51 protein-coding genes (2 of these 51 running past the window's edge) are annotated in these 57,671 nt (G+C 47.9%); 36 read left to right on the top strand and 15 right to left on the bottom strand.

All coding sequences use genetic code 11. From position 1 onward, the window contains the following. Together ACESON_RS05200 and ACESON_RS05195 are read right to left on the bottom strand one after the other, a co-directional pair. A protein-coding gene (locus ACESON_RS05200) for a sigma-70 family RNA polymerase sigma factor (RefSeq protein WP_177958731.1) crosses the window boundary here: on the bottom strand, nucleotides 1–116 show its 5' end (the start). It extends 610 nt beyond the left edge of the window; 116 of the gene's 726 nt are visible here — the first part of the coding sequence; its start codon is at nucleotides 114–116; its stop codon lies off the left edge, out of view. A gap of 214 nt (nucleotides 117–330) precedes the next feature. Beyond that, the gene (locus ACESON_RS05195; protein WP_373108753.1) at nucleotides 331–1,140 is read right to left on the bottom strand and encodes a hypothetical protein; all 810 of its coding nucleotides are present in this window, start codon (nucleotides 1,138–1,140) and stop codon (nucleotides 331–333) included. 216 nt (nucleotides 1,141–1,356) lie between these two features. Between ACESON_RS05195 and ACESON_RS05190 the strand changes: the two genes are divergently transcribed. From ACESON_RS05190 to ACESON_RS05155, 8 genes are all read left to right on the top strand, one after another. Continuing rightward, complete coding sequence (locus ACESON_RS05190) at nucleotides 1,357–1,890, top strand: HD domain-containing protein (RefSeq protein ID WP_177958733.1); 534 nt, start codon at nucleotides 1,357–1,359, stop codon at nucleotides 1,888–1,890. Between the two features lie 388 nt (nucleotides 1,891–2,278). Continuing rightward, on the top strand, nucleotides 2,279–3,121 hold the full coding sequence (locus tag ACESON_RS05185; protein ID WP_373108752.1) for a hypothetical protein: 843 nt from the start codon (nucleotides 2,279–2,281) through the stop codon (nucleotides 3,119–3,121). Nucleotides 3,122–3,175: 54 nt separating this feature from the next. Continuing rightward, entirely contained in the window at nucleotides 3,176–3,502 is a 327-nt protein-coding gene (locus tag ACESON_RS05180) for a cupin domain-containing protein (RefSeq protein ID WP_373108751.1), read from the top strand. Nucleotides 3,503–3,549: 47 nt separating this feature from the next. Beyond that, nucleotides 3,550–3,906, top strand: a complete 357-nt coding sequence (locus ACESON_RS05175) for a Spx/MgsR family RNA polymerase-binding regulatory protein (RefSeq protein ID WP_177958736.1) — start codon at nucleotides 3,550–3,552, stop codon at nucleotides 3,904–3,906. A gap of 61 nt (nucleotides 3,907–3,967) precedes the next feature. Continuing rightward, nucleotides 3,968–4,972, top strand: coding sequence for a tryptophan--tRNA ligase (gene trpS / locus ACESON_RS05170; protein ID WP_373108750.1), 1,005 nt, complete (start codon nucleotides 3,968–3,970; stop codon nucleotides 4,970–4,972). Nucleotides 4,973–5,024: 52 nt separating this feature from the next. Then, nucleotides 5,025–5,822: an SDR family oxidoreductase UcpA gene (gene ucpA, locus ACESON_RS05165; RefSeq protein WP_177958738.1), complete on the top strand. Its 798-nt coding sequence runs from the start codon at nucleotides 5,025–5,027 to the stop codon at nucleotides 5,820–5,822. A gap of 385 nt (nucleotides 5,823–6,207) precedes the next feature. After that, nucleotides 6,208–8,817, top strand: a complete 2,610-nt coding sequence (locus ACESON_RS05160; protein WP_177958739.1) for an HAD-IC family P-type ATPase — start codon at nucleotides 6,208–6,210, stop codon at nucleotides 8,815–8,817. 122 nt (nucleotides 8,818–8,939) lie between these two features. Then, nucleotides 8,940–9,842 (top strand): fumarylacetoacetate hydrolase family protein, encoded by a 903-nt coding sequence (locus ACESON_RS05155; RefSeq protein ID WP_373108749.1) that lies wholly within the window; start codon nucleotides 8,940–8,942, stop codon nucleotides 9,840–9,842. Here the strand turns inward: ACESON_RS05155 and ACESON_RS05150 are convergent. From ACESON_RS05150 to ACESON_RS05125, 6 genes are all read right to left on the bottom strand, one after another. Continuing rightward, nucleotides 9,839–10,630 carry an AAC(3) family N-acetyltransferase gene (locus tag ACESON_RS05150; protein WP_177958741.1) on the bottom strand — a complete coding sequence of 264 codons (792 nt, stop codon included), beginning with the start codon at nucleotides 10,628–10,630 and terminating at the stop codon, nucleotides 9,839–9,841. The genes ACESON_RS05155 and ACESON_RS05150 overlap by 4 nt on opposite strands. A gap of 115 nt (nucleotides 10,631–10,745) precedes the next feature. Next, entirely contained in the window at nucleotides 10,746–11,282 is a 537-nt protein-coding gene (gene rbr, locus ACESON_RS05145) for a rubrerythrin (RefSeq protein WP_373108748.1), read from the bottom strand. Between the two features lie 146 nt (nucleotides 11,283–11,428). After that, on the bottom strand, nucleotides 11,429–11,971 hold the full coding sequence (locus tag ACESON_RS05140; protein ID WP_177958743.1) for an NADH peroxidase: 543 nt from the start codon (nucleotides 11,969–11,971) through the stop codon (nucleotides 11,429–11,431). 154 nt (nucleotides 11,972–12,125) lie between these two features. Further along, nucleotides 12,126–12,521, bottom strand: coding sequence for a transcriptional repressor (locus ACESON_RS05135; RefSeq protein ID WP_177958744.1), 396 nt, complete (start codon nucleotides 12,519–12,521; stop codon nucleotides 12,126–12,128). Nucleotides 12,522–12,638: 117 nt separating this feature from the next. Next, a complete protein-coding gene (locus ACESON_RS05130; RefSeq protein ID WP_177958745.1) occupies nucleotides 12,639–13,580 on the bottom strand; it encodes a LysR substrate-binding domain-containing protein in 942 nt (313 codons plus the stop codon). Further along, entirely contained in the window at nucleotides 13,573–14,322 is a 750-nt protein-coding gene (locus ACESON_RS05125; RefSeq protein ID WP_177958746.1) for a PHP domain-containing protein, read from the bottom strand. The genes ACESON_RS05130 and ACESON_RS05125 overlap by 8 nt, the downstream gene beginning before the upstream one ends. A gap of 164 nt (nucleotides 14,323–14,486) precedes the next feature. On the opposite strand from ACESON_RS05125, the gene ACESON_RS05120 reads away from it, so the two are divergent. The 13 genes from ACESON_RS05120 (at nucleotide 14,487) to ACESON_RS05060 (ending at nucleotide 29,627) form a co-directional block, all read left to right on the top strand. Next, nucleotides 14,487–15,209: a S1 RNA-binding domain-containing protein gene (locus ACESON_RS05120; RefSeq protein WP_177958747.1), complete on the top strand. Its 723-nt coding sequence runs from the start codon at nucleotides 14,487–14,489 to the stop codon at nucleotides 15,207–15,209. Between the two features lie 135 nt (nucleotides 15,210–15,344). After that, nucleotides 15,345–16,007, top strand: coding sequence for a GTP pyrophosphokinase family protein (locus tag ACESON_RS05115; protein ID WP_177990542.1), 663 nt, complete (start codon nucleotides 15,345–15,347; stop codon nucleotides 16,005–16,007). A gap of 8 nt (nucleotides 16,008–16,015) precedes the next feature. Next, nucleotides 16,016–17,818, top strand: coding sequence for a glycerophosphodiester phosphodiesterase family protein (locus ACESON_RS05110; protein WP_373108747.1), 1,803 nt, complete (start codon nucleotides 16,016–16,018; stop codon nucleotides 17,816–17,818). A gap of 67 nt (nucleotides 17,819–17,885) precedes the next feature. Then, nucleotides 17,886–18,341 carry a D-aminoacyl-tRNA deacylase gene (gene dtd, locus ACESON_RS05105; protein WP_373108746.1) on the top strand — a complete coding sequence of 152 codons (456 nt, stop codon included), beginning with the start codon at nucleotides 17,886–17,888 and terminating at the stop codon, nucleotides 18,339–18,341. A gap of 71 nt (nucleotides 18,342–18,412) precedes the next feature. After that, on the top strand, nucleotides 18,413–19,816 hold the full coding sequence (locus ACESON_RS05100; protein ID WP_177958215.1) for an aminopeptidase: 1,404 nt from the start codon (nucleotides 18,413–18,415) through the stop codon (nucleotides 19,814–19,816). Between the two features lie 223 nt (nucleotides 19,817–20,039). Beyond that, complete coding sequence (gene tig / locus ACESON_RS05095; protein WP_373108744.1) at nucleotides 20,040–21,128, top strand: trigger factor; 1,089 nt, start codon at nucleotides 20,040–20,042, stop codon at nucleotides 21,126–21,128. 185 nt (nucleotides 21,129–21,313) lie between these two features. Continuing rightward, nucleotides 21,314–21,901 carry a xanthine phosphoribosyltransferase gene (locus ACESON_RS05090; RefSeq protein ID WP_177958213.1) on the top strand — a complete coding sequence of 196 codons (588 nt, stop codon included), beginning with the start codon at nucleotides 21,314–21,316 and terminating at the stop codon, nucleotides 21,899–21,901. Then, nucleotides 21,898–22,686: an HAD-IIB family hydrolase gene (locus ACESON_RS05085; protein WP_177958212.1), complete on the top strand. Its 789-nt coding sequence runs from the start codon at nucleotides 21,898–21,900 to the stop codon at nucleotides 22,684–22,686. Before ACESON_RS05090 ends, ACESON_RS05085 begins: the two co-directional genes overlap by 4 nt. Before the next feature lie 167 nt (nucleotides 22,687–22,853). Then, the gene (hemC, locus tag ACESON_RS05080) at nucleotides 22,854–25,319 is read left to right on the top strand and encodes a hydroxymethylbilane synthase (protein WP_373108743.1); all 2,466 of its coding nucleotides are present in this window, start codon (nucleotides 22,854–22,856) and stop codon (nucleotides 25,317–25,319) included. Next, nucleotides 25,316–25,765: a bifunctional precorrin-2 dehydrogenase/sirohydrochlorin ferrochelatase gene (locus ACESON_RS05075; protein WP_177958210.1), complete on the top strand. Its 450-nt coding sequence runs from the start codon at nucleotides 25,316–25,318 to the stop codon at nucleotides 25,763–25,765. Before hemC ends, ACESON_RS05075 begins: the two co-directional genes overlap by 4 nt. Before the next feature lie 199 nt (nucleotides 25,766–25,964). Next, nucleotides 25,965–27,233 carry an MFS transporter gene (locus tag ACESON_RS05070; protein ID WP_177958209.1) on the top strand — a complete coding sequence of 423 codons (1,269 nt, stop codon included), beginning with the start codon at nucleotides 25,965–25,967 and terminating at the stop codon, nucleotides 27,231–27,233. Continuing rightward, nucleotides 27,226–28,176 carry a DMT family transporter gene (locus ACESON_RS05065; RefSeq protein ID WP_373108742.1) on the top strand — a complete coding sequence of 317 codons (951 nt, stop codon included), beginning with the start codon at nucleotides 27,226–27,228 and terminating at the stop codon, nucleotides 28,174–28,176. Before ACESON_RS05070 ends, ACESON_RS05065 begins: the two co-directional genes overlap by 8 nt. Nucleotides 28,177–28,220: 44 nt before the next feature. Continuing rightward, entirely contained in the window at nucleotides 28,221–29,627 is a 1,407-nt protein-coding gene (locus ACESON_RS05060) for a cytochrome c biogenesis protein CcdA (protein ID WP_373108741.1), read from the top strand. 97 nt (nucleotides 29,628–29,724) lie between these two features. Here the strand turns inward: ACESON_RS05060 and ACESON_RS05055 are convergent, their stop codons facing one another. Continuing rightward, nucleotides 29,725–31,260 carry a sodium/proline symporter gene (locus tag ACESON_RS05055; protein WP_373108739.1) on the bottom strand — a complete coding sequence of 512 codons (1,536 nt, stop codon included), beginning with the start codon at nucleotides 31,258–31,260 and terminating at the stop codon, nucleotides 29,725–29,727. Nucleotides 31,261–31,609: 349 nt separating this feature from the next. Then, on the bottom strand, nucleotides 31,610–32,194 hold the full coding sequence (locus tag ACESON_RS05050; protein ID WP_177958205.1) for a TetR family transcriptional regulator: 585 nt from the start codon (nucleotides 32,192–32,194) through the stop codon (nucleotides 31,610–31,612). 218 nt (nucleotides 32,195–32,412) lie between these two features. On the opposite strand from ACESON_RS05050, the gene ACESON_RS05045 reads away from it, so the two are divergent. Beyond that, nucleotides 32,413–32,922 carry a hypothetical protein gene (locus ACESON_RS05045; protein WP_373108737.1) on the top strand — a complete coding sequence of 170 codons (510 nt, stop codon included), beginning with the start codon at nucleotides 32,413–32,415 and terminating at the stop codon, nucleotides 32,920–32,922. A 223-nt stretch (nucleotides 32,923–33,145) separates the two neighbouring features. Here ACESON_RS05045 and ACESON_RS05040 read toward each other — a convergent pair whose 3' ends face one another. Continuing rightward, nucleotides 33,146–34,135: a hypothetical protein gene (locus ACESON_RS05040; protein ID WP_373108735.1), complete on the bottom strand. Its 990-nt coding sequence runs from the start codon at nucleotides 34,133–34,135 to the stop codon at nucleotides 33,146–33,148. 290 nt (nucleotides 34,136–34,425) lie between these two features. Beyond that, the gene (locus ACESON_RS05035) at nucleotides 34,426–34,749 is read right to left on the bottom strand and encodes a hypothetical protein (protein ID WP_177958202.1); all 324 of its coding nucleotides are present in this window, start codon (nucleotides 34,747–34,749) and stop codon (nucleotides 34,426–34,428) included. A gap of 268 nt (nucleotides 34,750–35,017) precedes the next feature. On the opposite strand from ACESON_RS05035, the gene ACESON_RS05030 reads away from it, so the two are divergent. Beyond that, nucleotides 35,018–35,167, top strand: a complete 150-nt coding sequence (locus ACESON_RS05030; protein WP_177958201.1) for a hypothetical protein — start codon at nucleotides 35,018–35,020, stop codon at nucleotides 35,165–35,167. Between the two features lie 38 nt (nucleotides 35,168–35,205). Here ACESON_RS05030 and ACESON_RS05025 read toward each other — a convergent pair whose 3' ends face one another. Together ACESON_RS05025 and ACESON_RS05020 are read right to left on the bottom strand one after the other, a co-directional pair. Then, nucleotides 35,206–35,625: a hypothetical protein gene (locus ACESON_RS05025; RefSeq protein WP_177958200.1), complete on the bottom strand. Its 420-nt coding sequence runs from the start codon at nucleotides 35,623–35,625 to the stop codon at nucleotides 35,206–35,208. A gap of 176 nt (nucleotides 35,626–35,801) precedes the next feature. Beyond that, nucleotides 35,802–37,139, bottom strand: coding sequence for an N-acetylmuramoyl-L-alanine amidase family protein (locus ACESON_RS05020; RefSeq protein ID WP_373108734.1), 1,338 nt, complete (start codon nucleotides 37,137–37,139; stop codon nucleotides 35,802–35,804). 254 nt (nucleotides 37,140–37,393) lie between these two features. Here ACESON_RS05020 and ACESON_RS05015 point away from each other — a divergent pair, with 254 nt between their 5' ends. The 11 genes from ACESON_RS05015 (at nucleotide 37,394) to clpX (ending at nucleotide 54,114) form a co-directional block, all read left to right on the top strand. Further along, nucleotides 37,394–39,370, top strand: coding sequence for a thiamine pyrophosphate-binding protein (locus ACESON_RS05015; RefSeq protein WP_177958198.1), 1,977 nt, complete (start codon nucleotides 37,394–37,396; stop codon nucleotides 39,368–39,370). Nucleotides 39,371–39,381: 11 nt separating this feature from the next. Further along, nucleotides 39,382–40,308 (top strand): NAD-dependent epimerase/dehydratase family protein, encoded by a 927-nt coding sequence (locus ACESON_RS05010; protein WP_177958220.1) that lies wholly within the window; start codon nucleotides 39,382–39,384, stop codon nucleotides 40,306–40,308. After that, nucleotides 40,280–41,509, top strand: a complete 1,230-nt coding sequence (locus tag ACESON_RS05005) for a methyltransferase domain-containing protein (protein WP_177958197.1) — start codon at nucleotides 40,280–40,282, stop codon at nucleotides 41,507–41,509. The genes ACESON_RS05010 and ACESON_RS05005 overlap by 29 nt, the downstream gene beginning before the upstream one ends. Nucleotides 41,510–41,645: 136 nt before the next feature. After that, nucleotides 41,646–42,593 carry an NAD-dependent epimerase/dehydratase family protein gene (locus tag ACESON_RS05000; protein WP_177958196.1) on the top strand — a complete coding sequence of 316 codons (948 nt, stop codon included), beginning with the start codon at nucleotides 41,646–41,648 and terminating at the stop codon, nucleotides 42,591–42,593. Nucleotide 42,594: 1 nt separating this feature from the next. Then, nucleotides 42,595–43,566 carry a glycosyltransferase gene (locus tag ACESON_RS04995; RefSeq protein ID WP_177958195.1) on the top strand — a complete coding sequence of 324 codons (972 nt, stop codon included), beginning with the start codon at nucleotides 42,595–42,597 and terminating at the stop codon, nucleotides 43,564–43,566. Continuing rightward, nucleotides 43,556–45,748, top strand: coding sequence for a glycosyltransferase (locus ACESON_RS04990; protein WP_373108732.1), 2,193 nt, complete (start codon nucleotides 43,556–43,558; stop codon nucleotides 45,746–45,748). Before ACESON_RS04995 ends, ACESON_RS04990 begins: the two co-directional genes overlap by 11 nt. A gap of 22 nt (nucleotides 45,749–45,770) precedes the next feature. Continuing rightward, nucleotides 45,771–46,748 (top strand): glycosyltransferase, encoded by a 978-nt coding sequence (locus tag ACESON_RS04985; RefSeq protein ID WP_177958193.1) that lies wholly within the window; start codon nucleotides 45,771–45,773, stop codon nucleotides 46,746–46,748. A 192-nt stretch (nucleotides 46,749–46,940) separates the two neighbouring features. After that, complete coding sequence (locus ACESON_RS04980) at nucleotides 46,941–48,353, top strand: undecaprenyl-phosphate glucose phosphotransferase (RefSeq protein WP_177958192.1); 1,413 nt, start codon at nucleotides 46,941–46,943, stop codon at nucleotides 48,351–48,353. Nucleotides 48,354–48,400: 47 nt separating this feature from the next. After that, a complete protein-coding gene (locus ACESON_RS04975; RefSeq protein WP_373108731.1) occupies nucleotides 48,401–50,686 on the top strand; it encodes an LCP family protein in 2,286 nt (761 codons plus the stop codon). Between the two features lie 269 nt (nucleotides 50,687–50,955). Continuing rightward, a complete protein-coding gene (locus ACESON_RS04970) occupies nucleotides 50,956–52,530 on the top strand; it encodes a trypsin-like peptidase domain-containing protein (RefSeq protein WP_177958191.1) in 1,575 nt (524 codons plus the stop codon). Between the two features lie 120 nt (nucleotides 52,531–52,650). Then, entirely contained in the window at nucleotides 52,651–54,114 is a 1,464-nt protein-coding gene (gene clpX, locus ACESON_RS04965) for an ATP-dependent Clp protease ATP-binding subunit ClpX (protein WP_177958190.1), read from the top strand. A gap of 1 nt (nucleotide 54,115) precedes the next feature. On the opposite strand, the gene ACESON_RS04960 is transcribed toward clpX, so the two are convergent. After that, entirely contained in the window at nucleotides 54,116–55,858 is a 1,743-nt protein-coding gene (locus tag ACESON_RS04960; protein WP_373108730.1) for a S8 family peptidase, read from the bottom strand. A gap of 231 nt (nucleotides 55,859–56,089) precedes the next feature. Between ACESON_RS04960 and ACESON_RS04955 the strand changes: the two genes are divergently transcribed. Then, complete coding sequence (locus tag ACESON_RS04955; RefSeq protein ID WP_373108728.1) at nucleotides 56,090–56,593, top strand: signal peptidase II; 504 nt, start codon at nucleotides 56,090–56,092, stop codon at nucleotides 56,591–56,593. Nucleotides 56,594–56,879: 286 nt separating this feature from the next. Next, a protein-coding gene (locus ACESON_RS04950; RefSeq protein WP_177958187.1) for a CNNM domain-containing protein crosses the window boundary here: on the top strand, nucleotides 56,880–57,671 show its 5' portion. 537 nt of this gene lie beyond the right edge of the window; 792 of the gene's 1,329 nt are visible here — the first part of the coding sequence; the start codon lies at nucleotides 56,880–56,882; its stop codon lies off the right edge, out of view.

Here is a 57,671-nt window from a genome sequence, read left to right as displayed (position 1 = left end):
AAGCGGGCAGTTTCTGATTTGATAAATGGAAGGTACTGGCGAATCAGCTGGTCAGCAGCACGGCTGTCGCCCTGGGCCTTCTGAACCTGGCGGACGATCTGGTGTTCTTGATTCATAGGCAAAATCTCCCTTTTCCTATAGAATACGAATAAAATGTTAAAAAAACGGGGCTGCATCGAAAAAATTGTAACAGTTCAGTGTTACAAAAAATTTGAATTTTGAAGAAGCTGTTTTCTGTCATAGGAGAATGGCGCCTAAGACAGAAAAAGGTGCAGAGACTGTCAGAAACAGCATCTGCACCGGAAGGTAAAGCCTGACCAAATGCAGGATTTACTGGATGGTAATTTTTGCTTTTGATGTAGATTCTTCTGTAGATGAGCTTTTCTTTTTACTGCTTTCAGAAGCGGCCTGTGTGGCTTCAGCGGCAGCAGAAGTGGTTTCCTCACTGCCTTCTTCTGCCTCCTGCTCTGGTGTGCTGTCGAGAACCTCGCTGCCGTTTTCTTTGTGAGAGGTAAAGGAACCCTGCGCCTCATTGCCAGCCATATCCTGTACGAAAATACGAAGTCCGGCAGAATCCATAGTAAAGGAAAAGGTATTCAGATCCCGGTTTGTAACCAGAGGAAGAACACGTTCACCTGTGGAATTCAGCGCATAAACGGAATCATAATTAATGCCGGCCTGACTGTCAGTCAGAGTTACGGTCAGTACGCCGTCTTCTACATAAGAGGCAGAAAAGGTGGGAGGCGTGTCATCCAGAATATTCACATATTTGATATTGTCCTCAGGCATTCCGTTAAAATTGGTAACAATAGCCTGGAGAGAACCATTTCTGTGAAGGGTGGTGGTATATGTCCGCTTTTTGCCTTTTGTCAGTTCCAAATTTTCACCATCCAGCTCCATGACAATGGATTTGGTGGGAAGCCAGGACTTCATGGTAAGGGTGGCAGTGGTAGTCTGATAATCGCTGGTATCTTCTACAGTCAGCTCAAATTTGGGCTTGGCTGTCACAAGGTAAAAAACTATGGCGTTAAATACAAGAAATGGCAATATGTAAAACAGCAGAATATGCGGCCACTCGCTGGCAGGCTTCTGCTTGTGTCTGCCGGATCGCCGGTAAGATGACTGATGATAATGTTCCATGACAGCTCCTTTGCATACAATATTTTCTGTCCATAAGCATAGCAGAAAAGCCGGGGATTTACAAGTGAACATTTTCTTACTTTTCTGCATCTGCCATTGGTTTTTTCGGCGGTTTTAGCGAAGAGACCTTTTCAGAAGGAGGTGGTTATGGTATGATGAAATCAGGAAGAGAACGGTAGTCTGTAGCTGAGTGCAGACTTTGTGAAAGGAACGAATATGATACGGAAGGCAGCAGAGTTTGCGGCAAAGGCACACGAGGGAGCAGTCCGGAAAGGAAGCCGGATTCCCTATATTTATCATCCCATGGAGGCAGCTGTGATTGTGGCTCAGATGACGGAGGATGAGGAAGTGATTGCTGCGGCTTATCTTCATGATGTCCTGGAGGACACCGCAGTGACGGCAGAGCAGCTGGAGAAAGAATTTGGAGGCCGGGTTTTGGCTCTGGTTTCTGCTGAGACGGAGGATAAATCCCTTTCCTGGAGAGAGCGCAAGCAGGCGGCGATTGAACATTTAAAGACAGCCTCCAGAGAAGAAAAGATTCTTGTGCTTGGAGACAAGCTGAGCAATATGCGAAGCACTGCCCGGGATTATATGGCAGAAGGAGAACATGTGTGGCAGCGCTTTAATGAAAAACGCCGGGAGTGCCATCAGTGGTATATGGCCGGAATGCTGGAGGGACTGAAGGAGCTGGAGGATACAACTGCTTATCAGGAATTCAGCCAGCTGTTTCATTTCGTTTACGGGGCATAAAAAGGATAACCTGCGCTGAGGGAGAGATGGGCGCTCTGCGAATTCTTTGCCTCAGCACAGTCTCTGCAGACAGGATATGTCTGCAGCTTCAGAAGCCATCCCGGAAAGAAAAATCGAAAGCCGGCAGTTTGCTTTCATACAAAAGAAAAATCGAAATAATCTATCAAAAGTTTCTGTAAGAATTTTGAACTACGGATCTGTTCTTGATCCGGAAGAATCCCATAAAAAACAGCAGCTCAGGACAGAGATCCGTTTTAGACAGCTGCATCAGGAAACAATTTCAGAAAAGGCCTGTAAGAATGCCATGCGGCAAAATGGGGCATGACAAGCTCTGATCTTGCTGCAGGGAAAATTCCGATGGATTTTTGCGGCCGGAAAAGGAGAGGGAATGAAGATTTTTTGGAGAGAAAAGCAATATGATGAAAAAATGCGGACAAGCTGTATTCAGATCATGATTTGGGTGGGGCTGGTTTTGATTCAGATGATGATTGTAGGCTGTCTGACTGTTCGGGCAGAGATACAGGAAGGCGGGAAGGAAACCATCGAAAAAAAGCTGGAATATACGCAGCTGGAGGAGGGGATGGATTTTCCGGAAACCATAGAAGTTCAGGTAAAGACAGAGCAGGGGACAGAGACAGTCTTGTGCCGTGCAGCAGAACAGAGGGTTACAGGAGAGCGATGGCTGGAGGATTTTTCTTTTCCTGTTACCTTCCACCGCTATCATTCCGATTATTACCGCCTGGGAGAGTTTCTGGTACCTTTTCAGGAAGAAAAACCAAAGCTGGAGGGCTGTGAGTCTGAGTTGCTTCGACAGCTGGGACTTTCTTCAGATGCCTACGAGATCCTGGATTTTCAATGGCAGGGCGGAACCTATCTGGGACAGGACGGAACGCTCTGCCGTGACGGAATCGGAACAGGGCGGCGTCTGGTACGGGATTATCTGGTTACATACAGGGGAACCTATCAGAGGATGGCAGAAACAGAGGAATTGCAGGAAAGCGAGGAGCAGAAGCCAAATGTGCAGGAAGCCGGTTTGGGAGGACAGGGAGAGGATTCCTGGGAAGGGGCGGAAACTATACAGAGAAGGTTCCTTTCCTTCTGGAAAAAGGCAACGCGTTTTCTGCTGATTGCAGTAGGAATCGGAGGTATTTTCTTTCTGGGCGGACTTTTCTTTCTGGGGCTGTTATGGGTAGAAAAATATCTGCGAAAATGGTATAATAGCAGAAATTAAAATCCGTGATACAGACTGAATATACACCGGATGGGATTAAGGAGGAATTTAATCATGTTTACAGAAAATAAAAACGTAGAGGCAACAGATCTGGGCGGAGGAGTAATCAGAAAGATTTTATCTTACAGCAAGAATCTGATGACAGTGGAGCTTCAGTTCCAGAAGGGGGCTGTCGGTGCAAAGCATTCCCATCCGCACGAGCAGATTGGTTATATCGTGTCTGGACGCCTGATTTATCAGGAGGAGGGCTGTGAGGATAAAGAACTGCAGACAGGTGATACTTACTATGTAAAACCAGACGCGGTTCATGGAATCCAGGTTCTGGAGGATACGGTTCTTCTGGATGTTTTCACTCCGATGCGGGAGGATTTTGTAAAATAAAAGGAAATTACAATAAAAGGCAGAATTGGAAGATAAAGGAGAAGAGAATGCTGTTTATCGAATATCCATCATGCAGTACCTGCCAGAAAGCAAAAAAATGGCTGAATGCTCATGAAATCGCGTTTATAGATCGTCACATTGCAGAAGAGAATCCCACGGCAGAGGAGCTTAGGGAGTGGATCGGACGTTCCGGTCTGGAAATCCGGAAATTTTTTAATACCAGTGGAATGAAGTATCGGGAACTGGGGCTGAAGGATCGGCTGGCAGATATGAGTGACGAAGAAAAGATCGGACTTTTGGCCCAGGATGGAATGCTGGTAAAGCGCCCTCTGGTGGTAACAGAGGACCGAATTTTAGTAGGATTTAAAGAGAAAGAGTGGGAAGAGGCCCTGCTGAAAAATTGACATTTGAAAGCCGTGGTGCTACACTGATTTCATAATTACGAAGCGACAGGAGAAGAATGTTATGTTAAATGGAAAGAAAGTATTATTCAGTGGTATGCAGGCTACCGGAAACCTGACTCTTGGAAACTACCTGGGGGCCCTGAAAAACTGGGTTACCATTGCTGATGAATATGAAACCTTTTACAGCGTAGTAGATATGCATTCTATTACGGTGCGCCAGGATCCGGCAGAGCTGCGCAGACGCGCAAGAAATCTGCTGACCCTGTATATTGCAGCTGGTCTGGATCCGGAGAAAAACTGTATTTATTACCAGTCTCATGTATCTGGCCATGCTGAGCTGGCCTGGATTCTGAACTGCTTTACCTATATGGGTGAATTAAATCGTATGACCCAGTTTAAGGACAAGGCAGCCAAGCATGCAGATAACATTAATGCAGGTCTGTTTACCTATCCGGTTTTGATGGCTGCGGATATTCTGCTGTACCAGGCCGATGTGGTTCCTGTTGGAATCGATCAGATGCAGCATCTGGAGCTGACAAGGGACATTGCTCAGAGATTCAATGGAGTTTACGGCGATGTATTCACTGTTCCGGAGGCATATATCGGCAAGGTTGGAGCGAAGATCATGAGTCTTCAGGAGCCTGCAAAGAAGATGTCCAAATCTGATGAAAATCCTAACGGAAGCATTTATCTGATGGATGATCCGGATACGATTATCCGCAAATTTAAACGGGCAGTGACTGATTCCGAGGCCTGCGTGCGCTACTGTGAGGAGCAGCCGGGAATCAGAAACCTGATTGATATTTACTGTGCATGTACCGGAAAGACGCCGGCAGATGTGGAGAAGGAATTTGATGGAAAGGGCTACGGCGATTTTAAGATGGCAGTAGGTGAGTCTGTTGTAGATGTACTGAAGCCGCTGCAGGATCGGTTTGCAGACCTTTCAAAGAATAAAGATTATCTGGACAGCGTGATTAAGAATAATACAGAGAAGGCACAGTACTTCTCCAATAAGACTCTGCGCAAGGTTCAGAAAAAGGTAGGCTTCCCGGAGCGGATCCGCTGAGGCAGATACGAAGAAGCTTCCGTCAGAATATATCAGAAAAGGAGCAGATACGATGGCTAAATTGGATGGAAAAGTTGCACTGATTACCGGCGCTGCAGCAGGCCTTGGAGAAGGCATTGCTTCTGCTTATGCAAAGTATGGCGCAAAAATGATTCTGGTTGACCTGTCGCCCGCTGTTGAGGAGACTGCCGAGAAGCTGCGCAGAGAATATGGCGCAGAGGTTATTACGGCAGTTGCCAATGTGGCGGATCGTGCGCAGATGGATGCGGCTGCGGCAAAGGCGGTTGAGGCCTTCGGGGCAATTCATATTGCCTGCTGCAATGCCGGAGTATGCCGTCTGGCACCCTTTGAAGAGATGGATGACGCTACCAGGGATTTTCATATTGATGTGAATATCAAGGGTGTGTGGAACACCTGTAAGGCCGTGATTCCCTATATGTTAAAGCAGGGAGGCGGCAGTATTGTCATCGCATCCTCTGTAACAGGAGATATCGTGGCAGATGCCGGAGAGGCCGCTTATGCCATGACAAAGGCGGCGCTGGTTGGACTGACCAAATGTCTGGCTGTCGAATATGCAGGACGGAATATCCGTGTAAACTGTTCTCAGCTGGGATATGCGCGGACACCGATGGTAGAAAAGATGGCTATGGAATCCAATCCGGAGAATCCGGAGGCAGCTATTGCTGATATTGCAGCAGGGGTACCCATGGGACGCCTTGCAAAGCCCATAGAAGTGGGAGAGCTGTTTGCATTTCTGGGAAGCGACGAGTCCAGCTATCTGACCGGCTCTCAGATTGTGATAGACGGAGGCAGTACTTTGCCGGAAACCATGTCCATTGGAACCAACTGAGTGGGAGCATCGATGGAATGTTTGAAGCGGAAACGTCAGCACAGAGGCGTTAAAACAACGTAAAAAAATATAGATTTTGTTGACAGTTTTCCAGTTTGTATGCCATATTATAAAAAACGCAAAAACAGAGTGTTTTGATAATGAGCCAGGCATTCCAAGGGAGTAGTTGCAAGGACAGGATCAACATACGCGGCGAAGCATCGCCTGGTCCTGGACACCGGAAGCATAAAACGGTAACGAGACTTTTCATGCATGAAAGAATTTCATGTGTGGAGAGTCTCGTTTTTTGTCATAGGAAAGTGCGTCCCATGAAATAAAAACGCGGAAATACAGTCCTAGAAATACGGAATGCCTCATACCTTAAAATAAGCAAAGGAGAGACAAGATGAAAACGTGGTATCGAGAATCAGCGGAAAATGTGCTGAGGGATATGGGCAGCAGCCGAAGCGGTCTGACACAGCAGCAGGCCGAAGCGGTACGAAAGAAGGCCGGGGAAAATGTCCTTCAGGAAGGGACTGGAAAAAAGGCCTGGCAGGTGTTTTTGGAACAGTTTCAGGATCTTCTGGTGATAATCCTGATTGCTGCAGCAGGGATTTCCATGGTATCTGATAATGTGGAAAGTGCAGTGGTTATTTTTGCAGTGATACTGATGAATGCGGTTCTGGGAACTGTACAGCATGAAAAGGCGAGAAAATCCCTGGACAGTCTGAAATCCCTGTCCTCGCCGTCAGCGAAGGTGATACGAAATGGACAGACTCTGGAAATCCCGTCCGCTCAGGTGGTTCCGGGAGATTTGATAGCTCTGGAGGCAGGAGATCTGGCTGTAGCAGACGGACGCCTTTTGGAGTGCCATAATCTTCAGGTCAATGAAAGCTCTCTGACGGGAGAATCTCTGGCTGTGGAAAAGCAGGCGGAAGCGATGGAGACAGAAGGGGCGGTTCCTCTGGGCGATCAGTTCAATATGATTTTTTCAGGTTCTTTGATTATTCAGGGACGGGCAGTGATGGTGGCAACGGCAACGGGAATGCACACGGAAATTGGAAAAATTGCAGCTCTCATGAATGCCACAGGTGAGAAAAAAACACCGCTTCAGATCAGCCTGGATCGTTTCAGCGGCCATCTGGCAGCTGTTATTATGGGAATCTGCGCCCTGGTATTTGCATTAAGCTTGTACCGGAAAATGCCAGTGCTGGATTCGCTGATGTTTGCAGTAGCGCTGGCTGTGGCGGCAATTCCTGAGGCTCTGGGCTCTATTGTAACCATTGTGCAGGCTATGGGAACGCAGCGGATGGCACGGGAAAATGCCATTATCAAGGATTTAAAGGCAGTAGAAAGTCTGGGCTGCGTGTCTGTAATCTGTTCTGATAAAACAGGAACTCTGACGCAGAATAAAATGACAGTAGAAGAGGTTTTTGCAGACGGAGAGTTGATGGCGCCGGGGCAGATTTCCATGTACCAGAAGGCCGGACGTTATCTGGTATACGGATTTACCCTGGCAAATGATGCCAGACTTCAGGGGGAGGAAGGAATCGGAGATCCCACGGAGCTTGCCCTTCTGGAAATGGCGGTCCGGGCCGGGGCGGACAGCGAGGAGCTGCGGCGGGAAATGCCGAGGCTGGAAGAGCTTCCCTTTGATTCTGAAAGAAAGCTGATGAGTACCGTTCATATGTGTGACGGACAGAGAGTTCTGTTTACAAAAGGGGCTATGGACGTGATTCTTGACCGGACCGGAGAACTGATGACAAAGAACGGGGCGATTCCCATGACTCCGGCCTGGAGGCAGAGACTGCAGGAGCAGAACAGAGCATGGTCGGAAAAAGGGCTTCGGGTTCTGGCTGTGGCATACCGTCCGTTGGAGGAGATGGAGTGCTGCAGTCTGGAAGCAGAGAACGGATATGTTTTTCTGGGAATGGCAGCCATGATGGACCCACCCAGAATAGAATCACGTCCGGCAGTGCTCAGCGCCAGAAGAGCAGGAATCCGTCCGGTTATGATTACCGGAGATCACAAAATTACAGCTATGGCCATTGCAGGAAAAATCGGCATTATGGAGGAGGGGGATCTGGCTCTGACCGGACCGGAGCTGGATGCGATGAAGGAGGAAGAGCTGGATGAAAAGCTGGAAAACATTTCCGTATATGCAAGAGTTTCTCCAGAGCATAAAATCAGAATTGTAGATGCATGGCAGAGAAAAGGCTGTATTGTAGCCATGACGGGAGACGGAGTCAATGATGCTCCGGCTTTAAAGAAGGCTGATATCGGGGTAGCCATGGGAATTACGGGGACAGAGGTTTCCAAAGATGCAGCCGCTATGATTCTGACAGATGACAATTTTGCCACGATTATCAAGGCGGTAGCCAACGGGCGGAATGTTTACCGGAATATCCGCCATGCGGTTCAGTTCCTTCTTTCCGGAAATATGGCAGGGATTTTCAGTGTCCTGTATACATCCCTTTTCGATCTGCCTATGCCCTTTGCACCGGTTCATCTTTTGTTTATTAACCTGCTGACAGATTCTCTTCCGGCTATTGCCATTGGTATGGAACCCCAGGAAGACGGGCTGCTCAGACAGCCTCCGAGAGATCCGAAGGAGGGGATTTTGACCAGGGAATTTTTGCTGCGGATTCTGCTGCAGGGAGGGCTGATCGCTCTTTGCACGATGACGGCCTTTCATCTGGGACTGGAAACAGGCGGCGCAGGAACTGCCAGCACCATGGCTTTTGCAGCTCTGACCTTGGCTCGTCTATTTCATGGATTTAACTGCAGAAGTGAACACTCCATTGCGAAGCTGGGCTTTCGGGGAAACCTGTGGAGCATTTTGGCCTTTGAGACAGGAGTTCTGCTTTTAGCGGCTGTTTTGTTCCTTCCGGGACTTCAGGTACTGTTTGCAGTGGCTGATTTAAACCTGCGTCAGCTTGTCAGCATTGTGGCTCTGGCTGTGATTCCCACGGTGGTGATTCAGGCCGGAAAGATGATCCGGGAGGCGCTGGCATAAGAAATCTCCTTGCAACCCTTTTTTCAGAGAGGTATAATCAAGAAAAATGCCGGAACGGAAAATAGCCGAAACAGAGAATTTCCGGAACCGGCAGAATGAGGAAAACGGGAAGGGGAGCAGAGATGAAACTGGTAACGTATCAGGTAGATCAAAAGGTGAAAATAGGAATTATCAGCGCAGACGGGGAGTGGGTATATCCGATGGATTCCATTGGTGTGGAGTATCCGACGATGCTGGAGGCAGTAAAGCAGATGTGTGAATCAGAAAAGCAGCTGCTGGAATACAGCGCCGGTCTGGAACCCGATCGCTTCCGCGGCGCAGCCCGGTTAGAGGATGTGCAGCTGCTGGCGCCGATTCCTGTGCCGGAGCAGGACATTATCTGTCTGGGAATTAACTATATGGAACATGCAGAGGAGTCTGCCCGATTTAAAAAACAGGAATTTTCCGGGGAGCGCCCCTTTGCAGTTTACTTTTCCAAACGGGTGAATGAGGCAGTGCCGGACGGTGGTTTCATTCCGGCATATGAGGGTTTGGTGGACAGTCTGGACTATGAGGCAGAGCTGGCTGTGATTGTAGGAAAGGATGCCAGAAATGTGGAGCCGGAACATGCGGAGGATTATGTGTTTGGATATACGATTTTAAATGATGTAAGCGCCCGCAATATTCAGAACCGCCATCAGCAGTGGTATTTTGGAAAAAGCTTGGATGGATTTGCGCCCATGGGACCCTGCATTCTTATCCGGGAGTCTGTTCCGTATCCGCCGTGTTTAAATATCCGCTCTTATGTAAATGGAGAACTGCGCCAGAACAGCAATACTTCCCGGATGATTTTTCACATTGATCATATTATCAGTGAGCTGTCAAAGGGAATGACTCTGAAGGCAGGAACGATTATTTCTACAGGAACTCCGTCAGGAGTGGGAATGGGATTTGAGCCTCCCCGTTTTTTGAAAGCAGGTGATGAGGTTTCCTGCGAAATAGAAGAAATTGGAAGATTGACAAACCGGATTGGCAGGGAGGATTAATCCTCCTGCCACCATTCCTGGGGAATCACATCCCGCTCCAGCAGACAGGTTTTCTCATGGGAGAGAATCCGCCGCGTCACAGAGGCTGTCTGACGGGCATCACAGAGAATGCAGTCTGCATCTCCAAAGGAAACATGGCGGGCGGCGCCGCAGGTCTCAAGGGCAGGAGCCAGCTTGGGATAATGTTCGGAAATATGCGGTTCATTTTTGTTGTAGTGGCGGTAAACCGGGCGGCGAAGAAGGGAACCGTCAGCCTGACGGATAAAAAATTCACTGGGTTCATCGGTAAGCCGCTCTGGAACATTCATGGATTCTTCGACTGCGTGGATGAAGGTGTTTCGTTCATGGCCCACGCCGATCAGAAGAATTTTTGCTCCAATATTCTCCAGTCGTCCCCAGCATCCCTCAGGACTGCAGGGAGTATCCACAGTCTCTTCGCCGGCAATGTACTCTTTTGCTTTTTTTCCATAGGCAGCAATGCTGTGAGTGGGATGAAGCGAGCGGACAACACCAGGACGTATGCGGAACAGATTTGTCAGAAGCCCTACACAGGAAGACATATTTTGAGGATCAAAAATGCGGCAGTCCGGTCCCATCTGGGCCCAGGTGTGGGTGGGCATCATGAAAAGCCCATCTGACAGATATTCCATCCAGGCGTCCAGTACAGTATCTGCGCCGCCTTCTACGTTTCCGATGGATTTCATAGAAGCGTGAACCATGATGGAATCATCAGGCTGAATGCCCATGCGGTGAATCATATCGGTAAGCTGTTGTTTTGTGTAGTTCATGTTTCATATCCTCATCTCTATTGTTGTGAAAGAGCCCGGAACCATATGGTCCGGGCTTTTGCAGTTCCTGTTTTGAATATTGTAATTTTCCGCTGTCCTGAATAATTACTAAATATTAATAGTTAACGGTCATCCGTTCAAAGTATGCCTGGGGATGTGAACATACTGGGCAGATTTCCGGAGCCTCATTACCCTCGTGGATGTATCCGCAGTTGCGGCACTTCCAGCCAAGCGGCGCCTCACCCTTGAAGGTTCCGTCTTTGCGCAGATTTTCAAGCAGCTTTAAGTAACGTTTCTCATGGGAGGCTTCTACCTCTGCTACCAGGCGGAATTTGGCAGCCAGCTCTGGAAATCCTTCTTCTTCGGCCTCTCTTGCCATACGCACATACATGTCCGTCCACTCTGCATTTTCACCGGCAGCTGCATCGACAAGATTGGCGTCTGTATCACCAATGCCGTGGATTTCTTTAAACCACATTTTCGCATGTTCTTTTTCCTGCTCGGCAGTTTCTAAATACAGAGCAGCCATCTGCTCATATCCGGCCTTCTTTGCTGCAGATGCATAGAAGGTGTATTTGGTTCGTGCCTGGGATTCCCCGGAAAATGCTTCCCAGAGATTTTTCTCGGTTTTTGTGCCTGCGTATTTTGACATAAAAAGAGCCCTCCTTTGCTTGAAATCTACAATAATAAGAATTATTACTGATTTTGTTTTAGCATAAAAAACGGGAAAATGTCAAGAAAAAATGAGAGAGAAGACGAATCCTCTCTCTCATAAAATTCCTGACGGTTCAGGATATATTAGCCAAAGTATCTCTTTAACAGACCTTCGAATGCCTTGCCGTGGCGAGCTTCATCGCGAGCCATCTCATGAACGGTGTCATGGATTGCATCCAGGTTAGCAGCTTTTGCTCTCTTAGCCAGGTCGAACTTGCCTGCGGTTGCGCCGTTCTCAGCATCAATTCTCATCTCCAGATTCTTCTTGGTAGAATCGGTAACAACCTCACCCAGAAGCTCTGCAAACTTAGCTGCGTGCTCAGCCTCTTCGTAAGCTGCCTTCTCCCAGTACAGACCGATCTCCGGATAGCCTTCTCTGTGAGCAACTCTTGCCATAGCCAGGTACATACCAACCTCAGAGCACTCGCCCTCGAAGTTAGCGCGCAGGTCAGCCAGAATATCCTCGCTTACGCCCTGTGCAACACCTACAACGTGCTCAGCAGCCCAGGTTCTCTCACCAGCCTGCTCTTTGAACTTGGAAGCCGGAGCCTTACATACCGGGCAGAATTCCGGAGCAGCGTCGCCTTCATGAACATAACCACATACAGTACAAACCCATTTCTTCATAGTTAAAATCTCCTTTACATGTTATATTAATATTAAATTAGATGCGTTATTTTGCTGCAATCAAATCAGTAATGATTACTAATATTAATTTACCACAAAACTTTTTAAATGTCAATCCTTTTTGAGAAAAATTCTTGTTAATTCTGGGAAAGGATTAGTGCCCCTGTTGTGCCATACAGTCAGAGCAGATTCCATAGAAATCAATGGAATGACTGTCAATCTTCCCGTGAATATGCGGCTGCATTTTATCTTCCAGATCCAAAGCCCAGAGTGGGGGCAGATCCTGAATACCGCCGCAGCAGCGGCATACAAAATGATAATGAGGGGCAGTGTCTCCATCAAAATGATCCTTGCCGTCACCAAAGGTCAGCTTTCGCGCCTCACCTAATTCTACCAGGAGATTCAGGTTCCGGTAAACGGTTCCGAGGCTGATGCTGGGAAACTCTTCCCTGATACTTGCGTATATGGCATCTGCAGTCGGATGGTCGTGGCGGTTCATCAGACATGCTTTGATAGATTCTCTCTGACGGCTATACTTTAATGTCTTCATAGACCAGCTCCTTGAAAATAAAATAATAGTAACAATTACTATATTTATTTTAAGAGATCCTGGAGGAATTGTCAAGTGTTTTCTGTCAGACGGCACAGTTACTTTTTATAGTTAACGTCAGATAGTCTCTTTTGCAATTCGTATGAATTCTTTGGTGGCCTGTGACATATAATGGCCTTTGTGATATCCGATTGCCAGTATTCCATGAGCTTTTGCATAATCCAGGGAATAGAAGCTGACAGGAGAATTCTGCTGCTGCATTTTTTGGCGGAATTCCTGATGGCCGGAAATAAACATCCTGGGATAGAATGTGATTCCCATGCCCTTGATGCACAGCCCCAGCACAGTTTCAATGTTTTCTGTCTCCAGTACGACATTGGGCGTCATCTGGGCTTCTTCAAACATTTCGTCAGCAATGGTGCGAACCCGGTTTCCCTTGTTAATCAGAAGAAACGGGCAGTCTCTGAGCAGGGTCAGATCCGTGTGCTGTTTTAACTGCTCTTTGATTTCTTCCAGACGGCCAGGAAAGGTCCGCTCCAAAACAGCATCTGGCACTGCAAGCAGGATTTCCTCCTCACAGAGCGGAATGGTTTCTGTATTTTCGGCTTTAAACGGCTGCATATCAATAACCAGATCCACATCTCCGTGAAGCAGGGCTGAAGCCAGGGTGGAGGAATTGCCTTCCACCAGCCTCAGATCAATATTGGGAAAGCGTTCTTTATAGCAGGGGAGAATTTCCGGAAGAATCATCCTTCCTCTGGTGTGAGAAAGCCCGATAGTCAGCTGGCCAATGGAAAAGTCTTTGATATCAGCCAGTTCACGGTAGGTTTCATCCCGCAGCTCCAGAATTTTTCGTGCCTTTCCTTTCAGAGCCTGTCCGGCATAGGTGAGGGTCAGAGGTGTGGTCCGGTTAAACAAAACCACATCAAATTCTTTTTCCAGATTGGAAATATGATTGCTCAGGGACTGCTGGGAAATAAAAAGCCGTTTGGCTGCCCGGGTAAAGTTCAGTTCCTCAGCGGCTACCAGAAAGTATTCCAGATTAAGAAAGTTAATCATGAGAAAAGCCTCCTGTGTAAACCGGCTGTTTCAGGCAGGGAATGTAGGAAGCGGCCTTTTCTATCGAAGCGTTGACGATCAGTTCTTCGGGAAAGGCAATTTCCTGTATCAGGTCCCAGGCACGTCTGTGATTTCCCACATCAGCTTCACAGTGGGCATCACTGTCGATAATGACGGATACCTGGTGTTTTCGGCACAGCTCCAGCATGGAAATATAATTCTCCCGTGCGCCTTCTCTGTGGCACTGAGGATGAAGAGAGGAGGCGTTGACCTCCAAAAGCACATGGTGTTCTTTCGCTGCGCAGACCAGAGTTTCGTAATCCACAGGGAATCTTCCGTCATCAGGATGGCCGATAATCTGGACATATGGATTCTTCATGGCGCCCAGATAGGCTGCAGTGTTCTGGCTGACGGTTCCGCTTTTGTAACAGGGATCATGGATACTGGCAATCGCAAAATCAAGTCCCTTGCAGTAGCGTGGGCTCAGATCCACAGTGCCTTCATAATCCAGAATATTCAGTTCACAGCCCAGCATCAGCTTGACTCCGTAAAGCTCTCTGGGAACTACCTTAAAATTGATAAAGTAAAAAGGATGGCAGGTGCCGGGCATCTTGGGAGCGTGTTCTGTAACGCCTAAAAGGCTGACCCCTTTTTCTGATGCAGAGCGAACCATCTCATAAAGCGTATTGTATGCATGCCCGCTGACAATGGTATGGGTATGCAGATCAAGAATGTCTGTCATGGTGATTATGCTCTCCTAAACGGTGTATTTCTTGTAACAGTATATCACAATCAGAGATACTTTTCTAACAAAACTATGGTAAAAAAGGCGAAAATGTGGTAAAGTCAAGTATAACGGGCAGAATCTGTTCTGCCCAGGAGGACGATGAAAAGGAGTGTGCAACAATGAGCGAAGAAGTAAAAGAGACAATGGAAGATTTTGCAAGCGAGCTGGAGGCTTCCTACAAGGAGTTTGACGAGCGCCGCAATCCGTATCAGGAACAGGAAGGTCCTGATGCAGAGAAGTGGGCAGAGCTGGTACAGCAGATGCAGGATAAGGCAGTTCTGAATGTAAAGGTGAAAGAGGCTGTAAAGGGCGGACTGGTAACCTATGTGAATGATATCCAGGGCTTTATTCCCGCATCTCAGATTTCTACCAAATACGTAGAGAAGTTAGAGGATATGGTAGGCCAGCATCTGGAGGTTACTCCGATTACCGTGGTTCCGGAGAACAAAAAACTGGTTCTGTCCGGGAGAGCTGTGATGAAGCAGAAGGAAGAGGAAGAGAAAGCTGCGAAGATGGCTGCTGTAGAGGTTGGTGCTGTTGTTGAGGGTACCGTTGACAGCCTGAAGGACTACGGCGCATTTGTAAATCTGGACGGCGGTTTGTCCGGTCTTCTGCATGTGTCTCAGATCAGCACTCAGAGAATCAAGCATCCGGGCGTGGTTCTGAAAGAGGGCCAGAAGGTGACTGTTAAGATTATCGGTATTAAGGACGGCAAAATCAGCCTGAGCATGAAGGCTCTGGCTCAGGAGGAGCCGGTTGAGAAGGAAGAAACCTTCAACTACAAAGAAACCGGAGCAGCTACCACTGGACTGGGAGCTCTGTTAAAGGGACTGAAACTGTAAAGACAGGGAAAATAAGGCCCGGCTGACTTGCAGGATTTCCTGTTCGTCAGCCGGGCCGGAATCCGCCGGAAGGAATTCCTCCTCCGGCGAAGATATAAAAGCAGGGAGTATAAACAGGCAGTGGAGGAGATAGGGTTGACGAATATCCCCAACGTTTACAGTCAGATGGATCAGTGGAACTCCGTGATGTTCCTCTATGATTCCGCTCTGAAGGCAATTCGTACCAAGATTGAAATTTTAAACGGAGAGTTTGTCCATATTTACGGACACACTCCGATCGAACACATTAAATCCAGACTGAAAACCCCGGACAGCATTGTAAAAAAGCTGAAGCGGGACGGGCTGGAGGTAACCATTGACAATATGGTGGAAAAGCTGAGCGATATTGCAGGAATCCGCATTATCTGTTCCTTCACCCAGGACATTTATCAGATTGCAGAGATGATTGCAAGACAGAAGGATGTCAGCGTTCTTTATGTGAAGGATTATATCAGGCAGCCTAAACCTAATGGGTATAAAAGTTACCATATGGTGGTGACGATTCCCATTTATCTGGCGGCCGGAGCAGTGGAAACCAAGGTGGAAATTCAGATCCGGACAGTGGCCATGGATTTCTGGGCCAGTCTAGAACATAAAATTTATTACAAATTTGAAGGAAATGCTCCGGATTCTCTGCAGGCGGAGCTGAAGGCATGTGCGGATATGGTGGATATGCTGGATGCCAAGATGTTTTCCTTAAACCAGTCTATTCTGGAACTGGGAGAGCAGGAAGCAGCCGAGCAGAAGGAACGGACATAAAAGCATAGATGAAGACGTTAGCAAAAGAGACCTGGCAGATTGCCGGACATAACTGGAAAAATATTCTTTTGTTTGAGCTTCTGTACCGGGGAGTAACCATGCCGGTGTATCTGCGTTTCGTGAACCGCAGTCTGCATCTTGCCCTGGAGCTGGCCGGGTACAGCTATCTGACAGCGGGAAATATCGGAAGCTTTCTTGCAAGACCGGGAACGATCTGCATGGCGGGCGCTGTGTGTTTTGTTGGAGCTGTGCTTCTGACTGTGGAGACGGCCAGTCTTATTACGGCATTTCAGGGGTCAGCCTATTACCAGAAGCTGACCCCTTTGCAGATGCTCTGGGGCGGAATGCAGAAAACGGCAGATGAAATATGGAGAAAAAACTGGCAGCTGGGGCTGGTAATTCTGGCTCAGTATCTGTTTGCCAATCTTTTATTTCTGATTCGGGCGGCCAGTCATGTAAAGCCGGTGAATTTTATTATGCAGGAAATGGCAAAGGAGCCCTGGCTTATGGCTCTGACGGCAGTTTTGCTGCTGCTGTGTTTTCTGGCGGCGTTTCCGGCGCTGCTTTCTGTTCCCTGCTGTATGATTGAGCAGAAAAATTTCACAGATGCCAGATACCGGAGTATCGGGCTGATGCGGAAAAGGCGGGGGAAAATCATTTTTCTGCTGGCAGGCTTTCATGTGCTGTCAGCGGCTGTGGTTTTTCTGCTGTATTTTCTTTCCGTAGTGGCAGCCGCTGTGTTTATTGAGGTTTTTACAAAGAAAAATCTGGCTATGGCAGTTTTACTTTCTGTGTCAGACAAGCTGGAGCTGGGACTTCTGTTTTTGGGAAGCATTCTGTCTGTTGCAGTTCAGTATGCGGCTGTTTCTGTTATGTTTTATCAGTATGGAAATAGGCAGTATCATGGGGAACGGTGGAACGTTGGATATCCGTCTCATGGAACAGCAGGACGAAGGCGTATGGCAGCAGTTTTCTGCGCAATAGTGGGTATCAGCCTGATTTATATTTATGATCTGGTACGCAATGGTTCTGCTTTGTCTGATGAGATTTTGATAGAAACGCAGATTACGGCTCACAGAGGCAGTTCTCTGGCAGCTCCGGAAAATACCCTGTCTGCTGTGCAGGCGGCGATTGATGATCTGGCGGACAGTGTGGAGATCGATGTGCAGTTAAGCCGTGACGGAGTCGTGGTGCTTGGACATGATGCCAGTCTGAAGCGGGTGGCAGGAGTAAACAGGCCCATCAGCGCTCTGAACTGGGAAGAGCTGCAGAAGCTGGATGTGGGCTCCTGGTTTTCCAGTGATTTTGCGGGAGAACGGATTCCGGCTTTGGAGGAGGTTCTGGAGCTGTGTAAGGGAAAAATTAACCTGAATATAGAATTGAAAAATATAGGTCCAGAGAGCCTTCTTCCAGAAAAGACGGTGGAGCTGGTGATCGCTCACGGTATGGAAGAGCAGTGTGTGATTACCTCTGCCAGTCTGAATTATTTAAAGGACGTAAAGGCGCTGGAACCGCAGCTTCGAACAGGATATATTATTTCTGCCGCCTACGGGAATTTTTATTCCAGTGAGGCCGTGGATTTTATCAGTCTGCGGTCGGGCTTTGTAAATGAAAAGCTGGTTGAGAACATTCATGTTCAAGGTAAGGCAATCTATGCCTGGACAGTAAACTCCAAAAGCGAGATGGAACGTCTGGTGATGCTCGGCGTGGACGGAATTATTACGGACAGGCCGGTGCTGGCCCGGGAGATTATTTACCGGGAGGAGGCTACAGAAAATCTGATGGAGTATGTGCGGCTTGTGTTTAAATAAGATACAGGAAAATATCCTGCGCTGCAGTTTTTGCAGCAGGAAATGACAGAAAGGTTTTCGCGGAATTATGAGAGCAGTATTACAGAGAGTGACTCATGCGTCGGTGAAGGTTGACGGGGAGACGATCGGAGAGATAGGAAATGGTTTTTTGATTCTTCTGGGAGTTGCAGAAGAGGATAATGAGGCAGCGGCAGATAAGATGGCAGATAAAATCTGCAAGCTGAGAATTTTTCAGGACGGGGACGGGAAAACCAATCTGTCTCTGGCAGATGTGGCAGGAGAACTTCTGGTTGTTAGCCAGTTTACCCTGTATGCAGACTGCCATAAGGGAAATCGCCCCAGCTTTATTAAGGCGGGAAGTCCGGAAAAAGCGAACCGGCTGTATGAGTATTTTGTAGAGCGCTGCAGGCAGTATGTGCCGAAGGTGGAGCATGGAAGCTTTGGCGCGGATATGAAGGTGGAGCTGTTAAATGACGGTCCCTTTACCCTGATGCTGGAGGGCGATGAAAAGGGCATTCACTAAGGCCGATAAAGGTACGGTCAGAGAACAGAATATGTGGAAAAACAAAGACAGAAAAACTGGAGGACGAGAAGATGAATGACAACAAAGAGAAAACAGAAGGAATGATGCTGGAGGAGCAGCTGGTATGGAAATTCCCCCATATCGGAAAAGATGCACCAGAGCAGGTTGAGGCTGCCGCAGAATTCTGCGAAGACTATAAGGCATTTCTGGATGAGGGAAAAACGGAGAGAGAATGTGTGGAGGCAGCGGTAAAGCGTCTGCAGGCTGCTGGATATACAGAATTTGAAAAGGGACGCAGCTATAATCCTGGAGATCAGGTTTATTTTATCAACAGAAAGAAGGCTCTGATTGCAACTACCTTCGGCCAGCTTCCGGTGTGCGAGGGCCTGCGGATTAACGGAGCTCACATTGATTCCCCCCGACTGGATCTGAAGCCCAGCCCAGTTTATGAGAAGTCAGATATTGCTTATCTGAAGACTCATTATTATGGAGGAATCCGCAAGTACCAGTGGGGAACGATTCCGTTAGCCATGCATGGTGTTGTGGTTAAGAAAAACGGCGAGCTGGTGAAGATCTGCATTGGTGAGGATGCAGCAGATCCGGTATTCTGTGTCAGTGACCTTCTTCCGCATCTGTCAGCAAAGCAGAATGAGCGGAAATTAAGCGAGGGCTTAAAGGGAGAGGAGCTGAATATTATCGCAGGCTCCATTCCATTTGTAGATGACAGCGTCAAGGAGCCGGTTAAGCTACTGGCTTTGAAGCTGTTAAATGATCGCTATGGAATGACAGAGGGAGATTTTTTCCGGGCAGAAATTGAGATGGTTCCGGCCCACAAGGCTTCTGATGTAGGCTTGGATCGCAGCCTGGTAGGCGCATATGGGCAGGATGACAGAGTCTGCGCTTATACAGCTTTGATGGCAGAAATTGCTGCGAAGAATCCGGTTCGTACAACTGTGACAATTCTGGCAGATAAAGAGGAGATTGGTTCTGAGGGAAATACGGGCATGAATTCTGATTTCCTAAAGCACTATATTGAATACCTGGCTCAGGCAGAGGGCTCTGATCCCAAGGATGTATGTATGGCTTCTCTGTGCCTGTCCTCAGATGTAAATGCAGCCTATGATCCGACCTTTTCCGATGTGTATGAGGCGAACAATTCCAGCTATTTGAATAAGGGCTGCGTGCTGACGAAATATACAGGCGCAAGAGGAAAGTCAGGTTCTAATGATGCCAGCGCAGAGACAATGGCCCGTGTAATTGCTATTATGGAAGAGAACGGCGTGTATTGGCAGGCTGGCGAGTTGGGCGCTGTAGATCAGGGCGGCGGCGGAACGATTGCCAAGTTTGTGTCTCACTTAAATATTGACACAGTGGATCTGGGAGTTCCGGTGATTTCCATGCATTCTCCCTTTGAACTGGTTTCCAAGCTGGATGTATATAATACATTCCGTGCCTTTGAAGCATTCTATAAATAATCCCCATAGGGCGGACGCCCGACGCTTCTTGTACGGTAAAGCCGTACAAGAAGAAGCAGGGCTGAACTGTTAGATAAAGCCGTAGGAAGGTTCAGCCAGAAAAGTTGTGAAATCTTTATGAATTTGTTGGAAAGGCTTTTTAAACGGGATGTAATATGATATAACAGTAGGAAGTACCCGTGTTTTGCGGATACTTCAAAAAATCAGAGATGAGGAAAGTATTATGAAAAAATATGTTAAACTGGCACTTTGTGGAATGGCGGCGGCAGCGCTGGTTACAGGCTGCGGGAAAAAGAATGCGGAAGAGACAACAGCCGCACCGACAGAAAGCAGCACGCCTTCTGACAGTACGGAGGCAGCAGCTGCAGAGAAGGCAGATCCGGGCAAGCTGACAAAGCTGGGTACATATAAAGGCGTGGAAGTAAAGAAAAACAGCACAGAGGTAACTCCGGAGGAGCTGGAGCAGAGAATTCAGGGAATTCTGGATGCCAATCCGGAATACATTGAGATCACAGATCGTCCGGCTCAGAACGGCGATATTGTAAATATTGACTTTGTGGGAATGAAGGACGGAGAGGCCTTTGACGGTGGAACTGCTGAGGATTTCCCGCTGGAGCTGGGCTCTAATTCTTTTATTGACGGTTTTGAGGAAGGCCTGGTAGGAGCTGAGGCAGGAAGCGAGCTGAGCCTGAATCTGACGTTCCCGGAGGACTATTTTAATGCAGATCTGGCAGGACAGGAAGTAGTATTTGATGTTACGGTCAATTCTATTGAAGAAAAGAAAGAGGCAGTTCTGGACGAAAACTTTGTTCAGAGAATGTCTGATTTTACCACTGTAGATGAATTCAAGGCAGATACCCTGGCTGACATGGAGCAGGAAAAGGAAACGATGGCAGAGAACCAGCTGGAGTATGATGCATTCATGGCGGCTCTGGACAATTCCGAATTTGAGCTCAACGAAGAAGCTGTGGAGCAGCAGTATGAAGCACAGATGGATTACTATACTTCCATGGTTCAGATGTACGGTATGACAATGGATGATTATGTGGCAGCCTTTGGAATGACCATGGATGATTTCCAGAAGGAGCTGCGGACAGCTGCGGAAAACGCTTTGAAGCAGGAGCTTCTTGTAGATGCAGTTGCTGAGGAGGAGAAGCTGGAGGTGACAGACGAGGATCGCCAGAAGGTGGCAGATCAGTATGGTACAGATATTCAGAACATGAAGGATACCTACGGCGAGGAAGCTCTGGACAGAACAGCTCTTGTCTATAAGGTTCAGGCACTGGTTAAGGATAATGCAGTTGTAAAATAATATAAAAGTAACTATTCAGGACGGCGGGAGAACTGGAAGAAAAATCAGTGTCAAGCTTGCTTGTAAGAGGATTTTTCTTCCAGTTCTGACATCGGAGGAATCTCCGATGCTTCTTGTTCGGCCTTGCCGGACAAGAAGATGGCCCGTTCTGAACAATTATATATAAAATAATATGGGGGTATTCTATGGAGCTGCTTAAAGAGAGAATCCGCAAAGATGGAAAGATTAAGGCGGGTAATGTACTGAAGGTTGACAGTTTTCTGAATCATCAGATGGATACGGACCTGTTTCAGGAGATTGGAAAAGAGTTTAAACGGCGCTTTTCTGATGTGGAGATCAATAAAATTCTGACGATTGAGGCATCGGGGATCGGGATTGCCTGCGTAGTTGCACAGCAGTTCCATGTGCCAGTTGTATTTGCAAAGAAGAACCAGACAAAGAATATTGCCGGAGATGTGTATACCAGCAAGGTGGAATCCTATACGCATGGAAGAACCTATGATATTATTGTATCCAAGGAATTTCTGGGAAAAGGAGACAAGGTGCTTCTGATTGATGATTTTCTGGCAAACGGCAAGGCTTTGGAGGGACTGGCAAGTCTGGTGAAGGATTCTGGTGCAGAGCTGGTTGGAGCTGGTATTGTGATTGAAAAAGGCTTTCAGGTAGGCGGAGATCTGCTTCGGAAGCAGGGAATTCGTCTGGAGTCTCTGGCAATTGTGGAGAGTATGGATGAGGAGAGCGGAGAGATTGTATTCCGCGATGATAAGGTGTGAACAGGAAAGCATTATTTTTTGACATTGACGGAACCTTGCTGAGTGAGATTACCAGACAGGTACCGGAAAGCACCAAAGAGGCTTTACGGATTGCCCGTTCCCTGGGACATTTGGTATTTGTAAATACAGGGCGTTCCTATGGCTCGCTGGGGCCAATTAAGGGCATGCTGGAGGTGGATGGCTGGCTTTGTGGCTGTGGTACCTATGTGGAGGCTCAGGGACGGGAATTATATCACCGGGCAATGCCTCAGGAGCAGGTCAAAAAGATCTGCAGAGCCATGGAGGCAGCTGATGTGGACGGAATTCTGGAAGGACGGGACGGCTGTTATCTGGGCAGCCCGGAGAGTCGTTTTCCCGAAGGACGCAGACTTCGCCAGTCTATGAAGGCATTTATCCGTTCTACAGACTGGAACCAGGAGTGCGGGACGGTAGAAAAGTTCTGTGTTCTGGCCGATGAAAAAAGTGATAAGGCTGGATTCTTCCGAAGCCTGGGACTGGAGATTCAGGTGATTGATCGGGGAGACGGATTCTATGAGTGCGTTCCAGAGGGACACAGCAAGGCTTCTGCTATTGACATTATTCTGAAGGAATATGGGCTGAAGCTGACAGATGCTTATGTATTTGGAGACAGCACCAATGATCTGGCTATGTTTGAGCATGTGCCTAATGCCATTGTTATGGGACATCATAGCCGGGAGTTGGAACCTTACGCCAGCTTTTTTACAAAGACAGTAGAACAGGACGGCATCTGGTACGCCATGGAGAAGCTGGGGCTGCTGGAATAGCCGCAAACACCTGCGGAAGGGAATGCGGTTCACTTCTGCGGCAAGGACAATCAAAGGCAGATATGCCGGAGCAGAAACAGGAGAGATGAGAAAACAGCCGTGACGAAAGAAGCGGCTGTTTTTGTCATCTAACAGGAAAAACAGCAGAAAGGTTGACAGATTAGAAAATGAAACTGCGAATTGGAACCAGAAAAAGTAAGCTTGCAATGATACAGACAGAGATTGTGAGAGATGCTATTTTACGAAAATTTCCGGAAACAGAGATCGAGATGGTGCCAATGAGTACCAAAGGAGATTTGATTCTGGATCGTTCTCTTACAAGCTTTGGAGGGAAAGGCGTTTTTACAGGCGAACTGGAGACAGCACTTCTGGATGGAGAGATTGATATGGCGGTTCACAGCGCTAAGGATATGCCTATGGAATTTCCAGAAGGACTTTGTATTGGTGCGGTACTTGAAAGGGAAGAGGCGGCAGATGTGCTGGTTACTTTAGACGGCACTCCAGCAGAAAAGCTTCCGGCTGGCAGTGTGATCGGAACCAGCAGTCTTCGCAGACAGCTGCAGATTCGCGCAGTGAATCCGGGCGTGGAGGTTAAGCTTCTGCGGGGAAACGTACAGACCAGAATAGAAAAGCTGCGCCGGGGGGAGTACGATGGAATTCTTTTGGCAGCGGCTGGACTTGTGCGTTTAGGTTTGGATAAGGAAGAAGGCCTACATCTGGAATATTTGGATAAACACAGCTTTGTCCCAGCGGCTGGTCAGGGCATTTTGGCAGCAGAGGTACGCAGAGAGGATCAGAAAGAGGGCGGTCGGCTGGAAATGATGCTGAAAAGCATTCATTCAGAAATTGCAGCTGCAGAGCTTTTTGCAGAACGGGAATTTCTGCGGATTCTGGAAGGCGGCTGCAATGCTCCTTGTGGCGCCTGGTGTAGGATTCATGAGAAAACGATGATGATGACAGCTATGTACGCAAGAGATGGGATTCATCCGGTGATTTTTGAAGAAAAGCTGATTGTGGAAGAAGAAAAAGCTCAATGGAAGGCAGATAAGGCGCTGGAATGGGAACAGGAAGAGCCTTTTTCAGGAGGGCTTATAGAGACTGCCGGGAGGCTGGCAGAGAGGCTGGCAGCGCGCCTTCAGTACAAGCCGGTTTACCTGGTTGGAGCTGGTCCGGGAGATGGAGGTCTGATTACCAGGAAAGGGCTGGAATACCTGCGTCAGGCTGATGTAGTGGTGTATGACAATCTGATTTCCGGTTCTCTGCTAAACGAGGCAAGGCTGGATGCAGAGCTGATTTATGCAGGAAAACGCTCTGGAAAGCATTCTATGAGACAGGAACAGATTCAGCGGATTCTGGTGGAAAAAGCAATGGAAGGAAAAAGCGTTGTACGTCTGAAGGGCGGCGATCCTTACATTTTTGGAAGAGGCGGTGAGGAGGCTCTGGCGCTTAGAGAACAGGGAATTCCGTATGAGGTGATACCGGGAGTATCATCAGTATACAGTGTTCCGGCTTATAGCGGAATCCCTGTAACACATAGAGAGGTAGCATCTTCTTTCCATGTAATAACAGGGCATGAGGGAGACGGAAAGCAGACAGCTTCTGTGGATTACCGGATCCTGGCAAAGGAAGAGGGGACTCTGGTATTTCTCATGGGCCTTGGACATCTTCGGTTTATTGCAGAGCAGCTGATCAAATACGGAAAAGATCCGGCCACACCGGCAGCAGTGATTGAAAACGGAACCACGGCAAAGCAGAAAAAAGCAGTGTCAGATTTGGCACACATTGAAGCTGCGGTGAGAGAAAAGGGACTGTCTACACCGGCGCTTATTATTATTGGTGAGGCAGTGGAAATGGAATCCCGATTAGACTGGTTCGGCAGAGGAGCCTTAGCAGGAAAACGGATTTTGATAACAGGGACTCGCCATATGGTATCAGAACTGGAAGCGGAACTGAAGCCTCTTGGTGCAGAATGTGTAGCAGTGAGTCTTATTGAAAGCCGTCCACTCTGGACGAAGGAAACGGCAGCTGCCTTAAAAAATGTGGCTCAGTATGGTTGGCTGGTATTTACCAGCAGAAATGGAGTCGATCTGTTTTTCCAGATGATGAGACAGATGGGGCAGGATCTGCGGACTCTGATGCATGTGAAGTTTGCAGCAATTGGAAGAGGAACGGCGGAGGAACTTTTCAAGCATGGATTTATCTGTGACTTTGTGCCGGGAAATTTTTCCGGAGCAGGTCTGGCGAAGGAGTGGATCCCTGAGTTGAAAAAAACAGATCGGGTTTTAATACTTCGGGCGAAGAATGGCTCTCCTGTTCTTCCTCAGGAACTGGAAAAGGCAGGAATTCCCTTTACAGATGCGCCTGTGTATGAGACCTGGACAGATTGGCGGCGCCAGGAGGAGCTGAACCGTTTGGCAGAAACGGTAGACTATGTGGTTCTGGCCAGCAGTTCTGCGGCTCATGCGATGAAGCAGATGCTTCGCAGGAGACTTCCGGAGTCCGCCAGGGTGATTGCTATTGGGCCGGTTACTGCAGAAACAGCAGAGAATCTGGGAATTCATGTGGATTTGGAAGCGAGGGAATATACTGCAGCAGGAATTGCAGCAGCGCTTTTGGAGGATGTTTCACGATGACAGAATATCCGTATTTTCCATTGTTTGTGAATCTTTCCGGAAAGAAAATTTTGATTGTAGGAGCTGGAAGCATTGCGCTGAGAAGGGCAGAGGCGCTGTCTCCTTTTGGCGCAGAGCTGATGGTCACTGCGCCTGAGGGCCGTCCGGAGATGGAAAAGCTGGCGGCGGTTTGGAACCGCCGCCGGTTTCAGGAAGAGGATCTGGAGGGGGCGGTTCTGGTTCTGGCTGCTACGGATGACAAAGAGCTGAACAGCCTTGTGGCAGAGCTGTGCCGGGAACGGGGAATTCCGGTAAACAGCTGCAGCGACAGGACACAGTGTGATTTTTATTTTCCAGGAATTGCAAGAAGAGAAAATCTGGTAATTGGAGTCACTGCCTCAGGAAAGGATCACCGTCTTGCAGCTACGGTCGCCGGACAGCTTCGAAAATGGCTGTCCGGCTGGTGATTATTTTGGGGGCTGGATTGGTTTTAGACAGCGCCTGCAGAAAAACATTGACTTTATAAAAAAAATCGATACAATAAAAACAACGAATCGAAAACAGGCCGCTGAAATTGGAAGATTTCAACGGCCTGGATGCGGTTTTAGACAGCGCTTTGTTCAGCATCGCTGTCAAGATTGTTAGAAAAAGTGGAAAGGAAAGAGAATGAGTACAAAAAACAAAAGATGGATTTATGCTGCAGTAGGTGTTATGGTGCTGCTGCTGGCGGGAATGGTTTATGCATGGAGTGTTTTGTCTTCACCGATAGGGGCTTATTTTCCAGAGTGGAGTAAGGCGCAGCTGTCTCTTACTTTTACCATCTGCATGGGATTTTTCTGTGTAGGCGGTTTTCTGGGAGGTCTGGCAAATAAAAAAATAAACGTAAAGCTTCATGTATGGGCTTCAGGAGTTGTTTTCTTTGTGGGCTTTTTTATCGCATCCAGGGCTCAGAGTCCGGCTGTGCTTTATCTGGGTTATGGAGTGCTTTGCGGTTTTGCCTCTGGTCTGGTGTACAATGCGGTTATGAGTACAATTTCCGGCTGGTTTCCGGATAAACAGGGGCTGGTTTCCGGTTTACTTCTTATGGGATTTGGAATCAGCAGCTTTATTGTGGGAAAGATCTATCAGGCAGTAACTCCTTCCGGAGTTGGAATTGATGCATGGAGAAATTCCTTTTTCATGTTCGGTATCATTATTCTGGTCGTTATGGCTGTCAGCGGCTTTTTCTTTGTAAAGCCGACGAAGCAGGATATAGAGAAAATCCTGGATGGGGAACAGTCAGGAAAATCAAATTCAGGAAGAAAGACTGCAGCAGGCGCTGAGGCAGAAGCATCTGTGGATATGACAGCAGTGGAGATGGTAAAGACCAGAGCATTCTGGCTGTACTTTGCCTGGGCAGTTCTGCTGAGTGCTGCCGGACTGGCGCTGATTTCTCAGGCCAGCGGGGTTGCCTCTGAAGTGGGGCAGGGCGTGGAGCCTGGTACGATTGCAACGGTAGTGGGGCTGATTTCCATATTTAATGGCATAGGCCGTGTAGTATTTGGCGGTATGTATGATAAGGCTGGAAGAAGCCGGACGATGGCGGTGATTACGCTGGCATTTCTGGTGTCTGTAGGCATCCTGGTTCTGGCTCTTTTACAGCAGAGATTTGCTATTATTGTGGCAGGATTTATCTGTACCGGGTTTTCTTATGGGGGTATCAATCCTACAAACTCAGCTTTTATCAGTGATTATTTTGGAAGAAAGCATTTTCCGGTAAACTTTTCGATTATAAATATGAATCTTCTGGTATCCTCTTTTGGAAGTACTATTGCTGGAATCTTATATGACAGAAGCGGTTCCTTTTTAAGCACATTTTTAATGATGATTGGAGCAGCGGCTGCGGCCCTTCTCTGCAGTGTGATGATTCATAAGCCGGTGAAGAAGAATGAATAAGAAAATAAATTTAACAGATATTCGGGTTGTGATGTTTCTGGCAGGCGTGTGCTGTTTCCTCTGGGGCAGCGCGACACCGGCGATTAAGACAGGATACAGGCTGTTTCAGATCGATTCGACAGACACAAGCTCCATCCTTTTATTTGCCGGGACAAGATTTTTTCTGGCGGGAATTCTGGTAATTGCCTGGCACAGCCTGACCAGCAGAAAATGGATTCTTCCGCCCAGGGGATCGGCTTTGGCGATTGTGGAGCTGGCTTTGAGTCAGACCATTCTGCAGTATGTGTTTTTTTATGTAGGGCTTTCCCATGCAACTGGTGTTCATGGCGCGATTATTACGGGAACCAATGTGTTTTTTTCCATTTTGTTTGCCAGCCTTGTTTTCCGTTATGAGACGCTGAATGGCAGAAAGCTTGCAGGCTGTCTTCTTGGATTTGCAGGTATTGTGATTGTAAATCTGTCCGGCTCCGGTTCAGAAGGATTGTTTGATGTTTCTTTTCTGGGAGAGGGCTTTGTGCTGTTGGCGCAGATCTTTTATGCCATATCCAGCGCACTGGTTAAAAAATATTCCAGGCAGTTTGATGTGGTTATGTTATCTGGCTATCAGTTTATGATTGGCGGACTTGCTCTGATGGTAATTGGCGCAGCCTCTGGGGGAACCCTGGCAGGAGCGACAGGCCCCTCTGCCTATGTGCTTCTTCTGTATATGGGCTTTCTTTCGGCTGTGGCGTATACCCTGTGGGGTGTTTTGCTAAAGTATAATCCAGTCAGCCGTGTGACAATTTTTGGATTTATGAATCCGATGTTTGGCGTTTTGCTTTCTGCGGTATTTCTGGGAGAAAGCGGACAGGCCCTTACCTGGAATACCCTGGCAGCTCTGATACTGGTGAGTCTTGGAATTTATGTGGTAAACGGCGGGAAAAGCCAGCAGAAACGTGAATAGACTGAAAAATAAGGAATAATAGAAAGACGAGGAATGCATACCCTATGGGATTTCAATTTGATGTAAGTATACCGGCAGTGACAGTGTTTCTTCAGGGACTCATTAGCTTTTTTTCGCCCTGCGTGCTTCCGCTTCTTCCGCTTTATATCGGCTATCTGTCCGGTGGAACAGGCGTGAGAGGCGAGGATGGGAAAATTCATTATCACCGGGGAAAGGTGATGGTAAATACTCTGTTTTTTGTGGTGGGCGTCAGTTTTGCTTTTTTCCTTCTGGGACTGGGAATGACGGCTGTAGGAAGCTTTTTCCATTCCAGTCAGGCAATGTTTGCCCGGATTGGCGGCGTGCTGATCGTATTTTTTGGTTTGTACCAGCTGGGGATTTTTGGAACTTCCCGGGTTTTGGGGCAGGAACGGCGTCTTCCATTTCAGCTGGATAAGCTGGCTATGTCACCAGTAACGGCTCTTTTGATGGGATTTACCTTCAGCTTTGCATGGACGCCCTGTGTGGGACCGGCTCTTACCAGTGTGCTTTTGATGGCGGCATCTGCCGCATCCAGAATGGCGGGGGTTGTCCTGATAGGCGTATATACTCTTGGATTTGTGCTTCCGTTTCTGGCAGTAGGCTTGTTTACAACAACTCTGCTGGAGTTTTTCAAAAAGCATCGAGGTGTGGTGCAGTATACAGTAAAAATTGGCGGAATCCTTATGGTTGCCATGGGACTGATGATGTTTACAGGGAAGATGAATGACATTACTGGATATCTGTCTCGGGTAACTGCAGGTACAGAACAAAGCGGGGAAGTCCCCAAAATGCCGGGAGAAGATGGGACAGAAGACGGCGGTGCTGCAAAAGAAAATGCAGATGGGACAGAGGGCGGCAGTGCTGCAAAGGAAAATGCAGATGGAGCAGAAGGTAGCAGTGCTGCAAAAGAAGGCACTGACGTATCTGAAGATGCCGGAGGAGCGGCTTCTGCAGATGAGACGAAGACTGGCTCCACTCTTCCGCCGGCCATTGATTTTGAATTAAAGGATCAGTACGGCAATACTCACCGGCTGTCGGATTATAAAGGGAAAACGGTGTTTTTGAATTTCTGGGCAACCTGGTGTCCTCCATGTAAGGCAGAGATGCCGGATATTCAGAAGCTGTATGAAACCTATGATCAGGAAGGCGAGGAGGCTTTGATTGTTCTGGGGGTAGCTGCTCCGGGACAGTGGCAGGAGCAGGATGAAGAAGGAGTTAAGGCATTTCTGGAAGACAAGGGATATACCTATCCAGTACTGATGGATTCTTCAGGAAATACCTTTCTTCAGTATGGCGTATCCTCTTACCCTACAACGTTTATGATTGATCGGGATGGCAATGTATTTGGATATGTTCCGGGGATGCTGTCTTTTGATATGATGGAAAGTATTGTGCAGCAGACTATGACTGGAGTGAGAAGCGGCGGCTGAGGCTTTTTAAGTCATAGGATATTGTAAAATGTGGCAGTGCCGCTGAAAATCTGTGTAGAATGAGATTTTCAGCGGTACTGTTTTTTGTTAGTTCATGTTATTTGCTGGCAGAATCAAACTGGCAGCAAATATCCTCTGAGGGCGGAGCAGTTGCCAGGGAAACAAGAAGAATGGCAGCAGAGGCGACCAGAAAGGCAGGAAGCAGTTCATAAATATTCCATGCTCCGCCTAAAGGACGAATCCCATATTTCCATACAAAGACCATGATTCCTCCGGAAATCATACCTGCCAGAGCGCCGCAGAAATTGGTTCTCTTCCAGAAAAGGGAAAACAGCATAACGGGTCCAAAGGCAGCTCCAAATCCGGCCCAGGCAAAGGATACAATCGTAAATACGGAACTGTTTGGATCCCAGGCCAGAATAATTCCAACAAGAGCAACAGCAAGAACGGTGATGCGTGCGGCAGCCATGGAGGTTTTTGCATTCATTTTGATTTTCAGAAAGTCCTGCAGCAGGTTCTGGGATACACTGGAGGCAGCGGTTAAAAGCTGTGAGTCTGCAGTGGACATGGTGCTTGCAAGAATGCCGGCCAGTACAATACCGGCAACAATGGAAAGAAGGAAGCCGTGGCCTCCCAGCAGTCCGGAGAGACGGATAATAATAGTTTCGGAATCTGCGCTGGAGGTAAAGGTTTCCAGTTTTCCGGCAGCGGAAACGCCACATCCGATCATACCGATGAGAATAGCAACAAACATGGAGATGACCACCCATACAGAGGCAATCCGGCGAGATAAGCCGAGCTTATTTTCATCCTCGATTGCCATAAAACGGAGAAGGATATGGGGCATTCCAAAGTATCCCAGTCCCCAGGCCATCATGGAAAAAATGGAGATCATGCTGTAGGGAGCTGCGGTATTGGAAACAGGATCGTGAATCTGGGTCATGGACAGATATCCTGCAAGAGAGCGTGCGTTATCCATAACGGCGTTCCATCCGCCTGCAATGTGAATTCCGTAAAAAACAATAATGATCAAAGCAATGCTCATTACAATACTCTGAATCAAATCTGTGGTAGAAACAGCCATAAATCCACCCATAATAGTATATCCGATAATCACTACAGCGCCTATAATCATGGCTGCGTGGTAGTCAAAGCCGAACAGACTGTTAAAAAGAGTTCCGACTGCCTTAAAGCCGGATGCGGTATAGGGAATAAAGAAAATCAGGATAATGACGGCAGAAATGCACATCAGAATATTTTTCTCATCCCGATACCGGCGGGAGAAGAACTCGGGTATGGTGATAGCGTTGCAGACAATGGAATACCGGCGCAGCCGTTTTGCAACAATCAGCCAGTTTAAGTAGGTTCCGACAGCAAGGCCAAGGGCAGTCCAGCCAGCATCGGCGACTCCGGTCAGATAGGCAAGACCAGGCAGTCCCATTAAAAGCCAGCTGCTCATATCAGAGGCTTCTGCGCTCATGGCAGTTACAAAGGGGCCCAGCTTTCTTCCGCCCAGATAGAATTCGTCTGAGGAATCTCCGCTTCCCTTCTTGCTAAAGTACCATCCCACATATACCATGGCCGCCAGATAAACGACAATGGAGATCATAATTCCTGTAAGTCCAGATTTCATAATGGTAATCCTCCTCATTCCCTGTAATCGTCCGCTTTATGTGGATTCAAGCATCAATACTCTTATGAAAGCAAATTCCCAACAAGTTTTCCTGACTGAATCCCCACAAGGCTGAATTGTTACATATATATTGGGGGATTATAGCACGAAGAAAAATAGACTACAATACAGAATGCAGTATAGACTAAATACTATACGAATTTTGAAAATATTAAAATATTTCTTTTATTATAAGGAAAAATAACAAGACGAATATTATAAATAAAATAAATACGAATTATAAATTTTTTTGAATAAAAACCAGTTTTTGAATTTTAGGAGGAATTTGCGGAACAATGCAGCCTCCGCCTCAGGGAAGGAAGCTGCTTAAAAATCCAGGAAGAACACGTTTGCTGTACTGGCGAAGGGAATATTCCCCGCCGCAGAGACACCAGTCGTAGAGAAGAGCCCGTTCACAGAGAGCATAGAGTTTTACCATTTCGCTGACGGTGGACTGAGAGGTAAGCTGACCGGCTGACTGTCCGTCAGAAATGATTTTTCGCAGCAGTCGGTAGTAAATGCGGTTATGATCCAGCAGATGTTTTTCTCCGCTGGTTGTCAGCTGAGTGGAATACAGGCGGGTTAAAAGCTCCAGAGAAATGCTGTTTTCGATCATTCCAAAAAGCTCATCATTAAGAAACAGAAGCTGTTCCATTGCAGTCATTTCCGGCTTCAGCAGAGGAATCAATTCCTGATATTTGTCGTCAAAAAGATTGCTCAGGGTGCTGAGCAGAGCATCCTTTCCGTCAAAGTAGTGGTAAAAGGAACCTTTTGAGGTGCCGGACAAGTCAATGATTTCTTCTACAGTAGTGTACTCGTAGCCCTGTTCATAAAACAGCTTCCATGCGGCATTGACGATTTTGCCTCGCGTATTTCGTGTGTTTTTTCTGGCCATGATATTCTCCTTTGGCAGTTATCTGATGAAGCCCAGTATACCACAGCGCAGATATTTCTGCCATAGGAGAAGGGATTCTATGGCTGTATTCAGGCCGCGTATTAAGGAAACCATGCGAATTTGTGAATATTTTATGACATATTTGAAAAAGCACTATCCAAAAGGAATTGAATCGTATATAATACAAACTGCCTGTTTGAAATTGAGGAGGAAATAACATGTTTAGCAGAAAAATGAAAATTTTGATGATTGCGGTTGGCTGTGCAGCAGCATTGAGCGCCTGCACGAAGAGCAACATTGTGCAGCCGGAAAGCTCCTTCGAGCCGGACTTCAATATGTATAATAATATTGAACTGGATGAAGAGCAGCTTCAGGCAGATGTAGAGGATGTGTGGCTGGATGAAAGTGAGTTTCCCATGGGAGCAGCCTTTGCATTTGAACTTCATGAAGATGAGGCATATGTAGATATGTCTGTGGTTGTAAAGGACGGAACTTCTCCGGAGGATGCAGCCTGGTATGCAGATCAGGTTGTGAAGGGATTCAATGATCAGGTTGCCATGCAGGACTTTTCCTATGGAACAGCAGAGGAAGACAGCTTTGGGGGATATTTCCAGGACAGAGAGCTTCATCTGAAGATTTATGAAGAGTCTCAGTATGAGGCAGACGGGGAGCCGATGTATGAAACCACAGTTCCAGCAGATTCATATGTAACTTTTGATATCCAGTAATAGGGAAAAATAAGAAGGGACTGTGTGATGCGGTATCCTTCTTCAACGCAAAAAACCGGTTCAGAATTTTATTCTGAACCGGTTTTTGTATCATAGGAAAGTGCATCCTATGACACAAAAACGCTCTGCGAGGATCGCCATGCGGCGGAAGAGAATTTTGTCGCAGAAGCGACCCGCCGCAGGCGGAGAAGCTCGCGAGCGAGCTTCTTTTTATATGAAAAGCTTACTGTGCATTTTCCTCTTTGGGAGTTCCGGCAAGGATAACGGAAGATGCCGGTGTCTGCTCCTGGGGAGCTTCCTGTGCAGCCTCTTCAGCAGCCTGTTCCTGAGCACTGGATGCGGTAGGATCTACTTCGCTGCAGACAATAGCCAGAGATACCAGTCCATCCCGATATTTTACGGTGTAGGTATTGCCGCTGTCGGTGGCTCCGGTCTTGTCAAAGCTGGTATGACCGCTGTTTCTCTCAGTCTGGATATAATCCAGAACAGCCGGTCCTGTGGTTTCGCCAAGAGCAGCAACCATCAGCTGGTTATAGGCCTCGTTGTAGGCTTCAATATCAGCTACTGCGGAATCAAAGTGGTAGGACATCTCAAAGGCCTGTTCCTTGTAGTTGGCAGCAGTAGACTTGGAGGTTTTCCAGATGGAGGAGGTAATAAATACATAGCCGTCCGGGTTCTGGAAACCATAGGTAATCTCTGTATTGTTTTCTGTACCGGCTGTGCGGATCGTAGTCTCAGTACGCTTATCCTGAACCTGCAGCAGAATCTTATTCATAAAGGCTTCCATCTCTGCCTGGAAGGTGGAACGGAGAGTTCCGGTAGCAGCGCGGGAGGTTCCGGCAGTAGCGGCATCGGCAGCGATGTCAGCAGCGGCCTGCTTTTTTGCAGGGCTGGGGCGCTTTGCCAGCTCAGCCTTTCTCTCGTTTTCTCTCTTCAGATCTTCCTCTGTTTTATCGATGCGGCGTCCCATATCGTCTGTGCGGAAGGAACCCATGTTAGAGTTCGGCATGGTATAACCATCGGGATCCATGGCATATACAGCGCCGTCAGCCGGATCGGTGAACCAGCCGGCATATACAGGGCGGCTTCCGTCATCATTCTCATAGTAGCGGCCAATGGCATCTTCTTTCCAGGAACCTGCAAATGCGGTAATTCCGGTAGACATGGTTAAAACGAACGCAGCTGCAGTAAATCCCAATATTTTTTTTCTCATATAGTAATACCTCCTGTAATAATCTGATTTGTTGTTTCAATGCTAAAAGCATATCATAAATAGAAAATCTGCACAACTAGATAAAATATGAAGATTATATGACGTTTTTATCATAGAAACTTCATAAAAAAACAAGAAAAAAGCTCGCTCGCGAACTTCTCCGCCTGCGGCGAGCCGCTTCGGAGACGAAATTTTCTTCCGCCGCATGGCGATCCTCGAGGAGCGTTTTTATTTCATAGGACGTAATTTCCTATGGAATAAAAGACAGGAACCTTGCGGCTCCTGTCTTTTTAACGTTTCTTCTCGAAACGTCCTGTACTGTCCACATAATAGTTATCGATCCAGGTATTTTTAGCCATCACACCATCTTCGTCCAGATAGTACCAGGCGCCATCTTCCTTGTACCAGTAGTCAGATTTTCGGTTGCCGTTCTCATCCAGATAGTATCGGTTGCCGTCTACCTCCAGCCATCCGGTCGCTTTTGTACCATCATCCTGAATGTATTGCCACTCTTTATCTTCTGTCTGGCGCCACTCTCCTGCCAATGCAGGGAAGACGCTGAGAAGGCTGCAGGCAAAGGCCAAAGCCAACGCTGCTCCTGTTTTCTTTTTCACGACAGTTCACCTTCCTTTGTTCTATGCTGATTATTGGAGCCGATCTCACAAATATATTGGATCGGTTTCTGGTTTTATTATAACAACAGGTTTTTTATCTGGCAATACTCAGAGAAGGATTGTAAGGAATTGACTGGGATCGTAAGAAAATCGTTAAAAATAGAAATACTTTGTCGCTTTTTGCGACAGGTTTTCCTTTTCAAATAAAGAAAAAAGACGTATAGTGATTCTTACATGCATAAATTCAGAAAAAAGGGGTGGATGAAGTATGGATGACAGAAACAGGACATTGGAGAAGCTGACAGAAGAGAACAGGAAATTAAAGGAGGACAGAGAGATACTGCTGGATACTCTGGTTCAGATGAACAGAACTCTAAACCGGCTGATAGAGGAATATATCACAGGATTAAAAGAATAGAAAAAAACAGGCAGGTGATGTACCGGAGCAGGAAACGCTTAGCTGCTGCCAGAGCGGCTGTGTTCCAGGCGTTTTTCCAGCTCCTTATTTCGGGAGAGCAGCTTCCAGATGGTCTGATGCATCCAGTCTACAGTATGATTCAGCTGCTGATTTTCTTTCTGCAGTTCATGAAGACGCATATTCATGGAGAAAAACATATGGCGATAGCTGCAGGAACCGGTAAGGCAAAGCTCATCTTGATCGGAAGTAGTGTCGGAAGAATTCTGTTTGGCTTCAGACAGAATGTGATCCAGAATCAGAACATTTCGTTTTTCCAGAGAAAGGTGCATGAATTCCGTACAGGAAACAGACAGCAGCTTCATGTCATAGCTGCAGGCGGAACAGGAAATATGGGAATTTCGTTGGACATAGGCATAGCGTCCGCATTTGGGACAATAATATACAGATAAATCATTCATTTTTTATACACTCCTACTTATAGTCTTTATATATGACGAATTAGACAGGAATATGTAACAAATAAATGAAAAAAGTTTTGGAAAAAAGAAAAAAAGGGCGGAAAGCCCTTTTTTTGAACGGATGGTAAAAACAGGGGTGCAAAAAGCGTCTGTTCCAAAAAGAAGAAGCCTGGTGGTTACGGAAGAATTACTCCGTTGGTGTCTACAGTCCAAACCTTATCGTTGGTGTCAGTAACATCCTTATAACCAGCGCCCAGCTCCGGTCTTGTGTGAGATTTAGAGGAAGAGGACGCCCTCTGGATGGATCCGGAGGCATTGACCAGATAGGAAATTCCGTCCAGCTCAACCGGCGCATATTTCAGATCCCGGTCTGCACTTAAGCGCAGACCCTGACGGTAAACGCTGTTGTCACGGATTCCGTGGTAGCCGCGTCCCTTATTGCTGCCGTCAGTGTAGAAGAACCAGGTCTGATTTTCGCCCAGATCCTCATCATAGATGGACTGCTTTCCGGTTCTCATAATGCCCTCATCTCCAAAGTAGAAATTGTGAACACCGTCTTCGGTGCGGACCTGCTGAAGTCCTGTTACCAGCTCACCCCGGTGGTTGAAGCCGTATCGCTTGGAATCAACAGAAAATACCTCTACGCCCTCGGCAGATGCGTGATAGGGAACGCCTTTTTTGAAGAAAAAGGTGAAAATTTCGCCTTCCTCGCTGATTTCCGGCGCTCCTTCAATCTGATACCAGCCGTCAGCCCGCTTGCCATTCTCTTCGTAATACTGATAGGAGGCAATGGAGGGCTCTGCGGCATTGGAGGCTGTTGCAGTTTCCTCTACAGGAAGCCGGTACCAGCCGGTCTGAAGAATTCCGTTTTCAAAGGTATAATAGCTTCCGTCTATTTTCCGGTCTACCTGGTTCATAACCATGCGGCCGTTGCTGTCAAAGTAGTGCCATACCATATCTTCATCTGCATACTCGTCTTCGTTTTCCAGCTGAATCCAGCCGGTTTTCATAACACCGTCGTTTTCATCGCCCAGATAGTAGTGGAAGCCGTTTAATTCCAGCTTTCCCGTCTGCATATGGCCTTCGTCATTGAAGTAATAATCCTTGCCATCAATGGTCTGCCATCTGGAGACCACAGATTTGCCGTCTTTTCCATAATAATACCAGCTGGTTTCCGGCATTTCGTCATCCCATTCGTCTTCATTGCTTACGCTGACCCACTGGTTGGAAACCCGTTTGCCGTCCTCGTCCACATAGTATTCGTCCACCTGGGAGGAACGAGTAATGTGTCCGTCTTCATCTAAATAGTACCATTGATTGTCCTTCTTTTTCCAGGAATCTGTCAGATAGTAGCCATCACTGTCCTTATAGCGAAGGGAACCCTCCTCCTCCACCCATCCGGCGGAAGCGGCAAAGGCGGTCTGAACCAGCCCGGGAACAAAGACAGAAGGGGTTACCGCTGTCATCACTGCAGCGGTGGATAATACAGCCAGAATCTTACATTCTTTTCTCATAAATTGTTTACTCTCCTTTTTTCATGTGGCCGAAAATCCGTGTTTGCATTACCAGGCCAGTATAACGGACAACGAGCGGTTTGAAAAGTGAGGGTTACTGGAAGCGCTGGCACAGGGTGGAAGCAGATGGGGAGGGGGCTGTCAGAACCAGTGGGGTAATAAATCCGTGCAAGAAACGGGAAACTATGGTATACTAGCCGCAGAACAGTCTGCTGGAGAAGGGGCAGACAAAGAAGGAGAAAGGAGACTTCCCGATGAAAATAAAGGTATCCAATTATATTGCACAAAAACTGACGGAAAGCGGAATCAATCAGGTATTTACCGTGACCGGGGGAGGCGCCATGCATTTAAATGACGCTCTGGGACATCAGCCGGGGCTTCACTGCCTTTATCAGCATCACGAACAGGCCTGTGCCATAGCAGCTGAGGCTTATGCCAGAATCCACAATAAAATTGCTGCTTTATGTGTAACTACGGGACCAGGAGGAACCAATGCGATTACCGGAGTTGTCGGCGGGTGGCTGGATTCTATTCCCATGCTGATTTTATCAGGGCAGGTTCGCTATGATACCACAGCCCGCTGGACAGGGCTGGGAATTCGGGCTATGGGGGATCAGGAGTTTGATATTACCAAGGCCATTGACTGTATGACAAAATACAGTGAGATGGTGGTGGAGCCCATGCGAATTCGTTATTGCCTGGAAAAGGCTCTTTATCTGGCCCAGTCTGGCCGTCCGGGACCTGCATGGTTGGATATTCCGCTGAATGTTCAGGGCGCGTATGTGGATTCGGATGAGTTAATCGGGTTTGATCCTGCTGATTACGAGGCAGGCGGTACCGGCTGGGCCCTGGCAGAGGGACAGGCTCAGTATGGTATTGAGGAGGATATCGCAGGGAAGGGAGAGCACCGTCAGGTTCTTCCTTCGAAGGTCAGCAAAGAAACGGTTCGGACAATTCTGGAAAAGATCCGTCAGGCCCGCCGTCCGGTATTGAATGCAGGAAACGGAATCCGCATTGCTGGGGCTCATCAGGTCTTTTTGGAGGTTGCGGATATGCTGGGGATTCCGGTGGTAACTGGCTGGAACAGTCAGGACTGCGTTCCAGATGCACATCCACTGTATGCGGGAAGAGCCGGTAATATGGGAGATCGCCCGGGCAATCTGGCTGTTCAGAACAGTGATCTCGTATTCTCTGTGGGAAGCCGTCTCAGCATCCGTCAGGTGGGATATAATTATAAAACCTGGGCAAGAGAGGCCTGGATTATTTACTGTGACGCAGATGCAGAGGAGCTGAAAAAGCCCAGCGTTCATACAGATATGGCAGTTCATGCAGATGCAAGGGATCTGCTGGAGACAATGGCAGAGGTGCTGCGGGAGGAATACGCGGCAGGCGGCAAAAATCTTCCTGTGTTTGACGGCGGAGAGGGACTGCCGGGAATGAACTGGAATGAAACCTGCCGGATGTGGAGAGAGCGGTATCCTGTGGTTCTTCCAAAGCACCGGAAAGAGGAGCCGGGACGGGAGGCCAATGTCTATGCTCTGGTAGAGGAATTAAGCAGCCGTTTGAAGGAAAATCAGATTACAGTGGTGGGAAATGGTTCTGCCTGCGTGGTTGGAGGTCATGCTTACATTATCAAAAAAGGCCAGCGGTTTATCACCAATTCTGCCATTGCTTCTATGGGATATGATCTTCCGGCAGCTATCGGGACCTTTGTGGCTTCCCGGGATCCGGAATACCAGGAGGAGCCGTCAGCCAGAGAGGATATTATCCTGCTGACTGGAGATGGAAGCATTCAGATGAATCTTCAGGAGCTGCAGACGATTATTCATCACAGAATGCCGATTAAGATTTTCCTGATTAACAATGGGGGCTACCATTCTATTCGCCAGACTCAGAAAAATTTCTTTGGGGAGCCGTTAGTGGGCATTGGAGAGGACAGCCATGATCTGAGCTTCCCGGATATGGAGAAGCTGGCGGCAGCTTATGGATATCCTTATGTCAGAGCCTGCAGCAACGGAGAACTGGCCGGGGCAGTGGAGAAGACGCTGGCTCTGGAGGGGCCAGTAATCTGCGAGGTGTTTGTGACAACCGATCAGAATTTTGAGCCAAAGTCTTCAGCAAAGCGTCTTCCGGACGGAACCATGGTTTCTCCGCCGCTGGAGGATTTGTCTCCATTCCTTCCAGAGGAAGAGATGGATGCCATGATGATTATTCCAAGAATCAAAGAGTAAAGGATAGAATGATGAAGGTAATTGTAACAGGAGCTACCAGCTTTATCGGCACTGCGGCAGTACGCCTGCTTCTGCATCAGGGACACCAGGTCTGCGGAGTGGTCCGGCCGGGTTCAAAAAATCTTTCCCATTTGTGGGAGGCAGTGCCGGAAGCAGCCAGAGAGCGGCTGGCAGTGGCAGAGCTGGATATGAAGGAAATCAGAAAGCTGGAGCAGGCTCCGGAAGCAGCTGGAGCAGATGTCTGGCTTCACATCGGCTGGGACGGAGCTGGAAGCGATAACCGGATGAAGAGGCAGGTGCAGCAGGAGAATGTAAGGAATTCTCTGGAGGCTGTGCGGAGTGCAGCAGCTCTTGGATGCCGCCGGTTTCTGTTTACCGGTTCTCAGGCAGAGTATGGGGTGTATCATCAGGAAACAAGAGAGGATATGCCCTGCCGTCCTGTGTCAGAATATGGAATTGCCAAGGTGGATTTTGGCAGGCAGGCAGAGAAGCTTTGCCGGATGCTGAACATGGAGTATGTCCATGCCAGAATTTTCAGCGTATACGGGCCGGGGGATCATCCCTGGTCTCTGGTGCAGACCTGTCTGGAGACTTTTTGCCGGGGCGAAGAGATGAAGCTGGGAGAATGTACCCAGATGTGGAATTTTCTTTATATAGAAGATACGGCTGCTGCTCTGGTATGCCTGTTGACAGAAGGCCGTGCAGGTGTCTATAATATTGCAGGTAATGATACCCGCCCGTTGCGGGCTTATATTGAAGAAATGTATGAAATATGTGGAAAAAAGGGAACCTTCCGATATGGAGAACGGCCGCAGAATGCGGAGGGGCCGGCAGATTTGATGCCGGATATCGGGAAAATATGCCGGGAAACCGGGTGGAGGCCTGTGACCACATTTGCGGAGGGAATCTATGAAACATTGCATAGCCTGCGGGCATAGTCTGCCGGAAACTGCCCTGTTTACGCTGAAACAGGCGCCGGCTTCCGCTCAGGATATTCCTGACAGGGAAAATGTAGAAGAGGATCAGGGGGTGGATCTGCCGCTGTATCAGTGCAGCTGCTGTGGTCTGGTGCAGTTTGACTGCCAGCCGGTTTCCTATTATAGAGATGTAATTCGGGCCGGCGGATATTCAACTACTATGACAGAGCTGAGAAGAAAGCAGTACCGCCATCTGATTGATACCTGGCATCTGAACAGGAAAAAGTTTATCGAAGTCGGATGCGGACGTGGGGAATTTCTGAAGGTGCTGACGGAGTTTCCAGTGGAGGTTTATGGAATGGAGCATCGGGAGGCGCTGGTGGAGGAAGCGGTCAAAGCTGGTCTTTCCGTGTGGAGAGAGTTTCCGGAGACTGCGGATCAGCAGTTTCAGAATGGCCCCTTTGATGTGTTCTTATCCTTTAATTTTCTGGAGCACCAGCCAGAGCCGGGAGTAATGCTTGAGGCCATTTACCACAATCTTTCCGAGGGCGGTATGGGCCTTGTGACAGTGCCTGCCTTGGAGTATATTCTGGAACAGGGCAGTTATTATGAGCTGATTCGGGATCATCTGGCGTATTATTCCTTTGAAACCCTGCGGGCTCTTTTGGAAAAGTATGGCTTTGCTGTACTGGAGGAGGAGATGATCAACCGGGATACCATTTCCATGATTGTCAAAAAGAAACCGGACTGGAGTTTTGAGTCTTCTGCGCAGCGGAAAGACGAAGCGGCGGAGGCGGTTTCGGAAAACCTTCAAAATCCAGACTGGAATTCAGGGGCAGCTTTGGTTTCTGTAGATCCTTTGACAGATGGATACCGGGTTGTGATGGATGAGACCACGAAACTGATGGAACGGCTTCACCAGGAAGACAAGACCTTTGCCCTGTGGGGAGCAAGTCATCAGGGATTTACTCTGGCGGCGACAACGCCCCTGGGAAGCCGGGCAGAATATATGATTGATTCGGCTCCGTTTAAGCAGGGAAAATTTGCCCCTGCTTCCCATCTTCCCATTGTGGCTCCGGATGAGTTTTTTGCCAATCCTGTGGATGTGGTTCTTATTACAGCGCCGGGATATACGGATGAAATTGCAGGTATTATCCGGGAGCGGTTTGGCAGCGATGTGGAAATTTGCGCCATGCGGACCAACCGGGTAGAATGGCTGTAATGTCTCAGTGAAAATGTAACAGTTCAGCCTTGCATCTTCTTGCCCGCTTACAGCGGACAAGAAGCTTTAGGAATCCACGCAAGGCTGAACTGTTACGTGAAAATTGATGGATGACAGAAGTACAGAAGGAGAGAGCATGAGAAATCTGGAGGGACAGAGGATTGTGATAACCGGGGCAACCGGGTTTATCGGAAGAAATGTGGCAGAGCAGCTGCTGGCACAGGGGGCAAGAGTATTTGCTCTGGTGCGCCCGGAATCCAGACAGCGGAGAAGTCTGCCGGTTCATGAACATTTAACCTGGATTGAGGCCACTATGGAGGAGGCAGAAAGCTGCGCTCCCCTGATTGGACATGCAGATGGATTTCTGCATTTTGCCTGGGGCGGGGTGAACCGTGAGGAAATCGATTCGCCGGAGGTTCAGGCATCTAATGTGGACGGTTCTCTGGCGTGTCTGGAGGCGGCCCGGAAGTTGGGATGTCAGGTTTTTATGGATGCGGGATCAAGGGTAGAATATGGAATTACCGCTGATGGAACCATGGAGGAAGCTATGGAGTGCCATCCGGTCAATGCCTATGGAAGAGCCAAGCTGGAATTTGCCAAAAAGGCAGAGGCATTCTGTAGTCAGAACCAGATGACCTTCTATCATCTGCGGTTTTTCAGTGTTTACGGAACAGGGGATCATCCCTGGTCGATTATTTCCACGTTGGTGAGAGAGCTTCCCCAAAACCATAAAGTAAGCCTAAGCGCCTGTCTCCACAGGTGGAATTTTATGGAGATTTCAGATGCAGCCCGGGCAGTGACAGAGCTGTACCGGTTTTCCGATCTCCACGAGGGTGAATGCCGCGTGGTCAACGTAGCCTCAGAGGATACCAGAACTTTGCGGGAGTTTGTGGAGGAAATCCACAGAATCTGCGGAGAAAAGGGAAGTCTGGAGTACGGTACTTTTGTGCAGGCAAAGGAAGGCGCTCTGTCGATCTGCCCTGTGGTTCGGCAGCTGAAGGCGCTGACAGAGGAGACCTGGCAGGAGCAGGTTTCCTTTAAAAAAGGAATCCGGCGAATGCTGGAGGAGGAATACGGAGGTTAACATGAAAAAAATCAGTGTGCTGATTCCCTGTTATAATGAAGAGGAAAATGTGGAGCCAATCAGCCAGGCTGTGATAGAAACTCTGGAGCGGGATCTGCCCCGGTATGATTATGAACTTGTATTTATTGACAATGACTCCCGGGACAATACGCGTCCCATTCTTCGCCGTCTTTGCCAGGAAAATCCGAAAATCAAGGCGATTTTTAATGCCAGAAATTTCGGACAGTTTAATTCTCCCTACTATGGTATGCTGCAGGTAACGGGAGACTGTGTGATTGAGATGGTTGCGGATTTTCAGGATCCGGTAGATATGATTCCCAAGTATGTGAAGGCATGGGAAGAGGGATATAAGATTGTAATTGGAATTAAGACCAGCAGTAAGGAGAGCCGGGTTATGTATGCTCTGCGTTCTCTGTATTACAAGACCATTAAAAAGCTGTCAGATGTGGAGCAGATTGAACATTTTACCGGTTCAGGACTGTATGACAGGGATTTTATTGAGGTTCTGCGGAATTTAAACGATCCTACGCCTTTTCTTCGGGGAATTGTGGCGGAGCTGGGGTATAAAAGAAAGGAAATTCCCTACGAGCAGCCGAAACGCAGGGCAGGAAAGACCCACAATAATTTCTACCGGCTGTATGATGCAGCCATGCTGAGTATTACCTCCTATACGAAGGTGGGACTGCGGCTGGCTACCTTTCTGGGAGCGGCCTGCGGTGTGATCAGCATGGGAGTCGCTCTTGTTTATCTGGTTATGAAGCTGGTCTGGTGGGACAGATTTGCAGCAGGTATGGCGCCGCTTTTAATTGGAATGCTGTTTCTGGGCTCTGTCCAGATGTTTTTCATTGGTATGGTAGGCGAGTACGTGCTGGCGATTAACCAGCGAGTGATGCGCAGGCCCCTGGTTATTGAGGAAGAGCGTCTGAATTGGGACAGTACAGAGGGAAAAGGACAAAAAGCTGATGAAGTATAAGATAGATGTAGTAAGAATCCGGGAAAATTCCATAGAGCTGAATGGCTGGGTGATTGGAAAGACACCCCAGTCCCGGGCGGAATTCCAGGTTCAGGACGGAAACCGGGAACCGGTGGAATTTCGTTATGTGGCAACCAGACGGGATGATGTAAGTCAGATTTATTATAAGCAGGTGTATGACCGGGATTATGGATTTGATATCCGTTTCCCCTACACCCGCGGCGCAGATTACTGGCTTTTGATTCGCTGTGACGGAAAAACGGCCCGGATCAAATTCAATGAAGAGCTGATTGCCAAGCGGGCCAGCGTGGCTCATAAGCGAATGGAGAAAATCCGGGATCTGATGAATATGGAGACAGTCCGGGTGGCTGTGGATTTCGGGAAAAAGCATGGTTTGAAGGCTCTGTTTTTAAAGTCCAAGCATAAGCTTCAGGGCCTGGACAATGATTATGATTACGGCGAGTGGTACGATCTGACCAAACCGACAGAGGAGGAGCTGAAACGTCAGAGAGAAACAACGCTTCCTTCTGAGCCGCTTCTTTCGGTGGTGATACCTGCCTATAAGACTCCGGAGAAGTATCTTCGCGAAATGCTGGATTCTATTCTGGCGCAGACCTACAAAAACTGGGAGGTTTGTCTTGTGAATGGAAGTCCTGCCGGAGAGGGAAAGATTGTGGAACGGGTGATGGCAGAGTACACAGCCCGGGACAGCCGTTTTCATTATAAGGATCTGGGAGAAAACCTGGGAATTTCCGGTAATACCAATGCAGCCATAGAGATGGCATCAGGAGATTTTGTGGTGTTGGCGGATCACGATGACACGATTCCGGAGCAGGCTCTTTTTGAGGTGGCTTCGGCTATTAATGAGCATCCTGGCTGCGATGTGATTTATTCAGATGAGGATAAGCTGGATATGGACGGCGGCGCTCTTTTTGATCCGCATTTTAAGCCGGATTTCAATCCGGACCTTCTGACCAGTGTAAACTATATCTGCCATTTGTTTGTGGTAAAACGGACGCTGCTGGAACAGGTAGGCGGCTTCCGAAATGAATATGACGGAGCTCAGGACTATGATTTTATTTTCCGGTGCACGGAGGCAGCAAAGGAGATTTATCATATTCCCAGAGTTTTGTATCACTGGCGCTGCCATCAGGATTCTACGGCCAGCAATCCGGAAAGCAAGCTGTATGCCTTTGAGGCAGGAGCCAGGGCAATTATGGCTCATTATGAGCGATGCGGCATTCCGGCAGAAGCTGTGGAAAAGGGTGTGGACTACGGAATTTATCATACCCGTTTCCGGATTCCGGGAGAACCGCTGGTATCTGTAATTATTCCCAATAAGGATCATGCGGCAGATCTGGATCTGTGTATTCGTTCCATTATAGAAAGAGCCACCTACAAGAATCTGGAATTTGTGGTGATTGAAAATAACAGCACCGAGTCAGAGACCTTCACATACTATGAAAAGCTGCAGAAGGAATTTCCGCAGGTTCGGGTTGTGTGTTGGGAAAGAGAATTTAATTATTCTGCGATTAATAATTTCGGCGCGCAGTTTGCAGAGGGAGAGTATCTGCTGTTTTTAAATAATGACACAGAGATTGTGTCTCCCGGCCTGTTTGAGGAGATGCTGGGCTTCTGCCAGCGTCCGGAGGTGGGCATTGTAGGAGCAAGACTGCTCTATCAGGATGATACGATTCAGCATGCAGGGGTGGTGATTGGTTTTGGAGGCATTGCCGGTCATACCTTTATCGGACTTCATGAGGCAGAAAACAGCTATTTCCACAGAGCAATGTGCGCTCAGGACTACAGTGCGGTGACAGCAGCCTGTATGATGACAAAGGCAGAGGTATTCCGTCAGGCCGGCGGATTTACTGAGGAGCTGGCGGTTGCCTTCAATGATATTGATTATTGTATGAAGGTACGGGCTCTGGGAAAACTGGTGGTTTATGCGCCTTACGCTGTGATGCATCACTATGAGTCGAAATCACGGGGACTGGAGGATACTCCAGAGAAGGTGGCGCGATTTAACCGGGAGGTTGCTGTTTTTGCCCGCCGGTGGCCGGATATTCTGAAAAACGGAGATCCCTATTACAATCCGAACCTGACGCTTCGCAAATCAAATTTTGCTCTGCGGGATCTGCTGAAGGAAAAGATTGGAGAGCCCTATAAGCTGGAAGGATAGATTTGGAAAAGTGAGATACAATATGGAAAAGAAAGTAACAGTGATTATTCCTAATTATAACGGACTGAAGTTTATGGAACCGTGTATGGCGGCTCTGAAGGGGCAGACCAGTCAGGAATTTGACGTGCTGGTGGTAGATAACGGATCCACAGACGGAAGCGCAGAATGGCTGAAGGAGCATCAGATTCCCGGTATTTTCCTGAAGGAGAATACCGGGTTTTCCGGTGCTGTTAATGCAGGAATCCGGGCTTCCCGGACGCCTTATGTGATTCTTTTAAACAATGACACAGAGGCAGAACCGGATTATATCGAAGAACTGGTAAAGGCAATAGAACAGTCGCCCCGCATATTTTCTGTAAGCCCCAGAATGATTCAGATGCACCGCAGAGAACGGATGGATGACGGCGGTGATATGTACAGCATTATGGGCTGGGCCTATCAGAGAGGTGTGGGTCAGGAAATTGAACGTTATGAACGTCCCTGCCATATTTTTTCTGCCTGCGCCGGCGCGGCGATTTACCGCCGGGAGATTTTTGAGGAAATCGGATATTTTGATGAAATGCATTTTGCATATCTGGAAGACATTGATGTGGGATACCGGGCGAAAATTGCGGGATACTATAATAGATATTGCCCCAGCGCCATTGTGTATCATGTGGGAAGCGGAACCAGCGGCTCCAAATATAATTCCTTTAAGGTGCGGCTGGCGGCCCGCAATTCTGTATATTTGAATTACAAAAATATGCCGCTGCCTCAGCTCTTTGTAAACAGTATTCCCATCCTTTTGGGGGTGGTTGGAAAATATCTGTTTTTTAAGAAACGGGGATTTGAGAAGGAGTATCTGGACGGTATTGCCGAGGGACTGCGGACAGTAAAGCATACAAAAAAGGTTCCCTACAAAAAAGAAAATTTCAAAAATTATCTGGCGATTGAGTGGGAACTGATTTACGGTGCGGCTTTGTATATTTATGAGTTTTCCAGACGCCATCTGAACGGTTAAATTATGACAGCGCCGGAGAACAGGGGACGCAGCAGAGCGGGAAAAAAGGAATAAGAAAGAAACGTCTCTGATATTTAAGAAAAAATTTATAGAGTTCAGTGTTAAAATCGTGTATAATCGTTACCATTAAGTTACTATGCAGTTTGGAACCGGGGCAGTGCTGGCCCAGGAACTGGAAACAAGGTGGATCCTATGATAAAAGATAACCAGACCAGGTTTAACCGCCTGCACGTTCTTTTAGACGCGCTTGTGATTGCCGCGGCCTATATTCTCAGCTGGTTTATTTTCCTGAAAATCGGAATGTTCGGTAAGGCGGGAATCCTGCCTACCTGGTTTTATATGAGCGCACTGGTCATCATTGTGCCGGTGTATCTTCTTTTGTATACATTTTTTAAACTGTTTACTCCCAAGCGGGTACAGGGCAGAAGGCTGGAATTTGCCAATATTTTTAAGGCCAACCTGATCGGTCTGTTTCTATTTGGGACAATTCTGTATCTGGGAAGGGAGAATCCCTACCTGCATCATTTTTCAGCAAGGCTGGTGGGCGGTTTTTTCCTGATTAATATTGCAGCCGAGACTCTGGAGCGGTATCTGATTCGGAATATGCTCCGCTCTATTCGCTCCAAGGGCTACAACCAGAAGCATGTTCTTTTGGTTGGTTACAGCCGGGCTGCGGAAGGATATATTGACCGTGTGTTATCCAATCCAGAGTGGGGATATCAGATCCAGGGAATTCTGGATGATCACCGGGAGAAGAATGAAGAGTACCGTGGAATTAAGATTATTGGTCCGGTCAGCAATCTGAAATCGATTCTGGATCTGAACTTAATGGATGAAATTGCCATTACTTTAAGTATTGGTGATTACGGCGATCTGGAGCAGCTGGTGGCAGAATGTGAAAAGTCCGGAGTCCATACAAAATTTATTCCGGACTACAATGGAATTATTCCTACAAAGCCTTATACAGAGGATTTGCAGGGACTTCCAGTCATCAATATCCGCAGAGTTCCGTTAAATGATTTGCTGAATGCCACTGTCAAGCGGATTGTAGATATTTTCGGCGCAGTAGTTGCTCTGGTTCTGTTTTCTCCGATTATGCTGGTGACAGCAGGGCTGATTAAGCTGACCTCCCCTGGGCCGCTGATTTATAAGCAGGAACGGGTAGGACTTCACAATCGGCCCTTTAATATGTACAAGTTCCGTTCTATGGAGGTGCAGGAGCCTGACAAGGAAAAGGGAAAATGGACGACGCCCCATGACCCCAGAGTGACGCCGGTGGGACGGTTTATCCGAAAGACCAGCATCGACGAGATGCCGCAGCTTTTCAATGTGCTGCTGGGGGATATGAGCCTGGTGGGGCCGAGGCCGGAGCGGCCGTTTTTTGTGGAAAAGTTTAAAGAAGAAATTCCCCGCTATATGATTAAGCACCAGGTTCGTCCGGGGATGACCGGATGGGCTCAGGTCAATGGATACCGCGGCGACACTTCGATTGTCAAGCGGATTGAGCATGACCTGTATTATATTGAAAACTGGACCCTGGGATTTGATTTCAAGATTTTATTCCTGACATTTTTCAAGGGTTTCATTAATAAAAATGCCTATTGATTTCCTGGTGGAAAGAGGCAGTAAGCCAGACAGAAAGAGGTACGTCAATGAATCGTGATTTTGATGAGGAGTTAGGGCGCAGCAGACAGGATGGCCGGAGACGGGAAACAGGATCCCCGGACAGCCGGGCAGAGCATTCCGGCGGGCGCAGAGGTGAAACAGGAAGCGGTGCGTATTCCAGAAGACACAGCAGCCACAGAGCCGGATACGGAACGGCAGGAGCTGATTACCGCAGTGAACAGGAGCTGTGGGAGGAGAGAAAACGCCGTCAGCTGCATCAGGAGGAGGCAGGTGAGTCTGAAGCCTTTTCTGGAAGAACAGAACGCAGCTTCGGAAGCGAGGAGCGCACAGGACGGGGCAGAAGCAGGGCAGCAACCTCCAGAGGCAGAGGCGCACGTCCGGAGACGGGAAGGGCACAGTCCTCCCAGACCAGATATAGTGCACGTCAGACGGCAGCTGGAGCAGACGGGCTGTCTCCCAGAGTTCAGGCGCAGATTCAGAAGAAAAAAAGACGTTGCCGTCTGATCATTATGATTGCTGCAGAATGTATTGCTCTGGCTCTGATTTTCGGTTACGGTTTTGTGGCCAGAACGATGGCAAAGATTCAGCGTCCGGAGAATTTCAATATGGACAGCATTGCTACCAATGAGATTTCTGAGGATGTGGCAGAGCAGATGAAGGGCTATTGGACCATTGCTCTGTTTGGTGTGGATTCCCGGGGCAATGTTGTGACCAAGGGAACCAATGCGGATGTTAATATGATCTGCAATATTAATCGGGATACAGGAGAGATTAAGCTGGTTTCTGTATACAGAGACACATATTTGAATGTTTCTAAGGAAGGCACCTACAATAAGCTGAATTATGCCTATGCTGTAGGCGGGCCAGAACAGGCGATTGAGACTCTGAACCGGAACCTGGATTTGGAAATCAACGACTATATGACCTTTAACTGGAAGGCAGTGGCAAATGCCATTGATATTCTGGGAGGCGTAGATATTGAACTGAGCAAGGCGGAATTTTATTATATTAACTCCTTTATTACAGAGACAGTAAAAGCAACAGGTATTGGTTCTCATCAGCTGACCCACGCTGGAATGAACCACCTGGACGGCGTACAGGCTGTAGCCTATGGGCGTCTCCGTTTGATGGATACGGATTTTGCCCGGACGGAGCGTCAGAGAAAGATTGTGCAGCAGGCCTTTGAGAAAGCGAAAAAGGCAGATTTCCAGACACTGTACGTTTTGATTGGAACGGTCTTTCCACAGGTTTCTACCAGTATCTGGGTGGATGATATGGTGAATAATGCAAAGAATATCAGCAAATTCCATCTGGGTGAAACCACAGGCTTCCCTCAGGCCCGGGGCAATGCCAACATCAAAAAGAAAGGTGATGTGGTAGTTCCGGCAACACTGGAAAGCAATGTAAAGAAGCTTCATGAGTTCCTGTATGGCAATACAGATTATACTCCTTCTGAAACCGTAAAGAAAATCAGTACAAAAATTGCCTCTGATACGGGAATTTACAAGGAAGGCCAGTATGTAGATAAGGTAGGAACAGACGGAGGTGTGATTCAGCCGCCGAAGACAAAGCCGGCAGAAACACAGAAAGAAGAGACAGAATCTGCAAAAGAAACAAAGGAAACAGCAGAAGAAGGTTATCAGTATGTTTATGTAAAGGATGAAAATGGAGAGCGTGTCCGTAAAAAGATAAAGATGGAGACTAATGCAGACGGCGAATACGTAAAGTGGGAAACGGATGCAGACGGATATCTGACGGATGAGCGCGCCCCGTCTCAGACGCTTGATCCTGCAGAAACGGATGAAAATGGAAATCCAAAGGAAACTACAGGAAGAGACTGGATCCGTCCGACGGAGACAGATGCAGACGGCAATTATATTACAAATCCGAATGAAACGGCTCGTCCGGGAGAATCTTCTTCTGGAAGCGGTGTACTTCGTCCGGGAGAGTCTTCCTCCGGAAATGGTACATCAGTTCGTCCAGGAGAGACTTCTTCTGGAAATGGCACTTCAGTTCGCCCAGGAGAGACAACCTCCGGCAATGGAACGCCGACCCGCCCGGGAGGAAGCAGTTCCGGTTCTCAGGAGACAGGGGCTATCAGACCGACAGCGCCGGAAGGCTCGTCTGGATCCAGACCTGGAAATGTGACAGATGCGCCGGGAACCATTGCAACTACAGGCTCTGCAGAAAACGGCGGCCCGGGAGGCAGCTCACAGAATACTGCTCCAACCGTCTCCCCAGGTCCTGGGGGCGGTGAGACCTCGATTGTTCCTACAGCGGGAACAGGCGTAGTGGCAGGACCGGGACAATAAGATGCCCCCGTCCTGAACAGTTATATATTTTCAAAAAACAGGACTGATACGGCGGTTCGGGCAGTTATCTGCCTGAGACCGCCGTAAAATTTAAAAAACCACAGGAATTCACATACAAACAATAATTCCATCACATTTTCGACACAAAATCACGATATAGTTTCCATATAAGAAAAAAGAAAACAAAAACAGCTTAGAGAAGATACAGGAAGGAAAAGACATACGAGCTGTTGCGTCATATATGGAAATCGAGAAAGGAGATTGTGAGTATGTTTGATAACGAAAAAAATGGATATTGGGAAAATGGAAGCGGAGCGGGAAACCAGAGCGCAGATCAGGACGGCTATGTAAGGCCAGAGAGCCAGAGCGCAGACCAAGGCGGCTATGTAAGGCCAGAGAGCCAGAGCACAGACCAGGGCGGCTATGTACGGTCAGAAAGCCAGAGTGCAGATCAGGACGGCTATGTAAGAACAGAGAGCCAGAACACAGACCAGGGCGGCTATGTACGGTCAGAAAGTCAGAGCGCAGACCAGCAGGAGGCTTATACAAAACGGGACTACAGGAATACTTCCTATATTCCTCAGGAGAGAGAGCATCACGGAAAGAGGAAAGGTTCTATGGCTTTAAAAGTGGCTGGAGTAACTGCGGCAGCACTTTTATTCGGAACAGTAGCCGGAGGAACTATGTTTGCTGTGAATACAGTAGGCGAACTGGTAAAGGGCCGTTATACAACAGAAAGCACATCTGAGCCAGTGACTGTGGCTCAGGCAGAAACAGAAGGAAATTCTGCCTCAGGCGGGACTTCCGGAAATGGCGGAGCGCCGGTAACTCCGGCGATTCAGACGGATGTTTCCTCTATTGTAGAAAAAGCAATGCCGTCAGTAGTTGCCATTAACAACACCATGCTTCTTCAGCAGCAGACCTGGTTTGGTCCAAGCCAGACCATTGAGGTTCCAAGCAGCGGCTCTGGAATTATTGTGGGACAGAATGATGAAGAGCTTCTGATTGTTACGAATAATCATGTAGTTGAGGATTCCAAAGAGCTGACGGTTACCTTTATTGATAATGAACCAGTGACAGCAGCCATTAAGGGAACAGACTCAGATTCCGATCTGGCAGTGATTGCAGTGAAGCTCAGCGATATTCCGGCTGAGACTATGAGTCGGATTAAAGTAGCAACTATGGGTGATTCTGATGCTTTGAAAGTTGGTCAGGGCGTAATTGCCATCGGAAATGCATTGGGATACGGACAGTCTGTAACAGTGGGGTATGTCAGCGCCCTGAACCGTGAGGTTCATGCAGAGGATGACACAACCAGACATCTGCTTCAGACAGACGCTGCCATTAACCCGGGCAACAGCGGCGGCGCACTGTTAAATATGAATGGCGAGGTTATCGGCATTAACGCTGCTAAATATTCTTCTACAGAGGTAGAGGGAATGGGATACGCAATTCCTGTTTCTCAGGCGCAGGATATTATCAATGAACTGATGAACAAGAAAACCAGAGTAGCTGTAGATGAAAGAAAACAGGGATATCTGGGCATTCAGGGACAGAATATTGATGAGACGGCAGCAGCTATGTATGGTATGCCGCGGGGTATTTATGTATATAAGATTACGGAAGACAGTGCAGCATCCCGCTCAACACTGAGAGAAAAAGATATTATTACCAAGTTCGACGGTCAGACTGTTCGTACTATGGAGGATTTAAAGGAAATGCTGACCTATTATGAGGGCGGTGACACAGTAAATCTTACAGTACAGTCTCTGGAAAATGGACAGTATATGGAACGTACTGTGGAAATTACACTTGGAACAAAGCCGGCTCCGGAAACCAACTAAAAAGGAGTCAGATAGAAATTGCTGGATAGAAAACAGCAGGTGAAAGCAGATACTCAGAGTGTTTTGATACACCCTGAGTATTTGCGTACAAAGTAAAGGTTCAGGAAAGGGATTAAGAGGATGGAAGAAAAGGAACTGCGTACCGGAACAGAAGAGGGAAAGGATTCCGGGGCTGAGGAGAAAGACGGACAGGAGTATGAGAAGATCTGCTACATTTGCCGTCGGCCGGAGAGTAAGGCTGGCAGTATGATTGTGATGCCGGGCAATATGTGTCTGTGCCATGACTGTATGCAGAAAGCATTCGATTCAATTATGGGCGGAGGTATGAATATACCGGGAATGGATTTATCCAAGGTGGATTTTTCTAAAATATCGGGAATGCCCTATATGAATATGAATTTCTCTGTTCCGCCGGAGGGGGTGGATACGGAGCATGCAGGAATTGCTCCCAGACAGCAGCTGAAGAAAAAGAAGAAAAAAGAAGGGCCGGAATTTGAATTGAAGGACATTCCGGCGCCTCATGTGATCAAGCAGAGATTAGATGAATATGTGATTGGCCAGGAACGGGCAAAGAAGGTCATTTCTGTGGCAGTGTACAATCACTATAAGCGGGTATACGCGGAGGATTTGAGAAATTCTGGAAAAAATCAGGAGGCGGCACAGGAAGACGTGCGGATTGAAAAGTCCAATATTCTTATGGTAGGCCCTACTGGAAGTGGGAAGACCTATCTGGTAAAAACCCTGGCAAGGCTTTTGGATGTGCCCTTAGCCATTGCGGACGCTACCTCTCTTACAGAGTCAGGTTATATCGGAGATGATATTGAAAGCGTTGTGTCAAAGCTTCTGGCAGCAGCAGGCAATGATGTTCAGCGGGCAGAACACGGAATTATTTTTATTGATGAGATCGACAAAATTGCCAAGAAAAAAGAAACCAATACCAGAGATGTCAGCGGAGAATCGGTTCAGCAGGAACTTCTAAAACTTCTGGAGGGCAGTACAGTTGAGGTACCGGTAGGCTCCAATCAGAAAAATGCCCTGTCACCGATGGCGACGGTAAATACAGATAATATTCTGTTTATCTGCGGAGGCGCATTCCCGGATCTGGAAACAATTATCAGGGAGAGGCTGGCAAAAGCGACTTCCATGGGTTTTGGTGCTCAGCTCAAGGACAGTGTGGATGAGGCAGAAAATGTACTTCGCCAGGTAACAAGCGAAGATCTGCGGGCCTTCGGTATGATTCCAGAGTTTTTAGGACGTCTGCCTGTGGTAGTGACTCTGGATAAGCTGACAGAGGATATGCTGGTTCGGATTTTGAAGGAACCGAAGAACGCGATTTTGAAACAGTATATCCGTTTACTGGAGATGGATGAGGTGAAGCTGGTCTTTGATGATGAGGCTCTGCGGTGGATTGCAGCAGAGGCTCTGAAACGGGAAACAGGAGCCAGAGCACTGCGGGCAATTCTGGAAGAATATATGCTGGATATTATGTATGAAATTCCCAAGGATCCTAATATCGGTTCTGTAGTCATTACACGCCCCTATTTGGAAAAAAGCGGCGGCCCTATGATTCAGATGCGGGGTTAAATTATTCCCGCATCTGCAGAAAACTCTGATAGAGATTCAGCATTCCGAAGCCCCATTGTCGGTTGGGCCACGAAAAACCGGGATTTCTGTCAGCGCCGCGGATGAGAATGGCTTTCAGAGAGGTACTGGTCAGAGTTTTGTCATTTCCGCCAGTAATGCCCCAGGAGAGGAGAACAGCAGCAGCACCGGCTGTAATGGCAGCAGCAACAGAGGAACCGGTGCGCCATGTAAGAACCGGAGTTTTTGTTTCTGCTTCCTTTTCCGTTTGTATGGCAGGCCCCTGGACACGGACGCCGGGAGCGGCCAGATCAGGTTTTATTTGTCCGTCTCTGGTGTAGCCACGGCTGCTGTGAATATAAATGCTGTTATTCGAGTGATTAAAGGTACTGACTGTAGCAGGCATCAGGCCGTTTCCCGGATCTGTAATCGTTGTGTCTGGATCTGGACGGAGAAAAATCGTCTCTTCTGAGACAAAACCATGCATGGGGAGCCACATATGGAACTGACCGTGGATAGAGAGGACAGGATATACACGAATATGCCAGATTCCCTGAGCCGGCGTTTCAAACCGCATAAAAATCAGCTGACTCCCGGAGTTGGTCTCATTAGGCAGATAGGACAGGGAAATCCGGGAGGAGTCCAGGCGAAAGGGAATGACGGTGTCATTTCCCAGAACCAGAGGAATTCGTTCTACAATTTCCCCAGAGGGAGAAACAAAGCCTACTGTGTACAGCTCTGGATTTTTTGCCCACATTTCCAGGCAGAAGCCGGCGTCTCCAGATCCTACCCGAATTTCCACATCATCGAAATCCTGATTTTCGGAAATTCCTCCAAAATAGTGGTGGTGATAGCCAGCTTCATTTCCTGCGCCTGCAGACAGAAAGAACCCCTGGGTTCCAATTAGATCCTGAAGCTGGAGGGAAAGCGGAGAGGTGCCGTCATGGGCTCCCTGAGAGGTTCCTGCGCCCAGATAGATGACCAGAGGCATCTGATACTGGCTGGCCAGCCCCAGAAGATAGCTGACAGCCGCCATAATATCATTTTCCTGATAGGCCGGGATCTCCGGGCGAATCAGAAAAAAGTCCCGCAGATACTGTTTTGCGGGCTTTAATTTTACTACAGCAAGGGAAGACTCTGGAGCCGCGCCGGAAAAAGGCTCCGGAAGACTGATCTGGTTTCCGGCAGCAACGCCTGCCATAAAAGTGCCGTGGCCGTCTGTATCACGGCTTGGAACAATTTTATAAGGCTCTTCAGAGGAAAGAGCCTGGTTGATCTGTTCCTGACTGTAGACGGTTCCATATAAGGGCTGAAAGCCTGGAACTGGCTCTGGCGCTGACTCTCCAGAAACAGACTGATCCCAAATGTTATAGATACGGGTGGTGCCATCAGCTTTGCGAAACAGCGGGTTGGTATAGTCGATGCCTGTATCGATAAAGCCGATTAAAACACCGCGGCCTGCAGCATTTAAAGCAGGCTGTTCAAATACAGGAGAGATTCCGCTGACTTCCAGAGCAGTTGTGTCCTGAAGCCCGTAAAGCTTTGGAATATTTTCGTAGGAATAGCGGGAAAGGGTTAAGGGGAGAGCCTGCTCCAGAGGAAGATGAAAAATGGCAAAATCACGGCTGACGTAATTGAAACAGCGACGGTCTTTCTGATCAGGCATTTGCCAGGGAGAACGGGCAGGGTACCGGACAATAAAATCCGCGAAATCCTCTGATGCAGGAGAAAAATCACAGAGCTTCATTTTTTCACCTTAATATTCTTTGTATGTAACAGTTCGCCTTATGTGGATTCAGGCATTAAAACTCTTATGAAAGCAAACTTTCAACGAGTTTTCCTGACTGAATCCCCGCAAGGCTGAACTGTTACCTTTGTATTATTATTATGTAAGAACAGGGAGAAATGAGAATAAATTGACGGATATTTTGGAACATAGTAAAATAAAAACTATCACAGAGAACAGGGGGACATCAGCATGGTATTAGCGGCAATTATTGCGCTGCTGGCAGCAGCAGATTTAATCGTGAAGGAATGGATAGAACGGCAGAAGCCGGAGAGTTTTCCGCGGCCGGTGGCAAAAACAGGAGAGCGGCTCTGGCTGTACCGCAATCACAATGGAGGCTTTCCCTTTGGCTTTATGGAAAAGCATGGAGAGATGGTGAGAGGCGTTCCGCTGGCTGTGATTTCCTGCCTCAGCGGTTTTTTGCTCTGCTTGATGCAGAACCGGGGACATAAAGGCCAGAAGGCAGGTCTGGTTCTGGTGCTGGCAGGAGGAATCAGCAATCTCTATGATCGCTGTGTCCGCCGTTATGTGGTAGATTATGCAAATCTGCGTTTTGGATTTCTGAAAAAGGTGGTATTCAATCTGGGAGATCTGTTTGTACTGGCCGGGACGGTTCTTCTGATGATTCTCCAGCTTCCGGAGACTGGCAGAGGCAAAAAGAAAATGCCGCAAAAATCAAGACGGTGCCTTTCCTGATAAACATAAATTGTAACTGTTCAGGACGGGGCATCTTCTTGTCCGGCAAAGCCGGACAAGAAGCATCGGAGATTCCTCCGATGTGAGAGCCGGCAGGAAAACTCGCTTACAAGCAAGCTTGACACGAATTTTTCTGCCAGCTCTCCCGCTGTCCTGAATAGTTACCATAAATTTTTTGTAAAAACAAGGGAAAATTAGGGAAAACAGAAGGCTCTTTGGTTGACAGAAGATAGGAAACATTGTACAATGATAGGCAATTTACAAAAAAGGAGATTGATAGTATTTTATGTTAGACTCAGGCGACAGTGTGGGCATACGATTGGTTCTTGTGATTCTTTTGTTAAGTTTATCAGCATTTTTCTCTTCGGCAGAGACGGCGCTTACTACCGTAAGCAAGATGAGAATCCGAACTCTTGCTGAGGCAGGGGATAAGAAAGCCATTACCCTGATGAAGGTGATAGAGGACCCCGGGAAAATGCTCAGTATGATTCTGGTAGGCAACAACATTGTAAACCTTTCGGCATCGTCTATGATGACCACATTGACTATGGAGTTATTCGGCAGCAAAGCCGTCGGTGTGGCAACTGGTGTGCTGACCCTGCTGATTCTGGTGTTTGGTGAGATTACACCGAAGACCATGGCAACGCTCAATGCTGAGCGTCTTTCCCTGGCTTATGCAGGGATTGTGTACTGGCTGATGCGTCTGCTGACGCCGGTGATTTTTCTGGTAAACAAACTGTCTACGGCAGTAATGTTTCTTCTGCGGGTGGATCCGAACAAAAAGCCGGATGCCATTACAGAGGATGAGCTGCGCACCATTGTGGAGGTAAGCCACGAGGAGGGCGTGATTGAAAGCGAAGAAAAGAAGATGATCAACAATGTGTTTGATTTCGGAGACGCCGTAGCCAGAGATGTAATGGTTCCTCGAATTGACATGGTAATGGTGGACGTGAATGCCACCTATAAGGAGCTGATTGAGCTGTTCCGGAAGGAGCGTTTTACCAGAATTCCTGTTTATGAAAATTCCACGGACAACGTGATTGGTATTATTAATGTAAAGGATTTCCTCCTGTATGAC

This window comes from Lachnoclostridium sp. Marseille-P6806 (genome assembly GCF_964238185.1).
Classification (GTDB): Bacteria; Bacillota; Clostridia; order Lachnospirales; family Lachnospiraceae; genus Brotaphodocola.
Note: the sequence above shows the minus strand (reverse complement) of the source record. Positions and strands in the feature narration are given on the sequence as shown.

What these genes read in the sequence shown, in the direction of transcription:
- ACESON_RS05040 (WP_373108735.1), bottom strand. Translation starts at nt 34,135, where the DNA reads ATGAGAAAAAAAATATTGGGATTTACTGCAGCTGCGTTCGTTTTAACC.
- tig (WP_373108744.1), top strand. Translation starts at nt 20,040, where the DNA reads ATGAAAAAATATGTTAAACTGGCACTTTGTGGAATGGCGGCGGCAGCG.
- ACESON_RS05185 (WP_373108752.1), top strand. Translation starts at nt 2,279, where the DNA reads ATGAAGATTTTTTGGAGAGAAAAGCAATATGATGAAAAAATGCGGACA.
- ACESON_RS05000 (WP_177958196.1), top strand. Translation starts at nt 41,646, where the DNA reads ATGAGAAATCTGGAGGGACAGAGGATTGTGATAACCGGGGCAACCGGG.
- ACESON_RS05110 (WP_373108747.1), top strand. Translation starts at nt 16,016, where the DNA reads ATGAAGACGTTAGCAAAAGAGACCTGGCAGATTGCCGGACATAACTGG.
- ACESON_RS05030 (WP_177958201.1), top strand. Translation starts at nt 35,018, where the DNA reads ATGGATGACAGAAACAGGACATTGGAGAAGCTGACAGAAGAGAACAGG.
- ACESON_RS05005 (WP_177958197.1), top strand. Translation starts at nt 40,280, where the DNA reads ATGAAACATTGCATAGCCTGCGGGCATAGTCTGCCGGAAACTGCCCTG.
- ACESON_RS05045 (WP_373108737.1), top strand. Translation starts at nt 32,413, where the DNA reads ATGTTTAGCAGAAAAATGAAAATTTTGATGATTGCGGTTGGCTGTGCA.
- ACESON_RS05180 (WP_373108751.1), top strand. Translation starts at nt 3,176, where the DNA reads ATGTTTACAGAAAATAAAAACGTAGAGGCAACAGATCTGGGCGGAGGA.
- ACESON_RS05135 (WP_177958744.1), bottom strand. Translation starts at nt 12,521, where the DNA reads ATGAAGACATTAAAGTATAGCCGTCAGAGAGAATCTATCAAAGCATGT.
- hemC (WP_373108743.1), top strand. Translation starts at nt 22,854, where the DNA reads ATGAAACTGCGAATTGGAACCAGAAAAAGTAAGCTTGCAATGATACAG.
- ACESON_RS05025 (WP_177958200.1), bottom strand. Translation starts at nt 35,625, where the DNA reads ATGAATGATTTATCTGTATATTATTGTCCCAAATGCGGACGCTATGCC.
- ACESON_RS04995 (WP_177958195.1), top strand. Translation starts at nt 42,595, where the DNA reads ATGAAAAAAATCAGTGTGCTGATTCCCTGTTATAATGAAGAGGAAAAT.
- ACESON_RS04985 (WP_177958193.1), top strand. Translation starts at nt 45,771, where the DNA reads ATGGAAAAGAAAGTAACAGTGATTATTCCTAATTATAACGGACTGAAG.
- ACESON_RS05195 (WP_373108753.1), bottom strand. Translation starts at nt 1,140, where the DNA reads ATGGAACATTATCATCAGTCATCTTACCGGCGATCCGGCAGACACAAG.
- ACESON_RS05140 (WP_177958743.1), bottom strand. Translation starts at nt 11,971, where the DNA reads ATGAAGAAATGGGTTTGTACTGTATGTGGTTATGTTCATGAAGGCGAC.
- ucpA (WP_177958738.1), top strand. Translation starts at nt 5,025, where the DNA reads ATGGCTAAATTGGATGGAAAAGTTGCACTGATTACCGGCGCTGCAGCA.
- clpX (WP_177958190.1), top strand. Translation starts at nt 52,651, where the DNA reads ATGGAAGAAAAGGAACTGCGTACCGGAACAGAAGAGGGAAAGGATTCC.
- ACESON_RS05150 (WP_177958741.1), bottom strand. Translation starts at nt 10,630, where the DNA reads ATGAACTACACAAAACAACAGCTTACCGATATGATTCACCGCATGGGC.
- ACESON_RS05020 (WP_373108734.1), bottom strand. Translation starts at nt 37,139, where the DNA reads ATGAGAAAAGAATGTAAGATTCTGGCTGTATTATCCACCGCTGCAGTG.
- ACESON_RS05075 (WP_177958210.1), top strand. Translation starts at nt 25,316, where the DNA reads ATGACAGAATATCCGTATTTTCCATTGTTTGTGAATCTTTCCGGAAAG.
- ACESON_RS04970 (WP_177958191.1), top strand. Translation starts at nt 50,956, where the DNA reads ATGTTTGATAACGAAAAAAATGGATATTGGGAAAATGGAAGCGGAGCG.
- dtd (WP_373108746.1), top strand. Translation starts at nt 17,886, where the DNA reads ATGAGAGCAGTATTACAGAGAGTGACTCATGCGTCGGTGAAGGTTGAC.
- trpS (WP_373108750.1), top strand. Translation starts at nt 3,968, where the DNA reads ATGTTAAATGGAAAGAAAGTATTATTCAGTGGTATGCAGGCTACCGGA.
- ACESON_RS05010 (WP_177958220.1), top strand. Translation starts at nt 39,382, where the DNA reads ATGAAGGTAATTGTAACAGGAGCTACCAGCTTTATCGGCACTGCGGCA.
- ACESON_RS05055 (WP_373108739.1), bottom strand. Translation starts at nt 31,260, where the DNA reads ATGAAATCTGGACTTACAGGAATTATGATCTCCATTGTCGTTTATCTG.
- ACESON_RS05070 (WP_177958209.1), top strand. Translation starts at nt 25,965, where the DNA reads ATGAGTACAAAAAACAAAAGATGGATTTATGCTGCAGTAGGTGTTATG.
- ACESON_RS05130 (WP_177958745.1), bottom strand. Translation starts at nt 13,580, where the DNA reads ATGATTAACTTTCTTAATCTGGAATACTTTCTGGTAGCCGCTGAGGAA.
- ACESON_RS05015 (WP_177958198.1), top strand. Translation starts at nt 37,394, where the DNA reads ATGAAAATAAAGGTATCCAATTATATTGCACAAAAACTGACGGAAAGC.
- ACESON_RS05155 (WP_373108749.1), top strand. Translation starts at nt 8,940, where the DNA reads ATGAAACTGGTAACGTATCAGGTAGATCAAAAGGTGAAAATAGGAATT.
- ACESON_RS04990 (WP_373108732.1), top strand. Translation starts at nt 43,556, where the DNA reads ATGAAGTATAAGATAGATGTAGTAAGAATCCGGGAAAATTCCATAGAG.
- ACESON_RS05050 (WP_177958205.1), bottom strand. Translation starts at nt 32,194, where the DNA reads ATGGCCAGAAAAAACACACGAAATACGCGAGGCAAAATCGTCAATGCC.
- ACESON_RS04960 (WP_373108730.1), bottom strand. Translation starts at nt 55,858, where the DNA reads ATGAAGCTCTGTGATTTTTCTCCTGCATCAGAGGATTTCGCGGATTTT.
- ACESON_RS04980 (WP_177958192.1), top strand. Translation starts at nt 46,941, where the DNA reads ATGATAAAAGATAACCAGACCAGGTTTAACCGCCTGCACGTTCTTTTA.
- ACESON_RS05120 (WP_177958747.1), top strand. Translation starts at nt 14,487, where the DNA reads ATGAGCGAAGAAGTAAAAGAGACAATGGAAGATTTTGCAAGCGAGCTG.
- ACESON_RS05190 (WP_177958733.1), top strand. Translation starts at nt 1,357, where the DNA reads ATGATACGGAAGGCAGCAGAGTTTGCGGCAAAGGCACACGAGGGAGCA.
- rbr (WP_373108748.1), bottom strand. Translation starts at nt 11,282, where the DNA reads ATGTCAAAATACGCAGGCACAAAAACCGAGAAAAATCTCTGGGAAGCA.
- ACESON_RS05160 (WP_177958739.1), top strand. Translation starts at nt 6,208, where the DNA reads ATGAAAACGTGGTATCGAGAATCAGCGGAAAATGTGCTGAGGGATATG.
- ACESON_RS04975 (WP_373108731.1), top strand. Translation starts at nt 48,401, where the DNA reads ATGAATCGTGATTTTGATGAGGAGTTAGGGCGCAGCAGACAGGATGGC.
- ACESON_RS05090 (WP_177958213.1), top strand. Translation starts at nt 21,314, where the DNA reads ATGGAGCTGCTTAAAGAGAGAATCCGCAAAGATGGAAAGATTAAGGCG.
- ACESON_RS05060 (WP_373108741.1), top strand. Translation starts at nt 28,221, where the DNA reads ATGGGATTTCAATTTGATGTAAGTATACCGGCAGTGACAGTGTTTCTT.
- ACESON_RS05065 (WP_373108742.1), top strand. Translation starts at nt 27,226, where the DNA reads ATGAATAAGAAAATAAATTTAACAGATATTCGGGTTGTGATGTTTCTG.
- ACESON_RS05125 (WP_177958746.1), bottom strand. Translation starts at nt 14,322, where the DNA reads ATGACAGACATTCTTGATCTGCATACCCATACCATTGTCAGCGGGCAT.
- ACESON_RS05175 (WP_177958736.1), top strand. Translation starts at nt 3,550, where the DNA reads ATGCTGTTTATCGAATATCCATCATGCAGTACCTGCCAGAAAGCAAAA.
- ACESON_RS05100 (WP_177958215.1), top strand. Translation starts at nt 18,413, where the DNA reads ATGAATGACAACAAAGAGAAAACAGAAGGAATGATGCTGGAGGAGCAG.
- ACESON_RS04955 (WP_373108728.1), top strand. Translation starts at nt 56,090, where the DNA reads ATGGTATTAGCGGCAATTATTGCGCTGCTGGCAGCAGCAGATTTAATC.